At 57.5% G+C, this 57,671-nt stretch carries 54 protein-coding genes and 2 pseudogenes (1 of these 56 running past the window's edge); 31 read left to right on the top strand and 25 right to left on the bottom strand.

Annotated features, from left to right (window positions below):
• On the bottom strand, window positions 1-434 hold the 5' portion of the coding sequence (locus HY308_01685; protein MBI3896989.1) for a response regulator transcription factor. Its footprint begins 238 nt before the window's first position; 434 of the gene's 672 nt are visible here — the first part of the coding sequence; its start codon is at window positions 432-434; its stop codon lies beyond the left edge, outside the window.
• Between the two features lie 160 nt (window positions 435-594).
• Here HY308_01685 and HY308_01680 point away from each other — a divergent pair, with 160 nt between their 5' ends.
• From HY308_01680 to HY308_01665, 4 genes are all read left to right on the top strand, one after another.
• Window positions 595-1,329: a fibronectin type III domain-containing protein gene (locus tag HY308_01680; GenBank protein ID MBI3896988.1), complete on the top strand. Its 735-nt coding sequence runs from the start codon at window positions 595-597 to the stop codon at window positions 1,327-1,329.
• 918 nt (window positions 1,330-2,247) lie between these two features.
• Window positions 2,248-4,290 carry a discoidin domain-containing protein gene (locus tag HY308_01675; protein ID MBI3896987.1) on the top strand — a complete coding sequence of 681 codons (2,043 nt, stop codon included), beginning with the start codon at window positions 2,248-2,250 and terminating at the stop codon, window positions 4,288-4,290.
• Window positions 4,291-4,630: 340 nt separating this feature from the next.
• Window positions 4,631-5,584 (top strand): hypothetical protein, encoded by a 954-nt coding sequence (locus tag HY308_01670; GenBank protein MBI3896986.1) that lies wholly within the window; start codon window positions 4,631-4,633, stop codon window positions 5,582-5,584.
• Window positions 5,585-5,694: 110 nt separating this feature from the next.
• Complete coding sequence (locus HY308_01665) at window positions 5,695-6,246, top strand: diguanylate cyclase (GenBank protein MBI3896985.1); 552 nt, start codon at window positions 5,695-5,697, stop codon at window positions 6,244-6,246.
• A gap of 165 nt (window positions 6,247-6,411) precedes the next feature.
• On the opposite strand, the gene HY308_01660 is transcribed toward HY308_01665, so the two are convergent.
• On the bottom strand, window positions 6,412-7,164 hold the full coding sequence (locus HY308_01660; GenBank protein ID MBI3896984.1) for an SDR family oxidoreductase: 753 nt from the start codon (window positions 7,162-7,164) through the stop codon (window positions 6,412-6,414).
• 119 nt (window positions 7,165-7,283) lie between these two features.
• On the opposite strand from HY308_01660, the gene HY308_01655 reads away from it, so the two are divergent.
• The 4 genes from HY308_01655 (at window position 7,284) to HY308_01640 (ending at window position 11,236) form a co-directional block, all read left to right on the top strand.
• Complete coding sequence (locus tag HY308_01655; GenBank protein ID MBI3896983.1) at window positions 7,284-8,183, top strand: LysR family transcriptional regulator; 900 nt, start codon at window positions 7,284-7,286, stop codon at window positions 8,181-8,183.
• 91 nt (window positions 8,184-8,274) lie between these two features.
• Complete coding sequence (locus HY308_01650; protein ID MBI3896982.1) at window positions 8,275-8,724, top strand: DUF393 domain-containing protein; 450 nt, start codon at window positions 8,275-8,277, stop codon at window positions 8,722-8,724.
• An 11-nt stretch (window positions 8,725-8,735) separates the two neighbouring features.
• On the top strand, window positions 8,736-10,448 hold the full coding sequence (locus tag HY308_01645; protein ID MBI3896981.1) for a DUF4166 domain-containing protein: 1,713 nt from the start codon (window positions 8,736-8,738) through the stop codon (window positions 10,446-10,448).
• A 44-nt stretch (window positions 10,449-10,492) separates the two neighbouring features.
• The gene (locus HY308_01640) at window positions 10,493-11,236 is read left to right on the top strand and encodes a 1-acyl-sn-glycerol-3-phosphate acyltransferase (GenBank protein ID MBI3896980.1); all 744 of its coding nucleotides are present in this window, start codon (window positions 10,493-10,495) and stop codon (window positions 11,234-11,236) included.
• A 232-nt stretch (window positions 11,237-11,468) separates the two neighbouring features.
• Here HY308_01640 and HY308_01635 read toward each other — a convergent pair whose 3' ends face one another.
• Complete coding sequence (locus tag HY308_01635; GenBank protein ID MBI3896979.1) at window positions 11,469-12,509, bottom strand: hypothetical protein; 1,041 nt, start codon at window positions 12,507-12,509, stop codon at window positions 11,469-11,471.
• Between the two features lie 414 nt (window positions 12,510-12,923).
• On the opposite strand from HY308_01635, the gene HY308_01630 reads away from it, so the two are divergent.
• From HY308_01630 to HY308_01620, 3 genes and pseudogenes are all read left to right on the top strand, one after another.
• Complete coding sequence (locus HY308_01630) at window positions 12,924-15,470, top strand: MASE1 domain-containing protein (protein MBI3896978.1); 2,547 nt, start codon at window positions 12,924-12,926, stop codon at window positions 15,468-15,470.
• Between the two features lie 196 nt (window positions 15,471-15,666).
• Entirely contained in the window at window positions 15,667-16,326 is a 660-nt protein-coding gene (locus HY308_01625) for a peroxiredoxin (protein ID MBI3896977.1), read from the top strand.
• Window positions 16,327-16,373: 47 nt separating this feature from the next.
• Window positions 16,374-16,741, top strand: a pseudogene (locus tag HY308_01620) (DUF1911 domain-containing protein).
• Here the strand turns inward: HY308_01620 and HY308_01615 are convergent.
• Window positions 16,736-17,314, bottom strand: coding sequence for a hypothetical protein (locus tag HY308_01615; GenBank protein MBI3896976.1), 579 nt, complete (start codon window positions 17,312-17,314; stop codon window positions 16,736-16,738). The pseudogene HY308_01620 and the gene HY308_01615 sit on opposite strands and share 6 nt — an antisense overlap.
• A 28-nt stretch (window positions 17,315-17,342) precedes the next feature.
• Window positions 17,343-18,326, bottom strand: coding sequence for a zinc-binding dehydrogenase (locus tag HY308_01610; GenBank protein MBI3896975.1), 984 nt, complete (start codon window positions 18,324-18,326; stop codon window positions 17,343-17,345).
• Window positions 18,327-18,431: 105 nt separating this feature from the next.
• Here HY308_01610 and HY308_01605 point away from each other — a divergent pair, with 105 nt between their 5' ends.
• Complete coding sequence (locus tag HY308_01605; protein ID MBI3896974.1) at window positions 18,432-19,325, top strand: LysR family transcriptional regulator; 894 nt, start codon at window positions 18,432-18,434, stop codon at window positions 19,323-19,325.
• A gap of 100 nt (window positions 19,326-19,425) precedes the next feature.
• Here HY308_01605 and HY308_01600 read toward each other — a convergent pair whose 3' ends face one another.
• From HY308_01600 to HY308_01585, 4 genes are all read right to left on the bottom strand, one after another.
• Window positions 19,426-20,352: a diguanylate cyclase gene (locus tag HY308_01600; protein ID MBI3896973.1), complete on the bottom strand. Its 927-nt coding sequence runs from the start codon at window positions 20,350-20,352 to the stop codon at window positions 19,426-19,428.
• A 264-nt stretch (window positions 20,353-20,616) separates the two neighbouring features.
• A complete protein-coding gene (locus HY308_01595) occupies window positions 20,617-21,606 on the bottom strand; it encodes a phytanoyl-CoA dioxygenase family protein (protein MBI3896972.1) in 990 nt (329 codons plus the stop codon).
• A gap of 208 nt (window positions 21,607-21,814) precedes the next feature.
• A complete protein-coding gene (locus HY308_01590) occupies window positions 21,815-22,114 on the bottom strand; it encodes a DUF445 family protein (protein MBI3896971.1) in 300 nt (99 codons plus the stop codon).
• A gap of 336 nt (window positions 22,115-22,450) precedes the next feature.
• Window positions 22,451-23,050, bottom strand: a complete 600-nt coding sequence (locus HY308_01585; protein MBI3896970.1) for a pyridoxamine 5'-phosphate oxidase family protein — start codon at window positions 23,048-23,050, stop codon at window positions 22,451-22,453.
• A gap of 250 nt (window positions 23,051-23,300) precedes the next feature.
• Between HY308_01585 and HY308_01580 the strand changes: the two genes are divergently transcribed.
• The 11 genes and pseudogenes from HY308_01580 (at window position 23,301) to HY308_01530 (ending at window position 34,797) form a co-directional block, all read left to right on the top strand.
• Window positions 23,301-23,519, top strand: a complete 219-nt coding sequence (locus tag HY308_01580) for a SlyX family protein (GenBank protein ID MBI3896969.1) — start codon at window positions 23,301-23,303, stop codon at window positions 23,517-23,519.
• Between the two features lie 1,777 nt (window positions 23,520-25,296).
• On the top strand, window positions 25,297-27,072 hold the full coding sequence (locus tag HY308_01575) for an EAL domain-containing protein (protein ID MBI3896968.1): 1,776 nt from the start codon (window positions 25,297-25,299) through the stop codon (window positions 27,070-27,072).
• Window positions 27,073-27,102: 30 nt separating this feature from the next.
• Window positions 27,103-27,243 (top strand): annotated as a pseudogene (locus tag HY308_01570) (CoA-binding protein).
• A gap of 112 nt (window positions 27,244-27,355) precedes the next feature.
• The gene (locus tag HY308_01565) at window positions 27,356-27,703 is read left to right on the top strand and encodes a hypothetical protein (protein MBI3896967.1); all 348 of its coding nucleotides are present in this window, start codon (window positions 27,356-27,358) and stop codon (window positions 27,701-27,703) included.
• Entirely contained in the window at window positions 27,703-28,155 is a 453-nt protein-coding gene (locus HY308_01560) for a DUF2231 domain-containing protein (protein ID MBI3896966.1), read from the top strand. Before HY308_01565 ends, HY308_01560 begins: the two co-directional genes overlap by 1 nt.
• A gap of 51 nt (window positions 28,156-28,206) precedes the next feature.
• Window positions 28,207-28,944: an ArsR family transcriptional regulator gene (locus HY308_01555; protein MBI3896965.1), complete on the top strand. Its 738-nt coding sequence runs from the start codon at window positions 28,207-28,209 to the stop codon at window positions 28,942-28,944.
• A 41-nt stretch (window positions 28,945-28,985) separates the two neighbouring features.
• A complete protein-coding gene (locus tag HY308_01550; protein MBI3896964.1) occupies window positions 28,986-30,167 on the top strand; it encodes a GNAT family N-acetyltransferase in 1,182 nt (393 codons plus the stop codon).
• A gap of 59 nt (window positions 30,168-30,226) precedes the next feature.
• Window positions 30,227-30,637 (top strand): low affinity iron permease family protein, encoded by a 411-nt coding sequence (locus HY308_01545; GenBank protein MBI3896963.1) that lies wholly within the window; start codon window positions 30,227-30,229, stop codon window positions 30,635-30,637.
• Between the two features lie 109 nt (window positions 30,638-30,746).
• The gene (locus tag HY308_01540) at window positions 30,747-31,658 is read left to right on the top strand and encodes an alpha/beta hydrolase (GenBank protein ID MBI3896962.1); all 912 of its coding nucleotides are present in this window, start codon (window positions 30,747-30,749) and stop codon (window positions 31,656-31,658) included.
• Between the two features lie 74 nt (window positions 31,659-31,732).
• Window positions 31,733-33,544 carry an aminotransferase class I/II-fold pyridoxal phosphate-dependent enzyme gene (locus tag HY308_01535; protein ID MBI3896961.1) on the top strand — a complete coding sequence of 604 codons (1,812 nt, stop codon included), beginning with the start codon at window positions 31,733-31,735 and terminating at the stop codon, window positions 33,542-33,544.
• 476 nt (window positions 33,545-34,020) lie between these two features.
• Window positions 34,021-34,797 (top strand): hypothetical protein, encoded by a 777-nt coding sequence (locus HY308_01530; protein ID MBI3896960.1) that lies wholly within the window; start codon window positions 34,021-34,023, stop codon window positions 34,795-34,797.
• A gap of 20 nt (window positions 34,798-34,817) precedes the next feature.
• Here the strand turns inward: HY308_01530 and HY308_01525 are convergent, their stop codons facing one another.
• Window positions 34,818-35,270 (bottom strand): hypothetical protein, encoded by a 453-nt coding sequence (locus tag HY308_01525; protein ID MBI3896959.1) that lies wholly within the window; start codon window positions 35,268-35,270, stop codon window positions 34,818-34,820.
• 203 nt (window positions 35,271-35,473) lie between these two features.
• Here HY308_01525 and HY308_01520 point away from each other — a divergent pair, with 203 nt between their 5' ends.
• Window positions 35,474-36,994 (top strand): hypothetical protein, encoded by a 1,521-nt coding sequence (locus tag HY308_01520; protein ID MBI3896958.1) that lies wholly within the window; start codon window positions 35,474-35,476, stop codon window positions 36,992-36,994.
• Window positions 36,995-37,024: 30 nt separating this feature from the next.
• On the opposite strand, the gene HY308_01515 is transcribed toward HY308_01520, so the two are convergent.
• The 3 genes from HY308_01515 to HY308_01505 form a co-directional block, all read right to left on the bottom strand.
• Window positions 37,025-38,518, bottom strand: a complete 1,494-nt coding sequence (locus tag HY308_01515) for a DUF1501 domain-containing protein (GenBank protein ID MBI3896957.1) — start codon at window positions 38,516-38,518, stop codon at window positions 37,025-37,027.
• 21 nt (window positions 38,519-38,539) lie between these two features.
• Window positions 38,540-40,270 (bottom strand): DUF1800 family protein, encoded by a 1,731-nt coding sequence (locus tag HY308_01510; GenBank protein MBI3896956.1) that lies wholly within the window; start codon window positions 40,268-40,270, stop codon window positions 38,540-38,542.
• Between the two features lie 178 nt (window positions 40,271-40,448).
• Window positions 40,449-40,649: a hypothetical protein gene (locus HY308_01505; GenBank protein MBI3896955.1), complete on the bottom strand. Its 201-nt coding sequence runs from the start codon at window positions 40,647-40,649 to the stop codon at window positions 40,449-40,451.
• 44 nt (window positions 40,650-40,693) lie between these two features.
• Here HY308_01505 and HY308_01500 point away from each other — a divergent pair, with 44 nt between their 5' ends.
• The gene (locus HY308_01500) at window positions 40,694-41,083 is read left to right on the top strand and encodes a helix-turn-helix transcriptional regulator (GenBank protein ID MBI3896954.1); all 390 of its coding nucleotides are present in this window, start codon (window positions 40,694-40,696) and stop codon (window positions 41,081-41,083) included.
• 133 nt (window positions 41,084-41,216) lie between these two features.
• Here the strand turns inward: HY308_01500 and HY308_01495 are convergent, their stop codons facing one another.
• On the bottom strand, window positions 41,217-41,363 hold the full coding sequence (locus tag HY308_01495) for a hypothetical protein (GenBank protein MBI3896953.1): 147 nt from the start codon (window positions 41,361-41,363) through the stop codon (window positions 41,217-41,219).
• A 111-nt stretch (window positions 41,364-41,474) separates the two neighbouring features.
• Window positions 41,475-41,774: a DNA alkylation repair protein gene (locus tag HY308_01490; GenBank protein MBI3896952.1), complete on the bottom strand. Its 300-nt coding sequence runs from the start codon at window positions 41,772-41,774 to the stop codon at window positions 41,475-41,477.
• A 506-nt stretch (window positions 41,775-42,280) separates the two neighbouring features.
• Here HY308_01490 and HY308_01485 point away from each other — a divergent pair.
• Window positions 42,281-42,760: a hypothetical protein gene (locus tag HY308_01485; GenBank protein MBI3896951.1), complete on the top strand. Its 480-nt coding sequence runs from the start codon at window positions 42,281-42,283 to the stop codon at window positions 42,758-42,760.
• Window positions 42,761-42,774: 14 nt separating this feature from the next.
• Entirely contained in the window at window positions 42,775-43,050 is a 276-nt protein-coding gene (locus HY308_01480; protein ID MBI3896950.1) for a hypothetical protein, read from the top strand.
• Between the two features lie 55 nt (window positions 43,051-43,105).
• Here the strand turns inward: HY308_01480 and HY308_01475 are convergent, their stop codons facing one another.
• From HY308_01475 to HY308_01465, 3 genes are read right to left on the bottom strand one after another with little or no spacing between them, the layout of a single operon-like run.
• Window positions 43,106-43,780 carry a cupin domain-containing protein gene (locus HY308_01475; GenBank protein MBI3896949.1) on the bottom strand — a complete coding sequence of 225 codons (675 nt, stop codon included), beginning with the start codon at window positions 43,778-43,780 and terminating at the stop codon, window positions 43,106-43,108.
• Complete coding sequence (locus HY308_01470) at window positions 43,780-44,490, bottom strand: SDR family NAD(P)-dependent oxidoreductase (GenBank protein MBI3896948.1); 711 nt, start codon at window positions 44,488-44,490, stop codon at window positions 43,780-43,782. The genes HY308_01475 and HY308_01470 overlap by 1 nt, the downstream gene beginning before the upstream one ends.
• A gap of 9 nt (window positions 44,491-44,499) precedes the next feature.
• The gene (locus tag HY308_01465; GenBank protein MBI3896947.1) at window positions 44,500-44,895 is read right to left on the bottom strand and encodes an MAPEG family protein; all 396 of its coding nucleotides are present in this window, start codon (window positions 44,893-44,895) and stop codon (window positions 44,500-44,502) included.
• Window positions 44,896-45,004: 109 nt separating this feature from the next.
• Here HY308_01465 and HY308_01460 point away from each other — a divergent pair, with 109 nt between their 5' ends.
• Complete coding sequence (locus tag HY308_01460; GenBank protein MBI3896946.1) at window positions 45,005-45,931, top strand: LysR family transcriptional regulator; 927 nt, start codon at window positions 45,005-45,007, stop codon at window positions 45,929-45,931.
• 91 nt (window positions 45,932-46,022) lie between these two features.
• Window positions 46,023-47,252: a PilT/PilU family type 4a pilus ATPase gene (locus tag HY308_01455; protein ID MBI3896945.1), complete on the top strand. Its 1,230-nt coding sequence runs from the start codon at window positions 46,023-46,025 to the stop codon at window positions 47,250-47,252.
• Between the two features lie 76 nt (window positions 47,253-47,328).
• On the opposite strand, the gene HY308_01450 is transcribed toward HY308_01455, so the two are convergent.
• The 4 genes from HY308_01450 to HY308_01435 are packed head-to-tail and all read right to left on the bottom strand — an operon-like array spanning window position 47,329 to window position 52,228.
• A complete protein-coding gene (locus HY308_01450) occupies window positions 47,329-48,354 on the bottom strand; it encodes a class I SAM-dependent methyltransferase (GenBank protein ID MBI3896944.1) in 1,026 nt (341 codons plus the stop codon).
• A gap of 18 nt (window positions 48,355-48,372) precedes the next feature.
• The gene (locus HY308_01445; GenBank protein MBI3896943.1) at window positions 48,373-49,392 is read right to left on the bottom strand and encodes an alpha/beta fold hydrolase; all 1,020 of its coding nucleotides are present in this window, start codon (window positions 49,390-49,392) and stop codon (window positions 48,373-48,375) included.
• On the bottom strand, window positions 49,382-51,829 hold the full coding sequence (locus HY308_01440; protein MBI3896942.1) for an FAD-binding oxidoreductase: 2,448 nt from the start codon (window positions 51,827-51,829) through the stop codon (window positions 49,382-49,384). The genes HY308_01445 and HY308_01440 overlap by 11 nt, the downstream gene beginning before the upstream one ends.
• A gap of 36 nt (window positions 51,830-51,865) precedes the next feature.
• On the bottom strand, window positions 51,866-52,228 hold the full coding sequence (locus HY308_01435; protein MBI3896941.1) for a hypothetical protein: 363 nt from the start codon (window positions 52,226-52,228) through the stop codon (window positions 51,866-51,868).
• Window positions 52,229-52,752: 524 nt separating this feature from the next.
• Here HY308_01435 and leuA point away from each other — a divergent pair.
• Together leuA and HY308_01425 are read left to right on the top strand one after the other, a co-directional pair.
• A complete protein-coding gene (gene leuA / locus HY308_01430; protein ID MBI3896940.1) occupies window positions 52,753-54,468 on the top strand; it encodes a 2-isopropylmalate synthase in 1,716 nt (571 codons plus the stop codon).
• A 468-nt stretch (window positions 54,469-54,936) separates the two neighbouring features.
• A complete protein-coding gene (locus HY308_01425) occupies window positions 54,937-55,839 on the top strand; it encodes an NAD-dependent epimerase/dehydratase family protein (protein MBI3896939.1) in 903 nt (300 codons plus the stop codon).
• Between the two features lie 121 nt (window positions 55,840-55,960).
• Here the strand turns inward: HY308_01425 and HY308_01420 are convergent, their stop codons facing one another.
• The 3 genes from HY308_01420 to HY308_01410 form a co-directional block, all read right to left on the bottom strand.
• Window positions 55,961-56,185: a YbgC/FadM family acyl-CoA thioesterase gene (locus HY308_01420; GenBank protein MBI3896938.1), complete on the bottom strand. Its 225-nt coding sequence runs from the start codon at window positions 56,183-56,185 to the stop codon at window positions 55,961-55,963.
• 248 nt (window positions 56,186-56,433) lie between these two features.
• Window positions 56,434-57,204, bottom strand: coding sequence for a class I SAM-dependent methyltransferase (locus HY308_01415; GenBank protein MBI3896937.1), 771 nt, complete (start codon window positions 57,202-57,204; stop codon window positions 56,434-56,436).
• Window positions 57,205-57,427: 223 nt separating this feature from the next.
• Window positions 57,428-57,671, bottom strand: a 244-nt coding sequence (locus tag HY308_01410) for a hypothetical protein (GenBank protein MBI3896936.1), incomplete at its 5' end; no start/stop codon positions are given.

Raw genomic sequence — 57,671 nt, 5'->3', positions numbered from 1 at the left:
CCGGCCAAGCGCAGCTCCTTCAGGGCGGTATTGAATTCGAGCTCGCCCAATTTAAGCAGTGGGCATTTTTTGTCATAGGTACGCCGCAGCAAGGCGGCGATGCGCGCCTGCAGCTCGTCGAACGAGAATGGCTTGACGAGATAATCGTCCGCGCCGAGCTGCAAGCCGCTGATGCGATCCTGCACCTGATCCTTGGCCGACAGTATCAGTACATGCGTTTTAATATGGCGTGCGCGCAGTTGCTGCAGCACCGTCAAGCCATCGAGCTCCGGCAGCATGATGTCGAGCACGATCAAGTCGTAGTCGGCGCCGGTGATGAACCGCAGCGCTTCGCGTCCGTTGGCGACGGCATCGACGGCGTAGCCGAGCTTGGTCAACCCGAGCGTCAGCGATGTTCGTAGCCGCGGCGAATCTTCAGCGATCAGCAGTTTCATATTGTTATAGCGGTCGTCGGCTGTATAACTATCAGCCGAACCTTAAGATTTACTGAGCTCCTAAATTCGGATCCTCAGTTCTCAGCCAATCTTCAGTTGCGTCGTTTAATTTCCCCTTGTTGTTGCCGTCTATTCGCTATTAACCAACGAGGAGATAACAATGTTAAAACGATTCCTGTTCGCGCTTGCGCTGTTGTCCAGCATCGTTATACAGGCGCCGGCCTGGGCGACCGATGATGTCGAACTTTTCGGCTCGTTGCTACACCAGCTTTACCACCAGGACCAGGTGGCCCAGCTTAGCATCGCTGAGATCTTCCTCGAACAGAACTCCACCGACGGCGATACCGAAGTGGTCGTGACCGCCACGGGTGGCGACGAGGGCCTAAAGCGCTTTTGGCTGTTCGCGCCGGATGGCAAGCTGGTCTACGAGTTCAAGTCGCCCAAAAATGGCCGCAATATCGGCGGCCGCGAAATTATCATTGAGTCGCCCGAATCGCCGGACATACAGAAAACGTTGGTGGCTTACCCCAAGGGCATTTACGTCTTTATCGCCGAGTCGGTTAGTGGCCAGTGGCTGTATGGCACCGCCAAATTGAGTCACAAAATGCCGGCCCCGGTTGTTATCACGTCTCCCATCCCCGACAGTTACGTGTCGCGTCATGCACTGACCATCACATGGTCGCCGGTTGTGGGTGCCGCGTCTTATATTGTTGAACTTCAGAATAAAGCTAATGGGCGCAAGCTCACGGTCGACGTTCCCGGCAACCAAACGACGTTTCAGGCGCCGGCCGAGTGGGTGGTGCCTGGTACGGAGTATCAGGTTGGCGTATTCGTGATCAACAATGTGGGCAATAAGGTAACGACAGAATTGACGTTTTTGACCGTACAAGACTAGTTGTCATGGTCGGCGGCGCCGTCTTGCAGCACTGGCGTCTGTGCGGATTCTAGTCGTGATTTGCGAGTAAACCGAAGCGGGCCCGGCATCGTTGCCGGGCCTTGCTGTTTCGTGGTGGTTGAAAGTTATTGCGGTGCAAATATAAAAGTTCCGCCAACCGCCTTCAGCCTCATTCCTGCGGCTCTATGTGATGAATTAACCAATGTTCATCCATCTCTATTCCTACGCAAACTTCTTTGTTCGCAGCCTCCAGGATATGAACGACGATTGGACGGAGCGAAGCGGATGGGCTGAATAACGTTGTGACTTTTGCGGTGGGCGCAATATGGATAACCTCACCGACTTTTCGGCGAATCAGTCGCATGATGGCCTTCGGGGATTTGAACAGAAAGACGCTTGCCTGCGCATTATACCTCCCTATGTGATTTTAAATATTGCGCGATGGTGGCTGCTTGCAGCGGTGGGATCAAGGCACAAAGGTGCCGCGAGAGAATAATAGAGAACAGATCGTGATCTCAAACGATGCAACGTAGCCGTTCTCACGCGACTGTGTCCGTGATCTTTGAAATTTTGTAGACGCATATTCGTCAGCGTTCTGGTGTCGTATCCGTTGTCGATCACCTGCCCTCGTAATACTGAAGGTTACCGTCCATAAAAAATATTCTGAATGGCGAAAGAGTACAAAAAATTAGAACCAGCTAGCAGAGGTAAGCCAACTAAATGCGTCGGAGCGGAATGGCACTTACTTAAAGTAAAAGCCGAGGCGCATCATCGGTTTCCCACCTATACGAAAGTCTATAGATGCACTCGCATCCACTTTTTCTGTGTACGCTACGCTCTTCGACAGAGCGCGTTTACGCGGCGTAATCGCACCGACCTTGGGTTTCGCACACGATCTAATAAGAATGGATGGGACTTATGTCTACACAACGGATAACAACTATTTTCTTGCCCGCTATTTTTCTTGCACTCGTTTTATCAGTATTGAGCAACTATGCCTTCGCTGCCGATGGTCTTCCCGTCAGAGCGGTGACGGCCAGTTCCAACGACGGTAACGTCCCGGCGAACACGCTCGACAACAATTTGACCACTCGTTGGGCCGCCGGTGGCGATGGCCAATGGATTCGATTTGATCTTGGCGCAATCAAAACCATCAACGCCGTTGCAATTGGCTTTTACAAAGGTACGGAGCGCCAAGCCCGTTTCGACTTGAGAGTCTCGAGCAACGGTTCCATTTGGACCACGGTATTCAGCGGGCAGAGCGGCGGTCAAACGCTCGCGCAAGAACGATTCGAATTCGCCTTCGTGCAAGCGCGTTATGTGCGCTACGTGGGTCACGGCAATACATCGAATAACTGGAACAGCTTGACCGAAGTCGATATTTACGGCCCTACGGCCGTTGCGTTAACCGTCGCACGCTCGGGATCCGGCACTGTCAGCTCCGTTCCGGCCGGTATTAATTGTGGTGCGACCTGTAGCGCCACTTATGCGGTTGGCACGAGCGTTACGCTCAGCGCCATACCAGCGAGCGGTTACAGCTTCAGTGGCTGGGGTGGGGCGTGCGCGGGCGTGAGCGCCACCTGCACCGTCGTCATGACGGCCGCGCGCAACGTGATTGCGACGTTTGCGGCGGTACTGCCGCCGAGCAACGTGCAGATCGATTTTACGGCGCCGCTGCAATCGTTATCGCCGCTATCGCTCGGTTCGTGCATCTCGACGTTTGCCGATGGCGGTACCAATCTCATCAAAGGTCCGGACCAGCCGCTGTGGCGGCAATACTTGCAGGACCTTGGCCCGTTAGTTTGGCGCATCCCGCTGTATTACCACGATGGCCAGGTCGGTTCTTCCGCCGGTGGGCTTCACGGCGGCAACGACGGCACGGCCTACATCAACGCCATCAAGGCGATCAGCGGTACGCCGATGATCGCGATCGGCGGATCGACCAACGATAACGACGTCGCCGCGAGCGATGCCGCCAGCCTGGTGCGCTACTTCAACAATGGCGGCGACCAAAACAGCGGGCCGGTGGATTACTACGTCATCGGTAACGAACCGGACAACGACTTCGGTGTCAGCAACTATATTTTCGGCGGCAACGGCAGCTCCGGCTTCCACGCGATCGTCGGCGCCATGCGTACCGCGTCGACACGGCCGCTCACCATTGCCGGACCGGCGCTGAACGCATGGGCCACTTATAAATTTGACGACTTCCGCGCGTTCTTCGCCAATGCCAATGCCGACGTCGATATCGTCGACTTCCACAAGTACGGCGACGGCGCACATTACGACAACCTCAATCGCACCGGCCAATACGCCGACGCTGTGAAGTGGTTGCGCGCCGAGATCGATAGTTCCTTCGGTACTCGCGCGAACACCGTTGCTATCCAAGTCGGCGAGTTCAATTATCATCCGCGTTACGACGGCTGGGCCGATGCGTTCTATACCTCACGCAACTTGGTACACACTGCTTCGGTTATCGGCCAGGTATTGCGCCAAGGCGGACGGGCGTATCAGTTCTCCGACAGCAACGGGCCGCTCGGCTTGATTACCGATGGCACCGGCAACAACGATCAACCCAACGGACAACACGTTCGACTGCCGGCTTACTGGGGCCTGTCGGCATGGACCGGCGGTGCCTGGATGCATCGTTACGGTACGATATTGGTCACCGCCGATACCACGTTGCCCGATGTCGAGGTCTATGCGACCGACAACACCAAGAAAATTATCCTAATCAACAAATCGACCGACACCGACCGCACGGCGACGATTCGGCTTAAGGGGAAAGACAGCGGTATCTATTCCGCCTGGCAGTACGTGCGTGGCATGGATCCCACGGCATTCAGCACCGGTCCGCAATTTCAGCCGCCGGCGCGTATCGCTACTGCCCAATCGTTCGCCGCTGGTGCGTTGCAAATCGACGTGCCGTGGATGAGCGTGGTCGTGATTACGGTGGATTGAAGTTGTTGTCGGCGACTGGATAGAAGAGGGTGGAATGCAATGGGACTTACTTAAAGCAAAAACCAAAACGTATCAACCGCCACTCCCTCCCCCGCAGGGGGAGGGCGGGGTGGGGCGGGTTTTTTTGCAGTAGCGATCACAACCCACCCCCATCCTGTCCTTCCCCCTGAAGGGGAAGGGACCTGCTAATAAGTTCGGGGTCGGTCAGTTTAGTAACACAGTCGAGTTAAGTAAGTGTCATTCCACTCTGACACTTTAGCCGCAGCCGCGTGCTTTTGCCTCTAGCGCGCCCCAAATCGGCGCGCTAGTCTGCGAGACCACATCCATCTATCTAGAAAACATGTCTTCTGCAGATGCACCGTGGCCGAGTCTGCCATTCGCAGAATGGAACGACACCCGCGAGACGCTCCATCGCTGGACGCAAATCGTCGGCAAGATTCGCCTACGACATGTGCCGGCACTTAATCATTCGTGGCAGGCCACACTCGATCTAACCGCACGTGGTCTGACGACATCGTTGATGCCACACGGTGCCGCGCTATTCCAAATCGATTTCGATTTCGTCGACCACCATCTGCTCATCCGATCGAGCGACGGCGCTGATGCGACGATGACGCTCAAGGCGCGCTCGGTCGCCGATTTTTATGATGAGCTCATGCAAACGCTCGAAGCGCTCGGTCTTGCGGTTCGTATTCACATGAAGCCGAACGAGATTAAAGACGCGATTCCGTTTGACAAAGACGAGGTGCACGCGGCCTACGATCCCGAGGTCGTTGCGTGCTGGTGGCGCATCGTCGCGCAGTCGGCATGTGTCTTACAAAAGTTTCGGGCGCGCTTCGTCGGTAAGGCGAGCCCGGTACATTTCTTCTGGGGTAGCTTTGATCTCACCACCACACGCTTTTCGGGCAAGCGCGCGCCGTTGCATCCGGGTGGTCTAACGAACCTGCCGGATCGGTTTGCGCATGAGGCGTATTCGCATGAAGTCAGTGGTTGTGGATTCTGGCCAGGCGGGAGCGTTGCCTCGTTTCCGCTTTTTTACGCGAACGTTTATCCCGAACCCGCCGGCTTTTCGTCGGCGACGGTTCGGCCGGTAGCGGCGTTCTATCACGCCGCCACTCATCAATATGTATTGCCGTACGACGACGTGCGCAACGCACGCTCGCCGGAGACGTTATTGCTTGAGTTCATGCAAAGTACGTACGAAGCGGCCGCAAACTTAGGCGGTTGGGATAGATCGTTATTAGAACGACCGCGGGAAATCGAGTCTGATATGAGTGAACTAGGGCCGGAGTGATTTAAAAATAGAGAGTGCAGCAAGCCAATCGCGTTAAAACAATAGAAAATTCTATCAATCGGGATACCTGCCTATACTTCTAGCTAGAGTATTCGATTCCGGAGGGGGATATGTTCGGACAATTCGCCGCCTATCTTGTACGCGCGATGGGGCGGCCCTTCACCAAGGCACGTGACCGCGCTCGCATCGACGATGCGCTCAGGGTGCTCACCCACCGCCGCCGTCGCACGCCATCAACCGCGTCCACGGCGCCGATGCCTCGCCGTAGTGCGAACGCGCTTTCGGTAATTCTGCTCGAGCTGGATTATGACGATGCCAGAATAGGGGCATCTAAAGACAAGCTGCTGCGCGCGTTTGCCATTGACCTGCGTGCCAAGCTCCGCGCGATGGACAGCTCGCGGCATTATGAAGGCACCAAGTTCTTGGCGATTCTGCCGGAGACCGATAGCGTCGGCGTGCAAATCGTCGCTGCCCGGATTCAAAAGAGCTTGGCACAACTACATATGGAAGCTTGCATGGGAGTAGTCACTTTCAATGCGTCGCAGTTTGCACAGATTGCCGTCGCCCGGCGCGGCAAGCATCTGATGGCGACAGCGGAGCGAGCTCTTAAAGCGGCAAAGGCCGCGGGACGCAATCGCCTGGTTTATAAAAATAAACTCTAAAACTGGTGCTGCGTGACCGTAGACCCGGCACTACGTACGACGACGTGCGGAGCACCGTATCGACGGTTTATATACCCTAGCCCTCGCCTCCGGGGGAGAGAGGATAAGAGGCAATAGCGCCACTCGAAAGTTGTTAAGGCAGTGCCATTGGCCTCGGTCCGTTGCTTACAAAAACATCCCGCCCGACGCCTCGATTCGCTGGGCGTTGATCCAGCGGCTGTCTTCCGAAAAAAGCGAGGCGATAACGCCGCCGATATCGTCCGGAACACCGACGCGGCCGAGAGCGGTTTGCGCAGCGAGAAAGTGGTTAAGTTGTTCGTTGTCGCGCACGGCGCCGCCGCCGAAATCGGTTTCAATCGCGCCGGGTGCAACGACGTTGACGGCAATACCGCGTGCGCCGAGCTCTTTGGCTAAATATTTCGTCAATACCTCGACCGCGCCCTTGATCGCGGCGTAGGCGGCATAACCGGGTAACGCGAAGCGGGTTAGGCCGGTGGAAATATTGACAATGCGGCCGCCGTCGGCCAGCAATGGCAGCAGCCGTTGCGTGAGGAAGAAAACGCCTTTGAGATGAATGTTCACCAGCTGGTCGAACTGCTGTTCCGTAGTTTCGGCCATGGCGGCATGGATACCGATGCCGGCGTTGTTGACGAGAAAATCAAAACTGTCGCGATTCCATTTTTCTTTCAGGATGCGTTTAACGTCGGCGGCGAACGCCGCGAACGATTCGCTCCGAGAAACGTCGAGTTGTACCGCCACCGCTTTTACGCCGTGTTGCTCGATCAACGATACGGCTTCATCGGCTTCTTCGCGTTTGCGATGGTACGTCAGAATTACACTGATACCCTTCTGCGCCAACGTTAACGCCGTGTTCTTGCCCAGTCCGCGGCTAGCGCCGGTCACGATCGCGATTTTCATAGAGCCTCCTCTAGTTCGTTAAGTCAGTTGACGAGGCCAGGATGACGATTTCGAGCGCTTGGATAAACCGGCCATTTCTGATAACACTGTTCAGCGATTACGAACAATCAGGGGGGCGCATGGATAGATTGGATGCGATGCGGATCTTCGTGCAGGTCGCCGAACTCGCGAGTTTCACACGTGCCGCCGAAGTGCTCGGCATGCCGAAGGCGAACGTGTCGACAGCTGTGCAACAACTCGAAGCGCAGCTGGGTGCGCGCCTGCTGCACCGAACGACGCGCAAGGTACAAACAACACAGGATGGAATGGCGTTCTACGAACGCTGCCGTGATTTACTCGCCGATGTCGGCGACATAGAGTCGATGTTTCAACGCGGCGCGGCGCATGTGACCGGCCGGATTCGCGTCGATATGTCGAGCGGCATCGCCAAGAATCTAGTCATTCCAAAATTGCCCGAGTTTCTCGCAAGGCATCCGGGTATCGAGGTCGAGCTGAGTTCCATCGATCGGCGGGTGGACTTGGTCCATGAAGGTTTCGACTGCGTGATCCGCGTCGGCAAACTTGCCGATTCTGGATTGATTGCGAAGCGGTTGGGACAATTCACGATTATCAACTGCGCGAGCCCAAAATATCTCAAGCAATACGGTCGGCCGCGAAAGCTCGGTGATCTCGAAAATCATCGACTGATTCACTACGTTCCTATCCTTGGCACAAAACCCGATGGCTTTGAGCACTTCGATGGTCAACGCTATGCGACCGTCGAGATGCAAGGGGTGGTAACGGTCAACAACAGCGACGCCTATCTTGCCGGTTGTTTAGCGGAACTTGGAATCATCCAAGTTCCGTCCGTCGGCGTGAAATCCCATCTTAAAGATCGTCGCCTGATTGAAATTCTTCCGAAGTATCGCGCTGAGCCGATGCCCGTGTCGCTGGTATATCCACATCGTCGGAACGTGGCACGACGGGTGCAGCTGTTTATGGCGTGGATCGAACAGATCATGACGACGTATGTAAGTTAAAAGTAGTTGGATGTTCGTGCGGCCAGCGATGGCCTAGAGTGAATCTAAAAATAGCCAGAAGAAACGATCCCAAGCAGGCTACATTATAAAAATGCACGGCGCCTATAGCTATCGAACAGATTCCGCCGTACCCGATTTCCCAGACGATCGTCCCCTTATCGTTTTCGACGGCTATTGCGCGCTTTGTTCCGGTTGGGCGCGCTTCGTATTGTGTCATGACCGAAAAAAACTCTTTCGGTTGTTGCCGGCACAGTCGGTGCTCGGCCGCGCCATTTACCTGCACTATGGACTCGATCCGGAAGATTACGAGACGAATATTCTCATTGCCGATGGTCTCGCTTGGTTTAAATCGGAAGGCTCGATTCGCATGGCGCAGGCGCTCGGCTTTCCGTGGTCGCTCACGGGTATGTTGCGAATTTTGCCGTTAGCGATACGAGACCGGCTTTATGCCTTCATCGCGCGAAATCGGTTGCGTCTTTTTGGGCGTAGGACAACGTGCTATCTCGTTGAGCCTGGTCACGAAGATCGGTTCTTGCGATAAGGGCTACGCCATTGCGTATTCTCATTCTCGGCGGTTACGGCACCTTCGGCGGGCGCCTGGCGCAGCTCCTCGCGGATGAGCCGCGGCTGACGCTGTTCATTGCCGGTCGCTCGGCGCAAAAGGCCAAGACATTCTGCAACAGTCTGCCGTCCGGCGCGCACAAGATCGCGTTGTCGTTCGAGCGCGATGGCGATATCGACCGCCAGCTTGCAGCGATCAAGCCGGATGTAGTGGTCGATGCCACCGGGCCTTTCCAATCGTACGGCGATCATCCCTATCGCGTCGTGCAGGCGTGTCTCGCGCTTAAGATTCACTACCTTGATTTGGCGGACGGGTCCGATTTCGTCAAAGGCATTTCTCAATTCGACACAGCGGCCAAAACACGAAATGTTTATGTGTTGTCGGGCGTCAGCAGCTTTCCGGTATTAACGGCGGCAGTCGTGCGACGGTTGTCGCATGACATGATACGCGTCACCGCGATCAAGAGCGGAATCGCGCCGTCGCCGTATGCCGGCGTTGGCTTAAACGTCATTCGCGCGATCGCTAGTTATTCCGGTCAGCCGGTGACGTTGGTCCGCGGTGGCCGCAAGGCGCGAGGTTATGCGCTCACCGAGACGATGCGCTACACGATCGCACCGCCGGGACGTTTGCCGTTACGAAATATCCGTTTCTCGTTGGTCGATGTTCCAGATCTGCAGACATTGCCGGACTTATGGCCAGAGTTAGATTCGATTTGGATGGGAGCGGGTCCAGTTCCGGAAATCCTGCAGCGAATGCTGAATGGATTGGCGTGGTTGGTGCGTTTAAAACTTTTGCCGTCGCTGACACCGTTCGCCTCGCTGTTTTACCGCGTCATTAACGTCGTCCGTTGGGGCGAGCATCGCGGCGGTATGTTCGTTTCGGTCGAAGGCGTCGATCGCGGTGGAAATCGTGTCGAGCGTTCATGGCATTTGTTGGCCGAAGGCAACGATGGTCCGCTCATTCCGTCGATGGCTATCGAGGCGATCATCCGCCGATCGTTGGCCGGAACGGCGCCGGTCAGTGGCGCACGGCCGGCGACGAAAGAGCTGGAGCTCGAAGACTATGAAGCTCTTTTCAGTCGCCGAACGATTTATCCCGGTCAGCGCGAGCAGCGGCTCGGGGCACAGCGATTACCGTTGTATCAGCGAGCTCTGGGCGATGCTTGGGCGTCGTTGCCGGGGCCGATACGGCTGATGCATCAGTGCACCGACGGCTTAGAAGCAGAAGGTGTTGCCACTGTAGAACGCGGACGCGGTGCGTTTTCGCGGCTCGTGGGTGCGTTGATCGGTTTTCCCAATGACGGACAGAACGTTCCTGCTAGAGTCATCTTTGAATGCAAGAAAGGCGGCGAAGTTTGGCGCCGAACCTTTGCCGGAAAATCATTTTTCAGTTTGCAAACAGAAGGCACAGGTCGTTCCGAGAGGCTCATCTGCGAAAAGTTCGGTCCTTTCAGTTTCGGCTTAGCGTTGGTCGTCGAGGCGAACAGACTCAATCTTGTCGTCCGGCGTTGGAGCGTGTTCGGATTTCCATTGCCGCCGGCGTTAGCGCCGACCGGGCGGTCTTATGAATTCGTCGAGAACGGCCGATTCAACTTCCATGTCGAAATCGCGCATGTGTGGACCGGGCTCATTGTGCGTTATCGCGGTTGGCTCGTTCCTTCGGCGCAAGCAACGGCCGCCGCTGAGTCAGTGCATGTGAAGTGAGAAGCACTGCGCCTTAATGTCATTTCTCTGACGGGATAATAACTATGTTGCTGTTGCTGCGTCTTTTGCGAAAGATCGTCGGTTGGGTCGACTTCATTGTATTCACCGCACTGATGTATCTACTGTCATGGCTACCGGTACGTGGTACACGTCCGGTGGTTTGGTTGTTCCGCGCCTGGTGCCGTGCGTTCGTGCGCGCGCTCGATGTCGATTTGCGACTACATCAGAAAAATCTCAAGGACCTACCCGCGCGGTTTATTTTGATCGCGAATCACCCGGGAGCGTTGGAAGACATCGGTATCCCGGCGTTGTTCAACGTGTTGTCGCTGGCCAAGCGGCAGGTGAAAGACTGGTTTATCGCCGGCCGCATCACCCGCCTCGGCGGAACGTTATATGTCGATCGCGACGACCCGACGTCGCGTCGCTTGTCGATCCAGACAATGGTCAACACGGTCAACGCCGGCTGCAACATTGCGTTGTACCCGGAGGGCGGCTGTAAGGGTCGGCGGCTCTACAGCCAGTTCAAGTCCGGCGCGTTCGAAGTGTCGATTCGCACCGGCACGCCGATTCTGCCGGTGTTTGTTCATTGTGAAGCGCAAGAGGATTTCGAATGGCCGTCGGTCGATACGCTGCCACAGAAAATCTGGCACATGTCGACCACGGTAAATAATCGCGTCAATTTTTACGTATACGACGTACTGGATCCCAAAGACTACGCCGACAAATACGCCATGAAGGCGGCGGCGTATGCACTGTACCTGCGGTGGAACGTAGAATATTTAGAGTGAGATAGTTCAAAAAATCGTATCGCCAAAGACGACAAAACCGTGCACTAGCGCTACCGATCCGCCGCCTTATTCAGACGCGGCAACAAAAACCACAACGCCACGAATGCCGTGAACAGTGCCGCTGCCAATAACGGTGCCAGTACACCGCCTTTCAGAATCACCTTTATTCCCTTCCCCGCGTTGTCGCGGAGAAGGGCTGGGCACCGGGCAATACAGCATCTACTACAAAAACTTAATTCTCCGGCACGATCACCGGCTCGAAGTGAAACACGTTGCGGCTCTTCGGCGCGACGGTGACCTTTACCCAATGCGCATTCGGACTGCCGAATGTTTCAACCCGGGTGAAATTCTTAACGAGTTCGGCTTGCTGAATGAGCGGCTTGTCGATTTTGAAGAAATGTGTATCGCCGTGGGCCAGAACCACCTGACCGTCGAAGCTTTGCGTCTGGGCGATGACAGCGTTGAGAAAGTCGGTGTAGCCGTTAACCTCGGCTGAATTGCGCTCATTGACGGCTTCGGTTTCAGGCAGATCGAAGCCGGGGTCGGCTTGCATGACGATCATTAGTCCGGGCGAGTGACGTTGTTTGGCAATCGCAAACGCCTCTTGCAGCCACGCGATGTTGCGAGCATTACGTTCTGCGTACTCGGCGTTATCGGCGTCGCAATCGGCTTGGGTACGCACGCTTTTCGAGCTTACACAGGCGCCGTCGTTGACTTTATTATTGTTGCTACCGGGAACGTTCAGGCCGACGAATACGATGTTGGCGCGGATCCAGCGAGTATTTTCACTGTAAGCGCCGCCCAGCGGGCCTTGATGATCGAGTGTTATTTTTTTCTGACCAAAGCTGGTCGGTGAATTGAATAAGTTGGCACGGATGTAGCTCAAGCGTTCCAGGGCGTTATAGCCGCCGTTGTTGATGCGGTGACAGTCGGTCCATTCATTGTCGCTGGGCACATAGATCGTCGGTGCTGCGAGCTGGTCGAGGCGGGCGCTGGCTTGCGCGCCGATGGCGTCGTCGGTGCAAAGCGAGCTACCGTCTTTAGTGTCGCCATCGAACGCGGTGAAGGCTAGGTGTTGCGCGTTCATGCTAGCGACTAAGGCGGCGATCTTCGTTTCATCATTGCTCTTGGCGTAGGGCAGGTCGCCCCAAAGCGCGAACGAGAATCGTCCGTTACCTGCTTCGTCGCCGTTTCCATTCGAATCCGCGAGTGCAAAGTGAGTGGCGCATAACAAGCTGATGCCAATTCCGACAACTTCGTTGGTAAGTGTCATGAGTTCGATCCTTTGGTTGATTGTTGCTGACGAATGCATCGAGTGTTGCGTTCGGTGTGATCGCAATCGTATATGCAAGACGCAATGTGATGCGCGCACTTAAGGTAGTGGCTGTCGATGACGGAGCAATGACAGATTCGGCGGCGGGGTTTATGACGACGGTGGCGAGCCATCGCGCGGTCGGCAATTTTTAACGCAAATAACAGGCCGCCTCAAAGAAATGGGCACCGACGGGCGGCCGTGTATTTCTAGACCCGCTATCGTTTCCAAGTTTCGTTCGCTGCAGGCTGGACGAACAGAATGGGCGTGATAAAGTAACCTCCCTCCTCGCGACAATGGAATGGCACGAGACGCTTTCCGGGCCGGACCGGTGACACGAGTCAGCCATACAGTGTGCTACTCGAGGTGACAAGCATGCGCTTTGATTTCTTATGCGCTGGTCACAAGCAGCCGCCCGCAGCCCGCCCGCCGGTATTACTCGGGCGAGATCGCGACCCTGTCGTCGGCCGCCTGCAACGACGAGCGCAGCCAGCGTTACTGATCGCAACGCTGGCAGTCGTTTATATCCTCGCCGGTAAGTTCGGTCTCCATTTCGCCGCCGTACACCGCAGCGCCTCCGCCGTCTGGCCGCCCACCGGAATTGCTCTCGCCGCCGTTCTGATTTTCGGTTACCGCGTGTGGCCGGCGATTCTCCTGGGCGCATTCGTCGTCAACGTCACCACGACGGGTGTCAGCCTCACTTCGCTTGCGATCGCATTCGGCAACACCTTGGAAGGAATCACCGGCGCTTACCTCGTTAACCGCTTTGCCGGCGGACCGGCCTGCTTTGAACGGGCAAAAAATGTTTTCATATTTGTTGGGCTTGCCGCTTTATTCAGCACAATGGTGAGCGCCACCGTCGGCGTATCGAGTTTAACGCTCGGTGGTTACGCGCAATGGAGCGACGTTGCGCCCATTTGGCTAACGTGGTGGCTGGGCGACGCCGCCGGTGCTTTGATCGTTACACCGCTATTGATGCACTGGCACAACAATGCTCGCGATTTTTTGCGAAGCGGTCGATTGCTCGAAGCGATGCTGATGTTGGTGGTCGTCGTCGCTGTCGGCGTGCTGTTGTTCGTCGCGCCGGTGTTCAGCAAATATCCGCTGACGTTTCTATGTCTGCCGCCGCTCGTTTGGGCGGCGTTTCGTTTTGGCCAACGCGAGGTCACCGCCGCGGTGGCGTTACTGACGTTAATCGCGACATTGGCGACGAGCTATGGTTACGGGCCGTTCGCCCTGTTAACACGCAACGAGTCGCTGCTGCTGTTACAGGTTTTCATGGGGACGATTGCCGTAACGACGTTACCTATCGCCGCGCTGGTCATGGAGCGCCAGCGCGGCGTGATCGAACGCGAAGCGTTGCGCGCGGCTGCCGAGCGCCAACATGTGTGGCTCGAAGCCGTACTGCAGCAGATGCAGGCCGCCGTGATAATTGCCGAAGCGCCATCGGGCCGATTGGTGTATGCCAATAAGCAGGTGGAGAAAATTCATCGACGACCGTTCGTGCAAACGGATTCGTGTGCCGATTACAGCAAGTGGCAAGGCTTTCACCCGAACGGCTGTCCCTACACGCCGGATGAATGGCCGCTTGCGCGTTCCGTACATGACGGCGAAGTCGTCGCCGACGAAGACATGGATTTCATCCGTGGCGACGGTTCGCGCGTGACTGTCCGTGTTCACTCGACACCATTGCGCGACGCGGGTCAGGTCGTCGGTGCCGTTGCGGTATACAACGATGTCACCGAACAACTGCGCGCACATGCGTCGGAGCGCAGCGCTCGCGCGGAAGCAGAAGCTGCGAACCGCGCCAAGGACGAATTCCTCGCCATGTTGAGTCACGAGTTACGTAACCCGCTATCGGCGATCAGCAATGCGACCAGCGTGTTGTACCGCACGCGAAATTCCGCCGAAGGGATTCCCGACCGTGTGTTGGACATCATCCGCCGCCAGACCGACCATCTCACACGCTTGATGAACGATCTTCTCGATGTTACGCGCGTGACATCGGGAAAAAACATTCTGGTGCGGCGGCCCATGTGCGTAGGCGAAGCGCTCGCACGATGCGTGGCGGCGCTCACCGATGCCGGTCGTTGTCGTTCGCACGCTATCGACGTTCACACTGAATCCGTATGGGCCAATGTCGACCACGCCCGCCTCGATCAAATCATCACGAATCTGCTGACCAATGCTCTTAAATATACGCCGGCAGGCGGTACGATCCGCGTATCGGCACAGCGCGAGCATGATACCGCCGTTATTCGTGTGCAGGACAATGGCATTGGTATCCCGTCTGATCTGTTGCCACATGTGTTCGATCTCTTTACTCAGGGAGCGTGCAGTATCGATCGCGGTGCCGGCGGATTGGGAATCGGTCTCACGCTAGTACAGCGCTTGGTCGAGCAGCACGGTGGCCGTGTCGAGGGCCACAGCGACGGGCCTGGGTGCGGCAGTTTGTTTGTTGTCCGCTTGCCGTGCATTGCGCCGCCTCAACACGACCGGTCGGTGATCGATGTGGCCATCCCCTTGCCGCCGGTGTCGCGCCGCGTCCTCATCATCGAAGACAACGCCGACGCGCGCGAATCGTTGCGGGTAATGCTGGAGATCGCCGGCCACGAGGTTTACCAAGCCGAGGACGGACATACCGGTATCGAGAGGGCACTGGCGCTGCGCCCCGATGTGGCCCTCATCGACATCGGCCTTCCGCGGATCAACGGTTACGAGGTCGCTCGAAAGCTGAAGCTCGGTGATCCGGGACTGCGTCTGATCGCTTTAACGGGCTACGGTCGGTCAGATGACCGTGAACGGGCGCTGCAGGCAGGCTTCGACGAGCATCTGGTAAAACCTGCCAATACCGATGAGTTGAATCGCGTGTTGCGCGGCGCCAAAGCGCGCACGCTTAATGCGGGCGACAGGTCGCGGTAGATTCGCGATTCAGCACAAGAAACAGGCGCTTTCGGCAAAGTTGCGGTAACGGTGTGCCGCGATGTTTCGCCCATGAACCCTGACACACATATGGATATAGCCATCTCATCTAGCAGCGCCCAGCGCGAGTGGTAACATCCTGCCTCTGCGTTCGCCGCAAGCGAGCGTTTCCGTGAACGATTACGAGGAGGTTTTTATGGCAATACAAATCGGTGACATCGCGCCCGACTTCGAGGCGGAAACCACGGAAGGGCACATCCGTTTTCACGACTGGATCGGCAATGGCTGGGTGGTGTTGTTCTCGCACCCCAAGGATTTCACGCCGGTGTGCACGACCGAGCTCGGCGCCGTCGCCAAGCTCAAGCCAGAGTTCGACAAGCGCAACACCAAAGTGATTGGCTTGAGCATCGACTCGGTGGACGATCATAAGCGCTGGTCCAAAGACATCGGCGACGCGACCGGTACTGCGCCGAACTATCCGCTGATCGGCGATAGCGATCTGACGGTGGCGAAGCTCTACGGCATGATCCATCCGAACGCCAGCGGCAACGCTGCCGGACGCACGGCGGTCGACAATGCCACGGTGCGCTCGGTGTTCGTCGTCGGTCCGGATAAAAAGGTGAAGCTCGTGCTCACCTATCCAATGGCGGTCGGTCGTAACTTCTCGGAAGTGCTGCGCGCGATCGACGCGTTACAGCTCAATGCCAAGCACAACGTTGCGACCCCGGCCGATTGGAAACCCGGCCAGGACGTGATCATTCCAACATCGGTGAGCGATGAGCAGGCGAAAGAAAAATTCCCCGGTGGCTGGAAGGCCGTTAAGCCCTATCTGCGGGTGACTCCGCCGCCGGCTTGAGATACAGCGCAGGGATGCGCTAGAGGAGTAATAGGTAGCGGTTTGCAATGGCGCTACCTGGAAATCGCCGCTGTGGCGTTTCGCCGCTGTGGTGTCGAGACGGGTCCCCCGCGAAAGCGGGGATACCGCAAGGTTTGTGCGCGCTCAACTTTCTACAGCAGTATGTTGACGCCTGGTATCCAGCGATGAAGCTCGCTCCCTGGCACGACGGCCATTTGCTTATCAATGGCACAGACGGTGACTACTTTGGCTATTGTATTGGGCATTCGAGGCGGGAGCCGTGGCTTATCTCCACGACATCGACGACGCCGCCATCGATCACATGGTTTATCCAAAGGACCTTGTTGTCTGGGTGCGCGCCAACAGGCAGTCGTCAGCAGCGCCTACCCAATCCACCGCTCGCGCGCACTCATAAATTATCGTGCAATCGCCGAATCTCCGGTAACGCGTCGGGTAGATGGTCGAACCGGTGTGAGCCGCCGGGATAGACGATCACCTGTCCGCAATCCCGATAGAACGATTGCGCTTCGCGGTAGTCAAGCAACTCGTCGGCTTCGTCCAGCAGTACCAACGTCGGCACGTTCGGATGGCACATGGACATTTGATACCGTGCCAGTGCTTTGACCTGCGCGTCGGTCAAAATGTATTCCTCGTCAGTCGCCTCGTTTTTATTCGGGCCCACCGCCGACAATAGATCTGTCTCGGGATGCATGGCTGGATTGATCAGGACGATACCCGCGCCCAATTCCGGCGCGAGATATCGCGCCCACAAGCCACCGAGTGAGCTTCCTATCAGCAATAACCTTTTATCCGGCGGTTGCTCCTGCCGCGCCCGCGCTAGGTAGTTGCGCAAAAACGTTGGCGCCGCATCCGCCAGCTGTACCGGATATGTCGGCGACAACACCGTAATGTCGGGCAAGTGCTGGCGTAGCCATGCGGCTTTGCCCGAGGTACCGCCGCTGTTAAAGCCATGTAGATAAACAATCATGCCTTTGTGCCGGGCGACCTGCACCTCGTTAGCTGGCCAGTCTTACGACCAACTTACCATTCGCTCGATCGGTCTCCATTAATCGATGCGCTTCTTGAATCTCGTCGAAACGAAAAACGCGAGCCGGCTTCGCTCGATACACGCCGCTCTCGGCACGCTCCACAATAGATTGCAGCGGCACTTGCGACAATGGGAACTCAGGCGTGCCGAACATGAAGCTAGCAAAGAAACTCAAGTGTACTCCGCTCGGCATCTGCGACAACGGATCGAATGAACTAATCGGCGTACCGCCGCCGAGGAATCCGGCAAGACATACACGACCGTGTCGGCGCACCGCCGCGAGCGAATTGAGAACAGTGCTGTTGCCGATGATATCGAGAACGGCGTCGACGCCTTGCGAATAATGTTGCCGAACGTCGCGCGCCAGATCGGCAGATTCCAATAAAACGCATTCTGCGCCCAGTGCCTTCAGCGTGGGCAACTTGTCGGGACTGCGAGTACCGGCGATAACGCGTACACCGTGGTGTCTCGCGATGTTCAGCGCCGCCTGCCCGAGCGCCGATGTAGCGCCCCGGATCATCAGTGTCTGATTGGGCTCGATCGCCAAATTTTGATGCAGACAACTCCAAGCGGTCGCGTATGATTCTGGGAGCGCCGCTAATTCTTCCCATGCCAATGTCGATGTCAACGGTGCCACATTCGCTGCCGGCACGCGCGTGAACTCGGCGTAGCTGCCGTTGAAGCGGCGACCCATGCCGCCCATCAGCGCCGCCACTTTTTGTCCTGTCGGCAGGTGGCCGCTAGAATCGGACACAACTGTGCCGACACACTCGATACCGCTCACTTGCGCCACGTCGCCCCATGCACCTTTACGCATGTAGGTCTCGGCGCGATTCAACCCGAACGCGTGTACCCGAATAACGACCTCGCCCGCTTTTGGTTCTGGTATCGGCAGTTCTTGGATCATCAATTGCTCCGGCCCACCGTATTGTTGAATTACAATTGCACGCATCGACTCTTTCTCCGAAGGCTTGTTGTTGTCGCAGCGAATGTAACCAGGCATAGCGATGGATGAAATTACGAATTTTTGAACATCTCTGTAGGGATTTCCGACGATATGAACGATGTGACGATCCATGAATTGGCCTGCTTTGTTGCAGTCGCGACTGAAGGCAGTTTCCAGGCGGCGGCCGATAAACTGCATCGTACGCATCCGACCGTGCATGCCGCGGTAAAAAGTTTGGAGCAGCGGCTCAATCTGCAACTGTTGGATCGCAGCGGCTATCGCGTGACGTTAACGGAGGAAGGAACAGCGTTTCATCCGCGGGCACGATTGTTGTTGCAGCATTTCGACAACCTGCGTACCTATGCCGGACAGTTAGCCAAGGGCGAAGAGAGCGAGTTACGCGTTGTCATCGGCGATTTGTGCCCGCTGCCGCAGACGTTGGGGCTGCTGAAACGGTTTTTCAGCGACTGTTCCAATACCCGCTTGCATTTGCACTTCGAAGCGCTCGCCGGCCCGGCGGAACGTTTGCTCGACGGCGACGCCGACCTCATTTTGCATCAGATCGATAAAAGCGACCAACGCCTCGAGTCCATAGATTTCACGCGTGTCCGACTCGTGCCCGTCGTCGCGCCGGGGTTTCTGCCTTTTCCGATATCGAGATCAATGAGTCCGGAACAGATGCAAAACCGCGTACAGTGTGTCATCCGCGATAGCGCACGTCATTCGATAACGCACGATTATTTCCTAATCGAAGGCGCGCATCGTTGGACGGTCAGCGATCAGTTCATGAAGAAAGAAATTATTCTTCAAGGCATGGGCTGGGGACACATGCCGCTGTTCTTGATCGAGCAGGAGCTTCGCGACGGCCGTTTGTTGTCGATCGCCGGTCAGCACTTTGCCGAAAGCGAGCTGCAACTGGTCGCCGCTCGCCGCCACGGTGTATCGCATGGTCCGATCGCCAATAGGTTATGGCAGTATCTGCGCGAACAAACGGCCAACCTTTAAGCAGGTTAGGAAACGCGACTGGAGTGATTCAGAAGTAAAAGTACTGGATGGTGCGCGTTGCTGTTAGATACACCGACTGGAAAACCGCTAGCGCGCGCTGTTATTGATCGTTGGTTCGGCCGATGACGCGATTTCGTCCGCCGCGTTTGGCCTGATAGAGGTAGCGGTCGGCGCAGTTCACGAGGTCAGTGGCATTCTGAATCGGCGGGTTCTGCGGTGACGCGCTCATCGTGCCGATGCCGATGCTGATCGTCATAGGGATACGTTTATCTTCATACGTAACGACGGTTTGCTCAACGATGCGACGCAAGCGTTCGGCCAGCATCAGCGCCTTCTCGTCGTCGGCGTCGCGCATGAGCACCACGAACTCTTCGCCGCCGAAGCGCGCCAGGACGTCTTCGCTGCGAATAGTCCGCTTCACCAACACCGCAAGTTCCTTCAGTACGTAGTCACCGGCCAGATGTCCGTAGTTGTCGTTGACCTTCTTGAAATGGTCGATATCGAGAATGAGTAGCGTGAGCGGCGTTTGATGGCGTTTGGCGTAGGCAACGTCGGTCTCGATACGATCGAGAAAATATTTTTTGTTATAGACGCCGGTGAGACCGTCCTTAACCGCGTTGTCGAACAGCTTGCGTTGGAAATGTTCTTCGAGCGCATCCTGATACTGAAATTTGAGGACGGTTTGTGGACCGATCTGAATTTTGTCGCCGTCTTGCAGGGCTCGTTCGGTAATTTTCGTACCGTTGACGAAAGTACCGTTGGTCGAGCCCAGGTCAGCCAGAATGACTCGGTGCGACGCGATCGACAAGCGCGCATGCTTGCGCGAGACGCCTTCTTCGTCGATGCAGATGCCGGCGTCGGCGGCACGGCCGATGTAGAGTTCGCCTAATTCCGGAAGCTTATACATCATTCCGGCGGTAGCACCGGCAATGACGACGACGCATACCTGCTGCTTGGCAGGCACGTCCGCCTCTGGCAAATGGCCTTTCATGTTCGTGATAACGGTTTTTTTGTCGTCTTCTTCCATCGGCGCACTCGCTCCTCGATGCATGACCCCTGAGTTCAGCGTAATTAATTTCCCACGCTTTGCAATGTCGCCCGACGGGTGACTTAACTCCGACGGGCTAGAACTATGGTTTCACCCGTATTCATTAGCGTCGATTTACCACAGTCGCTGGATATTGGACCGGAAAACCCCGTGGTTCGGGAACTCAAGTTGATCATCCCGGGTTGAAGCGCGACGACCGCAAGCAATCACCGCCGAAAACGGCGATTCAATCTTCCGTTGTTGTTACCGGCTTATCGTCTGTAACAGTTTCCGTCGAGTCTGCTTGGCCAAATAGTAGATCTTATAGAGTGGCGGCGAGTCGGCGCGGAGTCGGTGCTCGAGCTGCAGTGGCCAGCGCATTTGATCCAAGTGCTGCGTGATCTCGACGCCGTTGACGACGATGTTGTGATCCGAGCCTGGAAAACGCTGCATCCAGCGATAGCGGTGGCTGGCCGGAATGTAATGGGCAGTAAACGAGCGGCGCGAATATTCAGGCGTCGTGGTGGCAAGGCTGCCGTGAATCGTCAGGCTCGACCATAAGATAACGTCGCCCTGTTGCAGCGTCGGCGCAACGCGCGGAAATTCGGCGGCGTGTTTGTCGATAAACTCCGCCAGCTTCTGCTTGTAGTCGTGGCCATTGGGATCCTGGCCGTCGGTCGGTATGTCAGCGCGATGGCTGCGTGCGTGCACAAAAAAGCGGCCGGCGCCGACATGGATGTCCTCGGCCGCCACCCATACACCGGCCATGCGGCCGATTTGCTCGGAGTCGATGTAATGACTGCCGCGATGCGGCCACGTTTGTTGGTTGCCGTCGAAGTACATCGTATGAATGATTTTGCCGCTCTCGCCGAACAGTGCCGCGAGCACGTCTTGCAGGCGGCGATAGGTCAAGACGTCGAGCCCGGCGCGGCGAAACGCTTCCAGTCTCCGTCCCGAAAGATCTTGAATATTCATGATCGGGTACTTCATGAATCCGGCTTCGGTGAACACATGTCGCTCGAAAGTGCCCGACTCGTGGCGCTTGAAGAAACGCTTATCGGGTTTAACGTCGCGGTTGAATGCCTCGATGGCGTGTCGACAAACTTCTTTCGAAACGACATTGCGAATAACGGCGTAGCCCTGCTCGTCGAAAAAGTTGATCAGCGCCGCCGAGTCGATCAGCGGCGCTACAAAGACGCCGTGTTCAGTCGCGGAATGAGTCGAAGGGAGGGTGAGCACGTCGTCGTATGACATCTTGAGCACTCCTGTGCGAAAGCCGTTATCCGTTGACAGACGCTAACGGGGTTCATCGGTTTCGCGCAACGGGGCTGTTCTTGTGTCATTTCAACGCCACTACAAATATCAGCTGTTCGGCGGCGAATCGCGATCATAGAAAGCGTATGAACGCGGTTATTACGGGTTAAGAGAGAAGTCGCAACAACTCGAACGTTGTTGTTCGCGCTCAGCTCATCCATCGGCTAACGGTATAGTCGAGCAACTCTTGATGGCGGCCGTTGGCTGTGAGCAGGGCGAGAACGCCGCCGAGCAGCGGCGCGACTTTGGTGTTGCGTAGGCGCGTAATCAGCGCCTGGTCGATCAACGATTGCACGTCCTCGTCGCGCAGCAAACGCACGGCGCCGGCCAGACCTTGGGCGACGGTTCGCGACACCCGTTCGGCATTCGCCGGCACTGTGGGCCAACGGGCGGCGCGCTCGCCCAAGCGCAGCGTCTGCAAGCGGCTGGCGATTAATTCGGGTGCCATGAAGTTTTGCTGCACGAAATTTCCCAACGCCCGGCCGATGCGATTCTTGCGCGCCGGTACGATCGCTGTGTGCGGGATTGGGATGCCGAAATAGCGCCGTCACCGCGAACCAGTCGGCCAAGCCGCCGACAATGGCGGCTTCGGCGGTGGCGCGTAGGTAACCGAGCCAGGGGTAAGCATGTTCCATCGCCAAGGCAATAACGAACACGGCGGCGGCGGCGATCAGCAATGTCGTCGCCCGCCGTTTCATTCGATCGAGCGCGTGCTGCTTTTGCGGGTCTTCGCCGACGTCGGCCGATGCATTAACCATGTGCCGACTATAGCGGTGTTAGTGGCCTATTTTCGTTCCGTATCTTTACCGGGGTCGGGCAAGACATCGGCCGCCCAGTCGGCGCGTTTCCAGCCAGGGACCGGCGTTGCGCAGGTCGGCCGCGGAACATAGATCGAGCGCTCGCCGCGCTGATATTGATGGATGTAGCGCGGACAGTTGGGAAACACCTGCTGCACGCGAATGCGCACGATAAATTGCGCCTCGACGAATTCTCGCCGCAGCAAATCGTCGTGCTCGATACTGGCGATGCCGTGAACGCGCAATCGCTTCGGCCGTTCGAAATCGATGAACAGCAGGCCGACGTGCGGATTAACCTGCACGTTACCGGCGGAGAGAAACATGCCGTTGCCGTCGTAGCTCGGAAACGCCAGCTGCTGCTCGTCCACGACCCGAACGAAACCCGGGTCGCCACCTTTATAAGAACAACTCGGCTGGCCGGAGGCGTCGGCCGTCGCCAAAAAGAACATGTCGAGGCTTTCGATGAAGGCCTGGTCGTCGGCGGTAATTCGATCGCGAACGAGTCTCTGCTCGATGCGATCGGCCAGGCGGCGTGAATCGAACCGGTCTTGTAGCGCGCGGTTACGGTCGTGATACATCGTGGTCATGGCAGTGTCCTCATACGCATTCGGCATCATCGATTGGACGACGTGAAATATTTTTCTAGGTCGGCAAATCCGATTCTTGAAGTTGTCGGCGCGCCAATTCCAACAAAAAAATCTGGTGGATGATCTCATTACCCTGCTGCGAGCAGCGGAAACCGATCCGTCGACGATCACCGAAGGCACGTTGATGCGTCAATTATCCGCCTAGTCGACGGTTGGTTTTCAACCATGGGCGTGTTAGAACGACCGGACTATGACTGAACAACCCGATTTGCAAACACGATTCGTCGAGCTGGAAACGCGTGTTGCCTTCCAGGAGCACGCCCTCCAAGAGCTGAACGATGCCTTGGTGCGCCAACAAACCGAGATCGATCGGTTGACGCGTGCGCTCAAAGACGCGCAAGAACGCCTACGTGGAATTTCAGCGCCGATCGCTGACCGCTCGGAAGAAACACCGCCGCCGCACTACTAAGCGCCCGCTGTCGGCATCCCCACGTCATCTCGCGTTTTGGGCGATACCGCCAAAAAAAGCACTTTTTGCGACGAATATCAGGGCGGGCGCACGCGACTGGACCCTAAAAGATAGGCCCATCCGCCGGTGCTATCTTAAATATAGACGTCAACGTCGGAACGGTCCGTAATCCATCGTGGCACCCAGTAGAGACAACAAGAAGTCGGCGGCCGAGCGCCTGCCGCTTCAGTTATCTGAATTACAGATAAAGTACCTGTTCGCGGGTTCGGCGGAATGGTATTGGGAACAAGACGACCAATACCGGTTTACGCATTTCATCGGTAAGGCGCTGGAGCGGGCTGGGTTCAGCTCCCAAAGTTTGATCGGCACCGTATTTTGGGATGCGGGTAACGTACCGTTGACCGACGACCGGCGCTGGGACGCGTTCAAGGCGGTGCTCGCCGCACGTCAGCCATTCACCGATTTTGTCTATCAACACGTTAACGCGCAGGGAGAGTTGCAATACCTATGCGTCGGCGGCGACCCGTCGTTCGACGAGCAAGGCCAGTTTACCGGTTATTGCGGCACCGGTAAGGACGTGACCCAGCGCGTCGAAATCGAGCGACGGCTGGCTATCGACAATGCAATCACGCACATCCTGATCGAATCGAGCGGCATTTCCGAAGCCGCGCCGAACATTATTCATCAGATCTGCGCGCAACTCGGTTGGGCTTGCGGCGTGCGCTGGGACATCGACGTAAAAGGTCGCCGGCTGCATTGTGCACAAACGTGGGCGAACACCTCCGCCGCCATCGAGACGTTTCTGGAATCGATGACGCGTGAAGTGTGGATACCGCTAGCGCCGCCGTCGGCCGGCGAGCCCGATTTAACTCAAAACGAAACGGCCTGGGCGCGCGACCTGGCGCAATCGCCGTCGTTTCCGTGCGCGGTCGCGGCGCTGGCGGTCGGACTGAGCGGTGCGTTTAGTTTTCCGATTCTGGTCGAGGGCGAAGTGGTCGGTGTGTTCGCCTTTTTCAGCAACGAGATCTATCGGCCTGACGCGCGCCTTATCAACTGCGTGACTTATCTCGGTAGCCAGATCGGTCGGTTCTGGCAGCGCACGTTGGCCGAGGAACGGTTGCGCGAAGTCGCACACCGTCTCCAGTACTTAGTCGAACATTCAAACGACTGGCAGTGGGAGCAGGACGAGCACTATCGCTTCACACGCATCACCGGTAACAACCTCGATAAGTTCGGGCTTGGATTGAACGAGGCCATCGGCAAGACGCATTGGCAGCTGCCGTTTAGCTACGCTAGCGAGGAACAGTGGACCCAGTTGCGAGCGGCGCTCGATGCACGCCGGCCGTTTTCGCATCTGGTGTTGATTTGTCGCAGTAGCGACGGTGCACTTTGCTATGTCAGCTTGAGCGGCGATCCGATATTCGATGAGCTCGGCCGTTTCAAAGGTTATCGTGGTATCGGCAAGGACATCACCGAGCGCGAGCGCGACGTAAGAATTCGGCGTTTGGTAGACGATATCCGTATCGGCGTTTTATTTTATGAAGACTTAAGCGGCGTGATCACCGACGCGAACGACGCCTTTTTGAAGATCGTCGGCTATACACGCGAAGATTTGAACGCCGGTAAGGTCGATTGGCTGAAGATGACGCCGCCCGAGGGCCACGCCGCCAGTAATCGTGCGACCGTGGATCTGCAGACCACCGGCACCACGCCGCTCTACGAAAAGGAATACATCCGCAAGAACGGCTCGCGCGTACCGGTGCTCATCGGCAGTACGATGTGGGACGCCGGTGCCTCAAAGGAGAAGGGCGCATCGTTCATCATCGATTTATCGGAACGCACCAAGGTTGAAGAGCGCGTGTTACGCGAAAGCGAAGCGCGTTTTCGCAGCCTCACCGAGCTATCGTCCGATTGGTACTGGGAACAGGACGAACAATTTCGTTTTACCTTTCTGTCCGGCGCGGTGGAACAGAAAACTGGCGTCGCCGCCAACTCCTACATCGGCCGGACGCTATGGGATTTTCCGGCGCTGAATTTGACGCAAGACGATTGGTCTCGGCATCGCGCCCGGCTCGCCAAGCACGAGCCGTTTTACGATTTCGAGATGCGCTTCCCCGACATCCAAGACCGGCAATGTTGGGTGTCGATCAGCGGCCGACCGATCTTCGACATATATGGATCGCTCAAGGGTTATCGCGGTATCGGTCGCGATATTACCGAGCGCAAAATCGCCAACGAGCGCATCGAATATCTGGCGAGTCACGACGGCCTTACCGGCTTGCCCAATCGGGCGATGTTCAGCGAAATGTTGAACCTGGCGATCCATTCCGCACGTCGCTACAACCGCTACTTCGCTTTGTTATTTATCGATCTCGATCGTTTTAAGAACATCAACGACACTTTCGGCCACGAAGCCGGCGATACGCTGCTGAAGGAAATGGGCACGCGCCTGGAACACACCTTGCGGGCGAGCGATGTCGTCGCTCGTCTGGGTGGCGACGAATTCGTGGTCTTGATTCAAGAGGTGACCGACGATAAGCATGTTGCTACGGTGGCACGCAAAATCCTGTCGGCGCTGATCAAGCCGATCGTCTTGCTGGGTCAAGAGTGCCGGGTGACGGCGAGTATTGGTGTCTGTTTGTTTCCGCAAGACGCGCAAGACGAACAGACGCTGATGAAGAAAGCCGATATCGCCATGTATCGGGCCAAGGAAGAAGGCAAGAATAACTACAAGTTTTATTCTGAGCAGCTCAATGTGCACACGCTCGAGCGTCTGGCGCTTGAGACCAGTTTGCGGCGCGCAATCGAACGCGACGAATTTTTTCTGCACTACCAGGCGAAGCTCAATCTCAAGAGCGGTGAAATCACCGGCGTCGAGGCGTTGTTGCGCTGGCAACATCCCGAGCTTGGCATGATTGCGCCGGCGCAGTTCATCCCGCTGGCGGAAGAAACCGGGCTCATCGTGCCGTTGGGCAAATGGGTGCTGCGCACGGCCTGTGCGCAGAATGTCGAATGGCAACGCCAAGGTTTGCCGCCGCTGTGCATGGCGGTCAACATATCGCCGCGGCAATTCGCCGACGACGAGCTGGTAAGCGACGTCGCCGGCACGCTCGAGCGGACCGGCATGGCGCCGACGCTGTTAGAGCTCGAAATCACCGAGAGCATGGTCATGCAGAATTCCGATCGCGCGCTCAAAGTACTGAGCGCGATCAAACAGCTGGGCGTTCGCCTGGCGATCGATGACTTCGGCACCGGCTATTCGTCGTTAGCACAGATCAAGCGTTTCCCGATCGACACGTTGAAAGTCGATCGCTCGTTCATCCGCGAAATTCCGCAAGACGCGGAAGATAAGGCGATCACCGAAGCGATCATCGCTATGGGCAAGACCTTGAGCCTAACCGTGGTCGCCGAAGGCGTGGAGACGTCGGAGCAGCAGACATTCCTGCGCGATCATGCCTGTGACGAGATGCAGGGGTATTACTTCAGCAAGCCGATTCCGGCCGAGCTGTTCGCCGAGCTGGTGCGTCGGCACGCGAGCCCGCCGGCGAAGTAACGGATAGACGCCGCCGATCGATCTCGGTAGTTGCAGGAGGGTGTGATCAATCCAGCCGCGGCTTTGCGCGCGCAAGCCGCCGGCATGCAAGTCGTAATGGATCGCTGCCTATATCGCGATTACCTGGTGTTGTTCGGCGGGGCGCCGCTGGCCACGCTCAATTCTGCCTAGTTTTGATATTACTAATAATACAAATTAAAACTTGTATAATTAATTGGTGCTCGTTATAGTCAGTTAGGCACGATTGCGCCTACTAACTATTCACAACGAGGAGCCTGTTTCCATGCTGACGATTGCCGCTGTTCTATTCGCTGTGGCTGCACTGGGCGGTCTGGTGATGGCCTACATTCACTTCAAACATGATCGCAATCCGCCGGGTGCGCTAGCGGCGCTGCACGGCATTGTCGGCGCAACCGCGCTGGTCATTTTGTTGATAGCGGTAGCGACTACCGGCGCCGGCGGGCGCGCGGCGTGGGCGCTTGGACTATTCGTGGCGGCGGCGCTGGGCGGCTTTTATTTAGTGAGCTTCCACGTACGCAAACGGCGGTTACCGAGCCAAGTGGTGGTGATTCACGCGCTCGTCGCGGTCGTAGCGTTCGCGCTGTTACTGGCGGCAATCGTCGGCATCTAATGCGCGCACGTATCGCCGGCCACCCGCTGCATCCGGCGTTGGTGCACTTTCCGATGGCGCTCTGGCTGACAGCGATCGTCTGGGACGTCGTCGGGACCTATCGGCCGGAGGCGTTGTGGTGGCAGATGGGTTTCTGGTCGCTGACGCTCGGCGTCGTCAGTGCGTTGCCGGCGCTGGTCAGTGGATTCATCGAATATCTTGCGCTCGACCCGGACGAGCCGGCGATGAATACGGCAACGTTGCATATGCTATTGATGTTCGGCGCCACCGTCGCTTTCGGCGCGAGCGTGTTGCTGCGGGTGCAAGTGGGTACGAGCGTCGCGCCGTCCGTTTGGGCGTGGGCGATAACGCTCAGCGGCGCGGCGTTACTCGCCGGCGGCGGTTGGCTCGGTGGTAAACTGGTTTACCACCACGGCATCGGCCGGCGGCGCGACGCTGATGACTTGTCTTGAGCCGCCGCGATGTTGTTGGTGATGCATAGACCATCGCGATGAGCACACGGCATGAGCAGGATTAAAACCCGAAACACGAAGCGCACGCGCAACGTACGCACCGACACGGAAACGGTGGGCGGCGCGCGCCAGGCAGTTCTCGCTTATCTCAAGCAAGCCGGCGGCGGGCTCGTCAGCGATATCGCCGAACATCTACAAATGAGTTACGAAGGCGCGCGCCAGCATCTGGCGCAGCTCGAGAAGGAACGGCTGGTCGAGCGCCGCCTCATCCGCCCGGCTCGTGCCGTCGCCGGTCGACCGACTGCGCGTTATGTCTTGAGCGCCAGCGGCGATCATTTGTTCCCCAAAAATTACGACGGTCTGACGGTCGAACTGATCGACACGGTGACCGAGCAACTCGGCGTACCCGTGCTCAAGCAAGTGCTCGGCGCGCTCACTGAAAAGCGCGTACGCACTTGGGCGCCGCGGCTGGAAGGCCGATCGCTGAAAGAACGGGTCGCTTTGTTGCGCGAAATTTATGGCGACGGCGATCCCTACATGTCGGTCGAAGTCGATCGCGATGGTATCCGCCTGATTGAACGCAACTGTCCGTTCTTCAATGTCGCCAGCCAGCGCCCGGCGCTGTGCAGTGTTACGGTGTCGACGTTGCAGCGGTTATTGGGCGTGAAAGTCGTGCGCGAAGAGCGTTTTCAAGCGGGCGACGGCCGCTGCGTATTCCGCGTGCTCGCCGATGAGCCGATCGACACGCGCCGCTTTCGCTTCGCGTTGGAATCCGATTCGACCGCTTGAGTGGCGATGTGCTTGCTGTTTCGCGTTAAGCTTGTCTTTCAATGCTGACCGCAAAAACTGTTCGATCCATCGGTGAAATTCCGGCGCCCGCCTGGAACGCCTTAAGCGACGTTGGTTGTAACCCGTTCATTGCGCACGCCTGGTTGGCGGCATTGGAGGCCAGCGGCTGCGTCGGCGTCGGTAGCGATTGGCAACCTCGGCATCTCACCCTGTGGCGCGGAAAAGAATTGATGGCGGCGGCACCGGCTTACCTAAAGGACAGCAGCGACGGCGATTTCTCGCGTGATTGGGGCTGGGCTGACGCCGCGATTCGCGCGCGCCTGCCGTACTACCCGAAGCTTGTTATCGGCGTGCCGTTTACACCGGTGGCAGGGCAACGCTTTCTCATTCGACCGGGTGAGTCGATAGCGCAGTGCCGCGCCGCGCTGCTCGACGCAGCGCTGGCGCTTGCTCGCGATGAAGGCGGCGGCGTGTTGCAGCTGTTGTATTGCCAGGCGCTGGAGGCGCAGGCCGCGGAAGCGGCCGGTTGGGCACGTCGGATCGATTTTCAGTACCACTGGCGCAACGACAATTATCGCGACCTCGATCACTTTTGGTCGCGCTTCGATTCCAAGCGCCGCAATCAATTACGGCGTGAACGCCGTGCACCGGCGGAGCAGGGCATTGCCTTGCGTACCGTCCGCGGCGACGAGATTGCGCGCGATCCCTTGTCATGGGCACGCCTGGTCCATCGGCTACATCGTTCCACTGTCGATAAGCTGATGTGGGGCCGCCGTTGGCTCAACCAAAAATTTTACGAGCAACTGTTCAGCACCTTTCCGGAACCGCTCGAAGTCGTTGTCGCTGAACGTGCCGGCAGCGTAATCGCCGGCGCCTTCAACGTCGCCACCCCGACCCATCTCTACGGCCGCTATTGGGGCTGCTTAGAGGAGCATCGGCATTTGCACTTCAACGTTTGTTTTTATCATTCCATCGACGAATGCATTCGCCGCGGTCTGCAGGTGTTCGAAGGCGGTGCTGGCGGCGAGCACAAACTTACGCGCGGCTTCGAGCCGGTCGAAACCTACAGCGCCCACGCATTCCTCGACCCGCGTCTGCAAGCACCGTTGCGGGCGCACATTGCCGAGGAGACGGCGCAGCGGCAACAGGCGTTGGCCGATTGGCAGGCGCGTTCGCCGATTTTGAAGCCGGCCGACACCGGTATTAACCGGAGTTATCACTAGCGGATCTGCGGTTACTTTATAAGTATTATCGCCCGAGGAGCAAAAATTAGATGCGACCGATAAAATCCAAGTCGTGGTTTACCCGCTTCGCAAAATGGACCGCGCATGCGGCGGGCCGGCCCGCCGCATTTGGCATCGCTGTTGCCGTCATCATGACATGGGTCATCTCCGGTCCGTTGTTCGGTTTCAGCGACACCTGGCAACTCGTTATCAATACCGGAACCACCATCGTTACTTTCCTTATGGTGTTCCTGATTCAGAACACGCAGAACCGCGACGCTGAGGCTATCCAAGTGAAGCTAGACGAGCTGATTCGGGTGACTCGGGGTGCGCATAACGCTTTGCTCGATCTCGAAGAGTTGGAAGACAAGGATCTCGAACGTATTCGCGCGAAATACCAAACGCTCGCGGAAAATGCGCGTACGAGCCTGCGACATGGGCATTTCGATACCGGAGTTCCTAAGGTGTGAGTGCCGGTGACGCTGTTATGCTGGCCGCGGAAGCGCGATTTTTTTTTGCGGGCGTGGTCGTATAGTACGGACCTGTGACTGGGACTCAGTTAATAAGAGGTCGATTCGCATGAAACGTATGGCCGCGCTCGCCGGTGCGGGACTGCTCGCGCTGTTGTCGCCTGCGCCAGCGACCGCCGGCGCGATCCGCGATCATATCCCCGACGCGCTGGATCAAGCGGAAGGCGCCGGTGGCCAACCGATCGCGTTGCCTGCCGGCGCGACCATGCAGCGCGATGTCGCGTACGGCGCCGATCCGGCGCAACGCATGGACGTTTACCTGCCGAATCGGGCGAAGCACGCACCGATCATTTTTATGGTGCACGGCGGCGCCTGGCGTACCGGCGACAAAGCCGCCGCTGCCGTCGTCGATCGCAAGGTCGCACGTTGGCTGCCTAAAGGATTCATCGTCGTATCGACCAACTACCGCCTGTTGCCGAAGGCCGATCCGCTGCAACAAGCGAACGATGTCGCCCAGGCGTTAGCCGAGGCGCAGGTACGGGCGGCAGCGTGGGGCGGCGATCCGGCGCGCATCGTCGTTATGGGGCATTCGGCCGGCGCCCACCTAGTGGCGCTGCTTGCCGCCGACCCGGCGATTGCGGCGCAACACGGCGCCAAACCATGGCTCGGTACGATAGTGCTCGACAGCGCCGCCTTGAACGTCGTCGACATCATGCGTTCTCGGCACGCGCGCTTCTACGACCGCGCGTTTGGCGTGAATCCGCACGACTGGCGTGCGGCGTCGCCGCTGTATCGCCTGTCCGGTGTGCCGACGCCCATGCTGCTGGTTTGCTCGACCGAGCGTCGCGACGCTTGCCCGCAGGCGCAACGCTTCGCGGCCAAGGTTAGCGCCGCCGGCGCCAGCGCCACCGTGTTATCGGTCGCGCACACGCACGCGGCGATCAATCGTGATCTGGGAGCGGACGGCGAGTACACCGATTCGGTCGAGACGTTTTTACGCTCGTTACATATTTCGTTCTAATCCCGTGTTTTCCGGTTGAGCGGCGCCGACGTTTAGTGAAGACTAATCATCACTGAACGATCAGGAAGATGCCGATGACGACGCCGCTTCAGGAATTGAGCCCGCTGCGCAATACGACCTCCGCCAGCGACGCCGCCAGCCTTGCGCGCGAGCAATTGCTCCATTTTGCCATCGACCCCGATAGCGACTACGGCAAGACCCTCGGCAGCCTAGCGACGATGCTCTACACTGCCAATGTCGCCGCCCACGATCTCTGGCGCATCACCGTCGAATCGCTCAAGGACCTCGACCGTTCCGACCGCATCGCTTATTTCAACGCCAAGCGGTTTCTCTGCTTTCAGCTCGCCAAAATTCTCGACTCGCTGCAAAATCCGTTGCGCTCGACCTACCAGTCGATCACGACGCAAAACGGCGGATTTTCCTGTAAAGGGCCGTTTCCACTGTTCGACAACGTCACGGCGATCTTCAGCGCGACGCCGGTGATCGCTCGCACCGCGACTTATCTGTATGCCTGTACCGAATGGGTCGCGGACGCTTTCACCGGCCGCGAGCCGTTGCTCGAGATTTATTCGCGGTTGTTGAATCCGACGTCGATCAGTTTGGCCAATCACATCGTCGACGTCGAATGCGGCGCCCGCGCCAACGAATACATGGCGTGGAATTTCAATTCCGGCATGGCCGCTATCGATGCGCTCATGGCGCATCTGTTGGGCGCCAACGACATCGTCTTGTCGAGCCGCAATATTTACGGCGGTACCTATCAGCTGCTGCATGATTGGTACGGCAAGAACAGTAATCTCGGCGTCGCCATCGAGTGGGTCGACGGTTTCGACGGCCCGACGTTCGAGGCGGCGCTCAATGCCACCGAAAAGAAATACGCCGATCGGATCAAAGCCGGCAGTCATATTTACGTGTACGTCGAATCGCCGTGCAATCCGCACGGCAACGTGCTCGACGTACCGGCCATCAGCAAACTTGTCCACGCCCACGGCTGGATGCTGATCTGCGATTCGACGATCGGTACGCCGATGTTGCACCCGGTACTCAAGCGCGACGATCCGGCCGAGCGCCCGGATTTCGTGACCCACTCTTATACCAAAGACTTGGCCGGCACCGGCACCACCACTGCCGGCGTCGTCATCGGTCGCAACGAGCGCATGTTCATGCCGAAGGGCGATAGCGTCGAGATCGTCGGCTTCAACGGCAAGCCGGAAACGATTCGTTGGGACGAGACGTTGTTCTGGAACGTGTACTACGTTAAGGGCGCGTTCCTCGATGCCGACAAAGCGTTCGAAGTGTTGCACGGCATCAAAACTTTCGAGATCCGAATGTTGCAGAAGGCGGTTAACACGCTAACCCTGGCGCGGATCCTGGCGGCACATCCGGATATCAACGTGCATTGCCCGGCCGTTGCCGGCAATCCGAACCAGAAGATTATGCAGAAGGTGATGCACCTAGGGTTGCCGGCGCCGCTGTTTACCATCGATCTGGGCGGCGACAATCGCACGCCGATCAGCCGCGCCGCCTTCAAGCGTTTCTTCGACAGCCTCGAGCCGTCGATCAGTCTGCAGGTCTCGCTCGGCCAAACCAATACGACGGCGTTGTGCCCGGCGTTAACCAGCCACTCGGAAATGGCGGAAGACGCATTGCGCGCTGCTGGCATCCGCACCACCACTATTCGTATTTCCGTCGGTCTCGAAGATCCGCGCATGACGATCGTTCACTTGCAGCGAGCGGCGAAACTGGCGCTCGATGTCGAGCACCCCGAATTCAGCAGTGCGTTCCTGCCGCCGGAAAAAATCGATCAGATTTATCGCGAGACTTATATCGAAGTGCACAGTCGATTCGTCGGTTCGTTGCCGTCGTATCAGCAGTTGGCGGGCTGACGCGGCGTGCAACCGGAGTGACTTGAGCTTGGCGATTCTCGTGCCATGATGGGAATGCCGTTAGGCGTTCGTTGTCACTAACTAGTTAGTTACCAATGAGGAGCGAAGCGATGAGCAAAGGACAAGACAAGCGCAAGGAAGACAAGAAGAAGCCGACCCGTACTGCCAAAGAAAAGCGCGCCGAAAAGCGTGCCAAGAAAGGCCCCGGCATTTCCTAAGGCGGTGTTGTAACGGACGCAAAAATGGGCCAATCGGCCTATTTTTGCGTTTAGTTGCAGTGAGTTAAACATTACTGGCCCCGTACTAAGCGCACTTTCCGCTGTTTTTCGCGCCATCATTACGGCGACTCTCTCTGTTCAAAAATCGCTATTGCCGGCGGCGTCCACCGCCCGCCGCCCTAAAAATTCATTATCCTTATCCTTAGAAAAAGTGCAGATAGTCAATACAGATTTTTAAACAACGGGGGAGAGTAAAACATGAGAGCTGTTTTCGTGCTTTTAGCGATGTTCGGTTTGGCGAACTATGTCAGCGCCGCTTCACTCGAAGAAGACGGCACGCGGTATATCCAAATTTTTAATGGCGACAAGGCGCAGCATTCGGAGGTCGCCAACACATTTGCTTATATGGGTCTGTCCGACACACGTTTGTTCGACATTATCGAACAGCGGTTGTTGGCCGACTATGGAGAGGGTGCCGCTGCCGATAGAGACGATTACAACAGGCTGGCGCGCTATATCCGTGCGCTCGGCTTCTCTGGCCAAGCGAAGTACGAGAAGACGATCGGTAAATTTGTGGGCGTAACTGCCTATGAGCGGCATGCGCAGAGCGCGTTGGCTGATATTCCGGTCTACAACAAGTGGAACCCGATCATTGCCGATCGGCGCTCGTTCGATCCTAAGCTTAGCGACGACGCGAATCGCGTTATGAATATGTTGCGCGCCGATGACCTGCTTTTGAAACGCCTCGGTGCTAAGCGGGTTTATCACGGCCACATCAATGACGAAGTTGTGTCAGATTTATTGGCAGCACAGCTAAAAGCTAACTATGCCCGGACCGATCTAAAAGAGCCGGAGTTTAGTGGAACGATGGCGCATATGATTAAGGCGTTGGGTGCTTCAAAAAATCCAAAGTACCGCGCCCTCATTGAGGAAGTTGCGGCAAGTTCCAAGAATGGCGCAATTCAGCGGCACGCCGCTACAGCATTGGGCAAAGGCCGGCTCGGTGATAGTGCGGATAGTTCGGGCGAGAAATGATGATGACGGCGTGCGTCGGATTAGCCGGCGCACGCCATGACCGGGTGATAGTTGACGTCCCACCCCGTTGCCGTTAAGTCGGCGCGAAATATCTTGAACTCGTTCCCGGTCATTTGCGCTGAGCGTGCCGGCCCGGTCACCGTCCATACCGTCCCACCCGAGCGATAAAACTGATCAAAGTCGTAACGAGTGTAAGCAAAATAAAGGCTACGCCCGCTCGCCGATACCATGACCGAATCGGTCCAGCCGCCGTTGATATTTACCGGCGCTGGTACCTCGCGCAAATCCTCCCAGCCTTCCGCCAGCGTTACGCCGCTGACCACCGCCCCGGTCGGCGCATCCCCTGGGTCGATGGGAGTGGGATTCTCTGGACTGGGCGTTTCTGCTCCGTCACCGTTGCCACCGCCACCTCCCGCTAGCAATAGCGCTGCTATCAACTGTGCCGCAGCAAAACGATGACGAGAAATTTTCATTATTGTTATTCCGATCGATGTTTGCGCTGAGTGCAGATCGCTTCTTTCAGCACGGTACAGTCTGCCAAACTTTACCGTGCTGTCTGGTAAACCGGTATCGACGGCTGCTGCGCTCGCTGCGATAGTCGGTTGCGCTATGACGATTGTCGGCTCGCGATTTTCGTTGTGATCGATTTGCGCGTGCTGGCGTAGTATCGGCGCAAATGAATAACAATAAGCCGGCCTTCTTGCATTTGATCCGTTGGGCGCAGCTTGGGGTGATGCTTGGCATTGCCATGTTGTTACCTGCGTGCGGCGGCGGTGGTTCGGGTGACGACTCCAATAACTCGCCACCGCCGCCAGCCGATGCCTTCGCTGTGACCGTCGTCGATTCCGGTACGTACACCGGCACCGACGGCAATCATTGGAATTACCAACTGCTGCGCGTGCCCAACGCTGCCGGCGGTTTCACGTATCTGCAATGGTTCCCGCCGCCAGCCGGTAAACCCGCTGGCGTCATTGTGTCGGCGATGCCCTATGAAGTCATCGATTGGACCGGCGAGGCGGTGGACGCACGTTGGGCGGCGAAGCCGGACGATCTGTGTCCGCCGAACGGTGCTGGGCTTTGTTACGACTTGTACGGTCCCAACTTTGTCGCCGGTGGCGCGCCGCGTCTTGGAAGCACATTGGCGCCGCCGAGCAAGCTCGGTAACGACGCGTCGATTTATTTGTCGCAAGGTTTCGCGGTGCTCGGTATTTTCGGGCGTTACTATGCCGGTGGTGACGTTTGGAACGACATCCAAGATGCGGTTGCCGGTATGCGTTTTCTCGAGACGCGTTCCGACATCGACAAGACCCGCATCGGTGTGTTCGGCTTTTCCTGGGGCGGTTTCGAAGCGTTGTACGGCGCTGCTTATAGTCCAAGCGCGGTGACGCCGAAGGCCGGTGTTGTCTTAGGCGCGCCGACCGATTTCGCCAAGATGCTGGATCATATCCGTGGGTTGTCGGCCAAGCCGGAGCTGGCAGCGGCACCGACCGTGCTCGCCGACTATCAAGGGTTCTTCGACGCCTACGTGCGCCGCATCCGTGCCGCTAGCGGCGGATGGCCGGGCGAGGTTGGCGCCGATTTTTCTCGGTTCGATACGGCGGCCGTGGCGCAGCGCTTGCGCTCGCGCGTGTTGCTGGTTAGTGACGAATGGGACACGTTGGTTCCGTACGCGATGGTGCGCGATCTCGGCACGGCGGCGCCGACGCAGACCGAGGGTCTTTGGTACAAACACTTCGGTGCGGTCAATTACGCGGATCCGGCTAACAAGCTCAGCCACGGGCCGATGAGTCGGCAGATCGGCTTTCCGTCTTTTTATACATTTACTCTCGGTTATTTACTGACGCAGCTCGGCGACAACGGTCAACCGTTGACTGTGGTTTACGACGCGCGCGATATGGACTGCTTTTTGGTCAACGTACGCGGCTTGCAACGCCGCGCCGCGAGTCAAGAAGATGTCGATGCCCGTTGGTTGGTCTCGCGTTTACTCGATCTCGCCGATTCGCGCGTCAAGATGGTCGACGTCACCAGCGTTGCCGGTACGCTGCAATCGCGCGCCGGTAATGATTTCGTTGCCGATGCGATCACTCGTCTATGGAGCACACCGCTGACCGCGCAAACCGTGGAAAATTATTTGCGCACACGCGGAACGATGCCACCGCCGGGTACCGGCGCTATCAGCGGTTGTGAGATTCCGTAGTGTTGCCGCGTCGGCGCTATGTTTTCGATGCTAGATAAAACTCTGTGCCGCTGCCGGTAACGGAAAGCGGCCGATGTTGGGCAACACTTCCACCAGTTCCGAGTTGGACACACCGAACCAACGCGCCAACACCGCTGCATATTGATCGACTGCGGTTGTCGGCAACAGCCGGCCTTGGCCGACGTCTTCCGGCCCGCCCAGCTTCACGATCGGGAACGGCGATAACAGGCCGCCACCATCGGTGATACCGTTCCAATTGCCATACACATTCCCGCCTTTAACGGCACCGCCGACGACGAAGTGATGTCCGCCCCAGCCATGATCCGAGCCGCGACCGTTGGTTTGCAGCGTGCGGCCGAAATCCGAGGCGGTGAAGGTGGTGACGTTATTGTCGACGCCGAGCAACTTCGTCACTTCGTAGAAAATCGCCGCGGCGCTGGCGACGCGCTGCTGTAGCGAGGCGTGGCTTTCGTCGAGCTTGTCGTGCAGGTCGAAGCCGCCGAGCGAAACATAAAAAATCTGCCGCGAATGTCCGAGCATGGTGCGCGCCGCGATCATCTTCGCCACCATCTCCAGCTGTTGCGCCAATGGATTAACGGCGCCGGCTGTGGGACGGGATTGCGGATCGAATTGGGTCTTGATTAAGTTGGCGACGCTACCGGCGGTCGCGGCGTTGCCGAGACTGTCGAGCGCCGCTTGCACTTGCGCATAGGCATCGCGCGCGCGGTTGGTGACGGCGACGTACTCTTGCTCGAACAAATGGCTGCGCGGTTGTTTCAGAATTTCATCGAGCGCTTTGCCGTGCGCAGTCGTGATCGGCTCGCGCAAGTTGACGTAGGAATTGGCGCCGCCCGGTGACAGCGGATATTGAATCGTCGTTGCTCCCGTCTGTAGACGGTTGGTTCCGGCGAGCGATATCGACAGAGCTACTTTACTATTAGCGTTGGCACCGCTGGCGGCCATGCGATCGGCGATGCGGCCGGCCCAGCCGGTGGATACGTCATACGTCGGCACGCCGATTTGCCAGAAGTTCACTTGGTCGGAATGCGAGAACAACTGCGGCGGCAAGCGTTTGCCCGGCGTATTATTTTTGTAGTCGACCAATGTGAGCGGATCGGCCAAGACGCCGACGTTGGCCATGATCGCTGCCTTACCTTGTTCATACAGTGCGCGTAGCGGTGCCATTGCCTTCGGCATCGCCAGCTGCCGACCGCTGATCGATGCGGCGTTGATCGGATCGAGCTCGGCGAGCGTCAGCGCCAGCGTGTCGTTACCGCGAGCGGCGACGTAGTCGTTGAAGTCGGCGGTGCTGTACGGCACCACGGTGTTGCCATTGTCGTTGCCGCCGGCCAAGAACACGCATACCAACGCCTTGTAGTCGGAGGTGTCGGCGGCGAGCGCCAGCCGTTGCAGGTCGAATAGAAACGGTGCCGCACCGGCCGCCGTCCAAGCGATGGATTGGCGCAAGAATCGGCGTCGCGCCGGTGAGACCGCTTGCTCAAGTTGGGTCAGTCGTTTGTGCATGATCGTTATCTCGGCGACGGTTTATTTTTGGACGGCGAAGTCGGGCGACATGCTGATCACCCAGGCGGTATGGCGCACGCGGTCGAGCTTGTCCTTATCGGTGGTCGATGGCATCGTCTTCAGCATGTTGATGAGAGTGGTGCGCGTACTCGCCGATAAGGTATTCGCAGTCAGCAACAGATTCAGCCGATCCACCAGCCGCTCGGGATTGGAACTGGCGTCGACAACGAAGGCGGTATAGTCCGGCACCAGCGTATCGGCGCGGCCGTCGGCCACGCGGTGTGTCAAATTGTCGAACGCACGCGCGGTGCTGGTGACTGTTACCTCGGTGGTGATTTGAAATTCCGGCGCCGCCAATCCGGCGTTGAGTATGTTTCCGGTCGGCGCGTAGTCGGGGCGAAAGGAGTTGAACACCGACGGCGCGAAGTACGGCATCTGGCCGATGCCTTGGAACGAGTCCATGAGGTTACCGGTACGGAAATAACCGGACGGCGCGCGCACCGTGAACGCGCGTAGCAGCTGCCCGTACTTCACGACCGGTTCGCGCAGCTTGCCGAACTTGGGGTCGTTGATCTTGCGAAGATCGAGTGCTTCCGGATCGAGCAATACCGCGCGAATTACTGCCTTCATATCGCCGCGCACGTTGTTACCGTTGTTGTTGAAGGCGCTGGCGACGCGTTGCACGTAGGCCGGCGACGGATTGCTCGTCACCAACCGCTGAATCAGTTGCTTGCCGAAGAATGGCCCGGCATTCGGGTGATTGAACAGCGCATCGAGCGCAATATCGAGATCGGCCTGGGCCGTGCCGCCGGCGGGAATGATACGGCCGGCGATGATGTGCTTCTCCGCCGTCGAATGGAACCGGTCGAACGCTTGCATCGGCACACGCCAAAAACTCTTGGTCGTGTCGGCGCTGTTGAGTGCGCCGCGAAAGCAGTCATTGTTGCTGTTGGCGCATTGGCCCCAGCTGAAGCCAGTCATCACCTTGGCCATGCCGAGAATGTCGTCTTGGCCGTAGGTCGGGATCGGATTGCCGCTGCTGTCGCGCTTCTGCGTGCCGTCGGCGTTGAGTTCCCACAGGCCGATGCTGAATAACTGCATCACCTCGCGCGCGTAGTTTTCGTCCGGCAGTTGCACTACCGTTTGGCCGTTGACGGTCCGCGTCGTTTCTTTTTGGTTGGCGAGGTGCGACAGATATATGCCCATCGTCGGATGTAGCGTCACATCTTCGAGTAGTTGCCGATAATTGCCGAAGGCATCGCCCGCCAGCATGTCGTGGAACGATGACAGCGCGTATGGGTTATCGGCGAGCGCGCTGTTCTGAAACGACACGACGAAAAAATCCAACAACGCGAACGCCACGCGTTGACGTAACGCGTCCGGCGCGGTCGCCGCCTGTGCCCAGAACGATTCCAGCGATTGGCCGCTGGTAACATCGAGCGACTGTGCGAGATAGGCCGGGCGCTCTTTATCGAGATAAGCGACGTGCGAGCTGAGCGGCTGCGAGAATTGATTCGCTAACCAGGCGTTGTAGCTGGAATGGGTGAGGGCGCCGATTTCGGTTTCGTTCGGCCCGTAGGTCGCGTGCTGCAGAAAGCGCGCGGCTTCTTGCTCGGTCGGTGGCGGCAACTTGCTAGTTTCGTCGCCCGAGCTCGAATCGTCGGTGGTCGAGTCGCTGACGTCGTCGTTACTGCCGCATCCGCCCAGAAGAAAAACAAGAACGGCTCCCACTAGAACATTTCTGTTCTTCATTGTTGTTGCCTCCGCTTCCTGCCCGGTCAGTTTTTGTTGTGACACGTCCGAACAAGCCGAGGCATTGCATCACCTCTCGTTGCTACTTAAGCGGCCAGTAGTCCGAAAAATTTCAACCTTTGTCCGACACTGAGCGGTGACATTTGTCGCGCCGCATTACGAGCGGCGGGGCGAACTCTCATGCCATCACCGGCCGATTTGATTTGCGGAATCCGAAGATCAGCACTTCAGCGATGAGTCCGCTCATGATGGCGTTCATGATGACCAAGATTTGTCCGAGCAGCGTCGGTTGCACCCAGTCCGAGACCAACAGGGCGATGCTATCTAACGCCCATAGCCCGTTAAAAATAACGAGCGCCCACACACACACGCGGGACATGTGAGTACGCTTGCCGGCCCAAGCGGCGAGAGCGGCACCGATACATGTATAGCCAACCTCAATTGAACGTCGGTGAGCTGCTGCGCCAATGGCGCCAGCGTCGTCGTCGCAGCCAGCTCGATCTCGCCGGTGACGCGGAGATTTCGGCGCGGCACTTGAGCTTCGTCGAAACCGGCCGGTCGTCGCCGAGCCGTGAAGCCTTGCTGCGTCTGGTCGAGCGATTGGATGTGCCATTGCGCGAGCGCAACACAATGCTCGTCGCCGCCGGCTATGCGCCGTTGTTTCCCGAGCGACCGCTGGCCGATCCGTCGATGGCGGCGGTGCGCCGCGCGCTCGAGCGGATACTCGCCGGACACGAGCCCTATCCGGTGCTGGTGTACGATAACGGTATTTGGTACGCCGGTAGATTTAACGCTGTCCGAACTCGCGCTTGAGACTTTCTTCCCCGCCGACACGGCGACGTTACAAGCGTTGCAGTCGCTCAAGGCAGCATGCGGTACATGAAAAAACAAAGGCCGCTTGCGCGGCCTTTGTCATGTTGTTACGCCAGATCGGCGCGCGTAATCGTCACTTCTTCATAATAAGGAACACACCGGTGACGATGGCGATCACACCCATAATTATTTGATCGAACGGGATTACGACCCCGGTAATCGATTTGATTCCCTGCAGGATCAGGTAGATGGCCAGCAACAACATTCCAAGATTTTGCATAGTGTGCACCCCCATATAAGGAAAAGTAAAAAACTGCTGCTACGCTTTATAATCGTAGCCGGACCTCTGGAAAGCGACAGGACGGTCGCCTCGCGTTCGCTTGCTGAAGGCTCAACCTCGCGACGATGTCTGCCGTTTTTTTGCCGCTGATTTTTTTCTTCTCCCACGAGTCCTATCGACCGCAGTTTCCGACGGGTTCTTGCGTCGGTGCAGATATTTTTTCTGTGCCGCCGGCGGCAATCGTTCGATGGCATAACGCAGCATGGTTCGCGGCATGGAGCCGGCGTGTCGATCCAGAAACCGCCGTAACACGCTTTCATCGATGCGCTTACCGACTTCGCGCAGCATCCAGCCGACCGCTTTATGAATGAGGTCGTGCGGGTCTTGCAGTAATTGCTCCGCTGCCCACAATGTTTTCTCGGCGTATCCGGTCTTCTAGAAACTATCTCAAAATACGGAGTGCCACCGTTTGTAGCCCGGATTACGCGGGTGCTGCGCAGGATGTGCGAATGTGCGCGAACGCAGGATGTGCCGGAGCGACCTCCATCCGGGCTACAGGTTTTGAGATGGATTGCAGGGATGTCACGTATCGCTCGGCACTGTCCGCCGACGTTTGTTACGTCCACAGACAATTTGTTACACCCACGGCGTGTTTCTCGCCTTAGGTTGTATCTCGTCGTCATTACAATCCAACCAGGAGACCGTCGAATGAAAACTCGTATTCGATTGATCGCCGTTGTCCTCGTCGGCATTGTCGGTATCGCCGCCTGTAGCTCCGGCTCGCACTATCCCTGATGCCGGTGCAACAACAGCAGGTACGCGACTGGGTGAACGAGTGGTTGGCGCATTCCGGGCATCACGGTGGCTAAGCGCCAACGCTTGTCACGGGGTTATTACCGTGCTATCAACGCGTTCGCATGATCACCTGTAGCCCAAAAAATTTCTCGATGCAGCGCGTGTTGCTGGCGCGGTACGGTCTGCAACTGGAACGGCTCGATGATACGGCAGTGATCCCCGGCAGTTATTGGGGGGCGCCGGAGGCCGGTTTGGTTGGCACGACGGTTTATGTACGCGCCGACACGCCGGTACACTCGGTATTGCACGAGGCGGCACACGCCATCTGTATGGACGGCGAACGGCGCGCGCGGCTGCATACCGATGCCGGCGGCGACTATGACGAAGAGAACGCTGTGTGTTATCTCGAGATCGTGCTGGCGCACGAGCTCGGGCTGTCGGCCCACGAAATTTGTGCCGACATGGATGCCTGGGGCTACACCTTTCGGCTGGGCTCGGCTTACGCCTGGTTTACCGAAGATGCCGAAGACGCGCGTCAATGGCTGTTAAACTATGGGTTGTTAACCCCTGAATGCACGCCGACCTGGCAGGCGCGTGCTTAGAGAGGAGATCTGGTATGCCTAACAACTCTATAAATTCTATGGTTCGCGCCGGTGTAGCCGCGTTGTTGATGTTGACGATGATATCGACCCGGGCCGACGAGGCCGAGGTCACCGACGACGCCCGTGCGGCCGGCCATGCGGTTGGCTCAGCGATACACGAGGTTGGCCACGGCGCGCGCGAAGTGACGCGCACCATCGGTCATGCGGCGCGCGATACGGTCAAGACCGGTGTGCACGCCGTCAAAGAAGGTGGTAAAGAATTGAAGCGAGCGGTAAAGGGCGAAGAGTGAGATCGCCGTAATAGGTTTGCTCGACCAAGGCCGCGTAAGCGGCCTTTGTTTTTTATTATTCCGCTCGGCGCAAATACAGGAGTGCGCCGTTGGGACTGCGAAGTTGATACGGCGGTGGCGCCGGCGGGAGACGTAGCCACGACATTGCTAAATAGCGCCCCTCGGTTCCCTCTACCTCGCCTTCAAGTACGAGAATCTCGACCGTGCCGGACGTTACCGAAACTGCGAGCTGGGTTTCTGCACTCCATCGTTGTAGTGACATCGTGTCGGTAAAACCGTCGTGCCGATAAAGCCGTTTCTCCAAAACGCCGAGGGTCTCCGTGGTTGACCAGTCTTGTGCGTTCGTATCGAGCGTAAGTTGCGTACGATCTTTTCCCTGATATTGACGCAAGCGCACAAACAGCAGGCACCCCTTTTTCGAAAACGGCGTATGGGCGGTGCCTTCGGGATTCAGCAAATAGCTGCCGGCCGGATAGTCGCCGTGCTCGTCGGAAAAAATGCCATCGAGCACCAGAATTTCTTCGCCGCCGGGATGCACATGTCGTGTGAAGTGGCTATCGGCGTCGTAGCGAACGACACTGGTGGCCGGACCGAACTCGCCGCCGTCGCGGTACAGCGTCTTGCGCCATACCGTCGGGCTCGGGCTCGCTTGCCAAGCGAGCCCGGAAATATCGACCGCCACCGGAACGCTGAGATCGGTGTGGGTCGGTACGCTCACAAAGGTCGTCACTAAAACTTCTCCACGTCCGGTCGCAGATCGATTTCGTGGGTCCAGGCCGAACGCGGTTGGTCGATCAACTGTAAATAGGTCGCGGCAATTGCTGCCGGCTCGAGGCATTTGTCGCGCGGCACGTGAAATTTTTCGGCGGCCTGGCCCCATATCAAGCCGTCGAGAATGACGTGCGCCACGTGGATACCCTGCGGGCCGTACTCGCGCGCCATCGATTGCACCATGCCACGCAGCGCGAATTTGGCGGAGGCGAATGCCGCAAAGTTGGCGCCACCGCGGAGCGATGCGGTGGCGCCGGTAAAGAGCAGCGTACCGCGCCGTTGCCGCAGCATCGGCGGGATGACGTGGCGCACGCCGTTGAGCGCACCGAGACAGGTGATGCGCCACACCGATTCGAGCTCGGCTGGGGTCGTTTCCAGCAGCGGCTTCATCAAAAACTGCGATGCGTTATGGATGTAAACCGATGCGGCGCCGAGCTCGCGGTTAATGCGCTGCATTACAGCATCGACCGATACCGGGTCGGCGATGTCACCGGCGTACATCGTGAATCGACCACCAGCGTCGCCGATTTCGGCCGCCAACTGCTCACCGAATTGAACCGTGCGCGCAAGCCCAGCGACTGCATATCCGCGGCCGGCCAACGCGCGACACAACGCCGCGCCTAAACCGGGCCCTACGCCGACGACCCATGCGAGTGGTTGCTTTTCCATATCGGCAGCTTACCCAAGCACGACCAGCGCCACCATGAGTTGCGCCGCGAAGCCAACGAGGAATGCCAGCGTCCGCAGACCGGGGATAGCGGCGGTATACGCGACGAAGTGCACGAGCCGCGCGCCGACGTAGAGTGCCGCCGCATTAGCGACCCACGTATGTTCCGCCAACCCCAGCGCCTGGGCGACCAATACTAGCGTTGCGAACACGACCAAGTTTTCGACGGCGTTGGCATGCGCCTGTTTAGCGCGCAAGGCCCAGGCGGATTGCCGAGGCGCGCTTTCGGCCGGCGTATTTTTCATCGTTGCCCAAATGCCGACCGTGACAAAACGGTCGAGGACATAGGGTACCCAAAATATTGCCGTCAGCGTTGCGCTTAACGCCAGCCAATGTAATGCATTCATGTGAATAAGCCCCCAGATGGTTGAAGTCGAAGCACATCCTAGTGCCGTTATACTTAACCGATAAGACGGTATAATCAAATATATTCATTTGAATTAACTATCAATCGATATGAACTTGATCCAACTGGGTTATGCCAGTCTGGTTGCCAAACACGGCTCCTTTAGTGCCGCCGCCCGCGCGGCTGACGCCGCTCAGCCGACCGTTTCCAACGCCATATCCGATCTCGAGGCCGAGCTCGGCGGCAAGTTGTTTCGCCGAACCACGCGCCGGGTCGAGCTGACCGCGTTCGGGCGCGAGTTGCTGCAGCATATCAACGACGTGCTCAACGCCGCCGAAATTCTACAACGGCACGCGCATACGCTGTTGCGGCCGGAGCGCAAGCTGCTGCGCGTCGCGTTCTCGCCATTGATCGATAGTCGCCGGGTAATCGCGCTGTTCGAGCCGTTCCGGCAGAGCCGAACCGACGTCGAGATCGTCTACAAGGAATGCAGCGTCAGCGACATGGAGTCGCGCCTGGATCAGGAACAGATCGACATCATCTGCGGCGTGCATTTACGCGCCGATACCGGTCGCGGGCGCTGCGTGCTTTATCGCGATCCGCTGCGTTTTTTGGCGCGCGGTGGGACGGCGCAACATCGCGGCCAGCGCCACATTACGCTGCGCGACATCGCCCGCGAGACGTTGGTGCTCACCGCCGGTTCCTGCGGTTTGGCGCCGGCGACGCTCGATCTGTTTCGTGCGAGCCGTTTAAAAGTGCAGGCCTATCCCGGACAGGCGCTCAGCTATCAAGTGTTGCAGGAGTGGTCCGATCTCGGCATCGGCGCGGCGATCCTGCCGGAATCGCGGATTGCCGGCGACGCCGGTGCGTATCCGCTGGTGCTGGCGGGCGAGACACCAGTGGCGCTCGCTTATGAAGCGGTGTGGAGCAAGAGCGCATTACATTTTCCGCATATCAAAGACGTTACCCGTTACCTGAAAACGGCGGCGGCGGCGCTCACGCGCGGCGGCGCTTGGCGTTCGCCGGCGAAAAATTGACGCCAGCACCAGCGCTTCGCCGACGTTAATCCGACGGCGGCACACGCGTTGCACATTCCTTGGACCCCCAAAATCAAAGGATTGCGGCAAGATGACTCCCGAGCAGGCGACGACCTACATGAACGGTCTGTTGAAAATGATGCTGGTAAAAAAGGCGTCCGATCTTTTTATCTCTGCCGATTTTCCGCCGTCGATGAAAATCGACGGCAAGATGACGCCGGTCGCCGGTCAACGGTTGGGACCCGTGCAAACGCGAGCGATTGCCTATTCCGCCATGAACGATAAGCAACGCGGTGAGTTTGAGGTGGAGAAAGAGTGCAACTTCGCCATCAGTCCCGAAGGCATCGGTCGGTTTCGGGTCAACGTGTATTGGCAGCAAGGGTGTGTCGCCATGGTAATGCGGACTATTACCTCGACCATTCCGAAGTTCGATGATTTGGGACTACCGAAGATCTTGAAGGATGTATCGCTGACTAAGCGCGGCTTAGTCATTCTGGTCGGCGGCACCGGCTCCGGTAAGTCGACCTCGCTCGCCGCCATGATCGATTACCGCAACGAGAACAGCCACGGTCATATCATCACCATCGAAGATCCGGTCGAGTACGTACACAAAAATAAAAATTGCTTGATCAGTCACCGCGAAGTCGGTGTCGACACCAACAACTGGTTCGCGGCGTTGAAAAACACCTTGCGCCAAGCGCCCGATGTCATTTTGATCGGCGAGATCCGCGATCGCGACACGATGGAATACGCCATCGCCTTCGCCGAGACCGGTCATTTGTGCATGGCGACGTTGCATGCCAACAGCGCCAACCAAGCGCTCGACCGCGTCATTAACTTCTTTCCCGAGGAGCGTCGGCCGCAGCTGCTGATGGATCTGTCGCTCAACTTGAAGGCGGTCGTGTCGCAACGCCTGATCCCGTGCGGCGACGGCAAGGGCCGTCGCGCCGCTATCGAAATCCTCCTGAACTCGCCGATGATCTCCGACCTCATCTTCAAGGGCGAGGTGCACGCCATGAAGGAGACTATGGCCAAGTCGAAGGAAATGGGCATGCAGACCTTCGATCAGGCGTTGTTCGATCTATACGAGAACGGTGATATCAACTACGAAGACGCGTTGCGCAACGCCGATTCGCTGAACGAGATCAAACTCAACATCAAGCTCAACAGCAAACGCGGCCGTGTCGACGACAACCGCGCCAAGGTCGAGCTGTCGATTCAGGAAGACAAAGAAGAGGAAGAGACACCAGTCGCCGAAGCGGTCGTGCGGCCGGCGCCGGCGTTAGCTTCGGTGTCGGGGGCGAAGATGGCGGCGAAGTGAGGCGATGACCTGTCGCTTAATGCAAAAAATACGGTCGTCCCAGTCTGCGTGGGGGCGACGTCGAGCTTTTTGGAGCCTAGATCTTCATAAACAGCATCAAGGCGTTTTGCGTCGGGTCGCCCGATTGCATGAGCGCCCGCGAGTCGTGCTTGAAGCCATGTTGCTGCAGATAGCGAACCAGCTGCTCCATGGAGGTAAAGTTGCGGATTTCCTGCTGGTTGACTGCCCAATCGGTGCCAAGACCCATGTTGAATACATCGTGTGCCAACGCCACCATGCGATTCATTTGGCCCGAATTTACGTCGTGATCGCGCACGATCAGTCGGGCGCCGGGGCGTAGCACCCGGTGCAGCGACTGCACGAACGAATCGCGCCGCGCCGGCGGCGAATGATGAAAGCCGATGAAGTTCGTCACCAAATCCAAACTATTGTCGGCGATATCGGCCGCGTCGACCGGCGCGTAGTCGTTCAACGACACGAACCGGCCGATCTTGCCGAGGCCGCCGCGCTCGACGATATCGGTCGGCGAATACGACGGCGCCTGGGTGTGCACCAGCACTATATCGCCGTCGAGCTCGATGTCGGACTTGAGCCGGCTGATGTAACGGCCGGTGGTGCCAATCTCCATGTAGCCGTCGATCTTGCGCTGCGCGCCGATCAACGCTAGTGCTTGCCGCGCCATCTCCGCTTTTTGCCGCGCCAGCGCCGGCAGTGCTAATCGCACTTCCGACAGAATCGGCTTGATCTCGCTGAGCCGCTGCTGCGCCTGCAGATAGATCTCCTTGTCGGAGCTGCGTTCCAGCGTGATGTCGTCGATCAGTTTGTGAAATTTATCTTCCGGATAGATGTGATAAACGTTTTGCAGGAACAGCAAAAACGCCGCCTTGAGCTTCGGGTCGCCGTAGATGGCGCGGAAGTTGGACGACGCCGACAGTGCATAAGAATTTTGTCGGTCATCGACGTTCGCCGCGCCTGGTTGCGCCGGCGTTGCCGGTGCCGATCGCGGCGCACCGTCCATGGTCCATCCGCGGTCCATCGGTATCGTCGCGGCGAACAGCACTGCGAGCTTGAGCAGGGTTCTACGGTCGAGATGGAAACTCATTACGTACCTCTGCGAGGGTTAGGGATCTACGTTGAGTTTGGTGACGAACTCTACCAGCAGTGCGTTGAACCTGCGGGTGTCTTCGATCTGCGGGATGTGGCCGACATCATTCATGATCGTCAGCTGCGCTCCTGGAATGAGGCCGGCGAGATGTCGGCCCTGCGCCGGCGGTGTGATGCTATCGAGATTACCCCAGACGATCAGTGTCGGCACGCCGAGCGCCCGGTAGCGCGCCGCATCGTCGCTGGCGGCGGCCGGTTGCGGCAGCATCAACGTCGGCAGCCAGGCGCCGACCGCTGCGGTGGTGCCCTGCACGCGGAGCGGACGTTGATAAACGCCGACCTGATACCGCGTCGCGTGCTCGATATCGGCGATAAAGAAGCCGAGCAGTCGTCGGGTGAAAAGCGGGTTGGTGAGGAAGGTTGCTACTACCGCCTCGCGCAACGACGGCAGCGTCAGAAATCCGCGCATTATTGCCGACGGTTTCTGTACGCCGGTGTCGAGCCCGAGGGCGACGTCCACCAACACGAGAGCGTTGATGCGAGCGGACGCGGCGAATGCCGCTTCCATGGTTGGGCCGCCGCCGAACGAATGCCCAACTAAAATCGCGCGGGAAATTTGCAAGGCGTCCAGCACGCCGACGATACGCCGCGCCTGCGCCGGCTTGTCGTACGAACTATCGTTTGGCCGCCCGGAAAATCCGAATGGCGGTAAATCCAGCGCAATCGCCCGAAAGCCGGCGGCGGCGAGTGTTGCCATCGATTCACGCCAGGTCTCGCTCCAGGCACCGGTGCCGTGAACGAACAACACTGCCGGACCGGTAGTCGGGCCCATCTCCTGAATGAAGAGGTCGACGTCGCCCGTGTGCACAAATCGACCACTCGTGGGCGCTGCTTGTGCTGCGGTTCTCGTTTCGCGGAGATCGGCTTGCCAGCTGAACGTTATTAGTATCAATGCCGTGGCTAGCACGATCAGGATAATTGCGCCAAGCGACGAGCGCAGCACGAGGCCGACGATTCTACGCGGTTCAGTAGTCATACAAGTGCTCAACGACGATGCCGCTGTTGTCGAGTTGCCGCAGAATATCGTGCAGCGATTCCACCGGCGCTTCGATGGCGACGCGTTTCTGTTGGTGATCGCTAGTGAGGATCGGTCGCTCGAACAGCACTTTGCCGGTCGGCAAACGATAGGTCCAAGTTGTCGGCACCACCGCGGTCAGCAGGATCTCGTCGTTGCCGGCGATCTCGCGGAATTGCACGCCTTGTTTCACCAGTCGCAGTGTCTGGTCGCGGAACGCTTCATAGCGTGGCAACGCCAGCAACATCGAGCCGTCGTCGTAGCGGCGCAACACATTGACCGCTGGATCTTGTTTGGCGATCGTCGGCGATACGTGCGTGGCCAGCGCCAGCATCTCGTTATCGGCATCGCCGTAAGCCGTTTTCGTGCCGAGCTTGATCAACATTGCGTACTGCGCCTTGGCGGCGTACTCGATGCTCAAGATAATTTTGCGCTCCCATTTGCGCATCAGATTCGGCCCAAACAAATCAATCTCGGCCCACAATTTTCGCAAACGGGTCGCGAACGAAAATTCGTACCACGGGTCGACGCGGATGAAGTCGACGTACTCCTGCGCCACTTGCGCGGCGTAGCGGTCCTCGGGCGTCATCGTGTCGCTCGCGGTCCACTCGCTCAGACGGCCGATGGTGTTTTCATAAGCGCCCTTGATCGCGTTCTCGATCGTGTAGCTCGAGCCGATGACAAACACCATGATGTGATAGCCCCAGTTAAAGCCGTATTTGTTTCTGGTCACGCGGTACGCGTCGCGGTAGTAACCCCAGAACTGGCCAATTGAGCCGAAATACGGAAATTCGGTCGGCGGTTTGTGTTTGAGCGATTCGGCGTACTCGGCCGGGCTGTAAACCAGGAACCACTCGGGTAGCGTCAGATACGTCTGCGCTTCGTCGCGCTGGTAGCCGGTGAAGTGCTGCAACTCGTCGTGAATGCGCGCCTGGATATCGACCGTTGGATCGACAGCGGCAATCGACGCGACCTTCGGCAGTCCTGGCGTGTAATACGCATCCCACAGCTTGTTGCGGAATTTGTAGTTGGGATCGAGTTTGCGCTTGAGCGCAAAAAATTTGTCGGCGTTGGGGTAGGCGGCGCGGAACTGCTGCGGTGTCGCGTGTATTTGGTAAGGCAAATAATAAGCGCCGCCGAGCGCCGTGACCGTGTCGATGAGCTCGCGCGTCCAGACGCCGACCGCTTTGCGCTCGGGCTCGGACATGCCTTGTTTGTAGTAGAGGACGAATGCGAATACTTCGCCGCGAGCCCACGCCAACAGCGTTCCCGGATCTTGTTTGGCGTAGCGTATCGAAACGTTAATGACGTTGACCTTGTGGCGGTTCAGTGTCTGCGCCATTCGCGGCACGAACTGCTCGATCTTGTCGACCGGCACGAAGTACTCCTGCAAGACGTAGGTCGAGGCGGCGCGCGACCTTGGTTCGAGCTCGGCGACGTTGTAGCTCGCTTCGTAGTTGCGCCACTCGACACGATCGTCGGAGTAAATCAGCGGGTCGATGATGTGTTGGCGGATGTCCTTGCCGAACGGCCATTCCGATATCACGGAAAACGCCAAGCGGTCGCGCCAATAACTGAGGTCTGCCGGCATCAATCGATTGGGAATCGTCACCGGCTTATCGGTCTTGAGGTACGACGTCACTCGCACCGTTTGGTAATCGTCGGGGTAGATATCGGCGTTGTGAAAGATGTAGTTCGGGTTATCGCGCACCTTGCAGAAGAAATGTTCGCGGTAGTCGCCGAGCGGCATAACGACGCTTTGTCGCTCCACCTTGATGTTATCGGTCAACGCCAGCGTCGCCTCGGCGACGACGCCGAGCGCGCCGTAGCCGCCGATGGCGCCATAAAAAATGTGGCGATTCTTGGTCGAACTCGCGTCAACGATCGTACCGTCCGCCAGCACGACCCGGATCGACTTGACCGATAACACCAGCGGACCTTGGCCGATGTAACGGCCGTGCACGTTAACGCTGAGTGAGCCGCCGACGGTGAAGTTGGCGTAGGTCTGCATGATCTGCAGCGAAAGGTCGTATGGATCGATGTACTCTTGGATTTTGCGCCAAGTGATGCCGGCTTGAACCGTGATTTCTTTTTTCTCTTTCGAAAAGCGAACGACTTTGTCGAACTGGCGCATGTCGATTTGTAGCGCGCGCTCCGTCGCCGTCTGCCCGCCCATGCTATAGCGGCCGCCGCCGATCGAGATCGGCCCCGCATGAGTACGCACGGCATCGATGAGCTGTTCGAGGGTCGTCGGTGCAATGATGTTTTCGACAGCGATCGGATTGAGTTGAGTGACGTCGTTGACGATCGTATCGGCGGCAACGGTGCCGATTTGAATGGCGAGAAACAACGCGAAGCCGGCGTTGCGCGGCAGCGAGAGTGAGCGATGGAGTTTCATGGCGACCCTCAGGCGGCGATAAAAGTGTCGGAGATTTTAGGTGAGCGTGCCACCGCTCCATGCGCCGACGCGATACATGACCATCGTGGCGATGAAGACAACCAGCGCCAGCGCCAGTGTTTTGAAACCACCGCGACAACCGCGTGATCGGAAAAAATAATAAGGAAGGGCGAATATCGCCAGGCCGATGACGGCAATATTGAGAAACCATGAGGGACGATATTGACGCGCGCTCGCGTCCAGCCGAAACCAAATGAATATGAGCAGTGTCGATAGCAGTGTCTGTGTCATGAACAATGCGGCGCTATCGTGCGTAGCGCGTATCGGCCCGTATTCCAGTGCACCGATGACGAACGACAGCACGAGCAGCAGCGTTAGTGTGATTTTGTTTTTGGTCATAGAAGTCCGGTTGCTCAAGTTTTAGAACTGTTGCGCTAATAGCGGATGACTCCCCAAAAGAAGTGCTTTATTCAAATTAACGTGGGTCGGACTGCCGCCCTATGTTTGTAGTTTTAGCCAGGATGTTACTTAAAGATAACTGCACCTCCCGGAAAGGCAATGCGCCTTGCTTGACACCCGCAAGCCCCGTCCGGCATAGTCGGTCCCACATGTTCCGCCATCCAAAAACACACTTCGTTAGAGCCACAGCCCCCACGGGGCTGTGGTTGCTTCTGCCGCGCTTCGCGCGCGCTTAATTTCTCCCCCTCATCGTTTTTCTACCGCCGCCGCCCAAAGGCAGCGGCTTACGCGCGTTCGCGCTCACCGGAGGTCATCATGAAATATCTGCTGCATTCCTTGTCGTTGCTTCGACTGCCGCTCGGTTGCCAGGCCATGAACGCGTGGTCGCCTGGTAATCGTCGTTGCGCCCGACCCGTGGCCGCTTTGGATTTTTCCCGATCCCGAACGTTTTGGAGAGCAAACACGTGTTGAAGCAACCTGCCGATAAATACCGCCCGTTCCCGCCAGTCGGACTTGCCGACCGCACTTGGCCCAATCGAATCATCGACCGTGCGCCCATTTGGATGAGCACCGATCTGCGCGACGGTAATCAGGCGTTGTTCGAGCCGATGAATGCCGAGCGCAAGATGCGGCTGTTCAAGTTGTTAGTCGCGATCGGTTTCAAGCAGATCGAAGTTGCTTTCCCCTCGGCCTCGCAAACCGATTTCGATTTCGTGCGGCTATTGATCGACGGCGATCATATTCCCGACGACGTAACGATCGAAGTCTTGACGCAAGCGCGCCCGCATTTGATTCGGCGCACCATGGAATCGTTGCACGGCGCCAAGCGCGCGATCGTCCACGTCTACAATGCGACCGCGCCTAATTTTCGCCGCGTGGTGTTCGGCCTTGATCGCGCCGGCGTAATCGATATCGCCGTGCAGAGCGCGCAGTTGATCAAACAGCTCGCCGCTGACCAGCCGCAAACGCAGTGGACGTTTCAGTACAGTCCGGAAACGTTCACCGCGACCGAGCTCGATTTCGCCCGCGACATTTGTGACGCCGTTACCGACGTTTGGCAGCCGACACCGGCGGCCAAAGCGATCATCAATTTGCCGGCGACGGTTGAAGTGACGACGCCCAACGTTTACGCCGATCAGATCGAATGGATGCACCGCCATCTCGCGCGGCGCGATGCCATTGTTTTGAGCGTGCACCCGCACAACGACCGCGGCTGCGCCGTGGCCGCCGCCGAGCTGGCGCTCATGGCCGGCGCCGAGCGTGTCGAGGGTTGCTTGTTCGGCAACGGCGAGCGCACCGGCAACGTCGATGTGGTCACGCTCGCGCTTAATTTATACACACAGGGCGTCGATCCCGGTCTCGACTTCAGCAACATCAACGACGTCGCCCGCACCGTGGAGTACTGCAACCAGTTGCCGATCCACCCACGCCATCCTTACGTCGGCGATTTGGTATTCACCGCGTTCTCCGGATCGCATCAAGATGCGATCAAGAAGGGGCTAGCGGCGCAGTCGACGGAAGACAGTTGGGATGTGCCGTATCTTCCGCTCGACCCAGCAGATCTCGGTCGCACGTACGATTCCGTCATTCGCGTAAACAGCCAGTCAGGCAAAGGCGGCATCGCCTTCCTTCTGGAATCGGCCTACGGATTAGTGTTGCCGCGACGTTTGCAAGTCGAGCTTAGCGCCGTCGTCCAGCGTGCCGCCGACGCTACCGGCCGCGAATTGTTAGCGAAGGATCTCTGGCGCATATTCAGCGATGAGTATTTAGGCACGACCAGTCCCGTTAGTTACATTGAGCATCACTTATTCGAACAAGGCTCACGTCAGGGCATCGCGCTTACCGTCAACTTATTCGACAAAACGCTAACGTTGCGCGGCGCCGGCAACGGCCCAATCGACGCGACGCTCGATGCACTTCGTTCCGGTATGCGCTTACAAAGCTACGAGGAGCGTTCGACCGGCAGCGGCGCCGATGCGACAGCAGTCGCATTCGTCGAAATGGCGGCCGACGGAATCCCGGGTGCCACTTTCGGCGTCGGCATGCATCCCAACATCGTCACCGCATCGATATTCGCGATCATCAATAGCGTTAACCGTGTTTATGCGAAGCTGACTCCGGCGATGCAGGAACAGTGTTTTGTCAGCAATGGATCGTCGCTGGCCATCCGTTCTGTATAGTGGTTCCCGTAAGGGAGAGGATCGATTTAGGGTATCCCGATTAATTCGAAAATGTAGGGTGTGCCCTGCGCACCCTATCTGCCCAGAGTCCAATGGTACTTACTTAAGCAAGAGCCGAAGCCTATCGGCCGACACTCCCTCCCCCTCAGGGGGGTGAGGCGGAGCTTTCGCGAGTGTCCAGTGGACACTCGCGCCGCCGAACGGGCGTACGTGATTTTCGTGCGCACTGGGCGGGAACAGCCGGGGTGGGGGTGGGTTTTTTGCAGTAGCGACCACAACCCACCCCCATCCTGTCCTTCCCCCTGAAGGGGAAGGAACCTGCTAATAAGTTCGGGGCAGGTCAGTTTAGTAACGTAGTCGAGTTAAGTAAGTGCCATTCTGGCCAGAGTCATTAATTCGTTCAGACGTGCCATTGGAATCGGAATCGTTATTAAAAGCGGCTAATTCTATTTTTGCATAGGAGATTTTATGCGGGTGTTTGTCACAGGGAGCGCGGGTTGTCTTGCACAGTCACTCTTACCAAAATTGTGCGCACATCCGGCAGTGGAACAGGTATTCGGCGTCGACCGGAAGCTGACACGGTTCACGTATCCGAAATTTCACTCTTCCATTGGTGACGTCCGTAACCACTCTTTTTTGCAGAAATCCATGCAAGGTTATGACGCCGTTATCCATCTGGCATTTGCGATAGCGCAAATCAACATAACCGAAGCCGAGATGCACGATAACAACGTAAACGGGACCAGGGCGGTATTTGCCGTCGCCAAGCAACTCAATATCCGCAAGACAATAAATCTCTCGAGCGTATCGGTGTACGGCTCCGGCGAAAACATTACCGAGAATAAAGCGTTCACGCCTTCACCGAAGTTCGCGTATGCCCGTCACAAGGCGGAGATCGAACACCACGCCGCTGCAGAATATCCCGCGATCATTCATTTGCGGGCGCATTTCATTTTTGGACCGAACTCGCAGCGGTTTCTGCACACACTTTGTAACAACCGTGTATTCGTATCTCTACCGCCACCTGTGCCGACGCTGCAGGTGGTTCACGAAAGCGACGTGTCGAGCGCAATTCTCAAAGCGCTCGAGTTGCCAGTCTCCGGAGCGTTCAACATTGCTGCCGATGAAGTTGTGACGCTGCCGGCATTCGTCAAGAACGGACGCAAGCTAATGCTGCCGCTGCCGATCCGAGGAGTTCGGTACGCAACCGCCGTTGCAAAACGACTTGGCTCCCAAGAAGATTTTACGTGGGCGGATATCATCGACACGACACTAACGGTGTCGTGCGACCGGGCAAAGCAGCTTCTCCAGTGGAGGCCGGAATTTTCAGCATGGGATACACGAGCGGCGATGAATAGGGCAGCGAAATGATGTCGCCGAGATCAGCAAGATCTACCGAAACGCCATTCGTACAATGGGTAGCCAACATCTCCGCGATGAATATAAGAGATGGCAAGATTTTTCATTCACGCTATAGCCGCATCGGCCGAAGTTATGCGATCGCGCAGCTCATCAGGCAAAAATCGATTGACATTGATCGGACAGCGAAAACAATTCCATGCTTTGGACCGAGCTGTTCTTGTGGAAACCCGATTGAGCGCAGCCAATCCGCACGAGCCCGTTCCATGTAGTTCAAATAGTTTGAGTAATAAACAACACCACCGGCGTCCGTATCTTCGTAGTACACGCGAAATTCCGTTTCGAAAGTAGTTGTCATAAGATCTCCGATTAGTGGTTGTTAGATTAAAAAATGCATTTAGAACTGCGATTGCAAGGTCACAAAATTTTTAACGGGCAACATCTGAATGGCCCTTTACTTAAAGCAAAAACCGAAACGTATCAGCCGCGACTCTCTCCCCCTGAAGGGGGAGAGACCTGCTAATAAGTTCGGGGTAGGTCAGTTTAGTAACATAGTCGAGTTAAGTAAGTGCCATTCGGGCAACATCTTTTTAATTATTTTCCCCCTCATTGAAAGATTTGCCGATTTACCATCGAAGATGGCCTTGCAGAAACAATAAAGCGCCATTCACCAGTTGCACCGTAATACACCGCCCGCAGTACCTCGATGTCCTCGAGCGATGCACAAGCATGTTGGATAATCTCGCGATCTCCGATGCTCGACAAAATAAGTACGATTCGGCCATCCGCCGACAAGTGTGCTGGGGCTTTCTTTACAAACTCATGCAGCAAGCGCCCATTGGGGTCGCAAGCGATATGGTCGAAGTCAGATGTGCGTTCTTCCCACATCAGCAGCGGACAACTAAAAAGTATTAGATCGTAACGTTCGTCGGCATCAAGTCCGTCCAACAAATGCGTACAGGCGAATTGAACGTCTTCAAGACCATTTGCGTTGGCGTTTTCGCGAGCCAGCAAAATCGCCTTGGGATCACAATCGGTCCCCTTTGCAAGCAAACCTTTCGAGCGCGCATACAAGGCAATTGCGCCGGTTCCGGTGCCCACGTCCAAAAACGATTTTGCGGTTTGTAGTAATGGGTCCAAAGATAGCGTGACCAGATCCGTGGAACTGCCGGGTAGCGGATGGTACGTGCCGTACGCGCACCTAATGCGTAGCCCGCGAAAAATCAAAGTTTCGTCGCTTTCCTGCAGTACCAAGAAGTCTCGATAACTCTCTCGCACGGCCTTCATGTCGGGTGACCAGAAAAATTCATTGAGCCACCAACGATCTGTAGATTGTTTCGAACGAATGAGTGTTTGGGCGTCCAATTGATTCACCATGGAATTTTCTCCGTTATCGAGTAAAAAATTGATTTCATCCTTTTTCCCGCACGTGGTCGGTATATGCGTGTGTGTACCTACCACGGCGGTCGCGCACTTCTGACTTGTGCGTTCTGAGACCGGGTCGTTGCGACCGGAATTTTCGGTTTGAGATACACGGGCTGCGATGAGCAGGTCAGTGAGATGACGTCACCGTGATCCGTAAGATCTACCGAAACACCATTCACGCTATAGCCACGTCGGTCGAAGTTATGCGGGCGCGCAGCTCATCAGGCATTGCGCTCGGCGCCATCGCGCTTAGCGAAATGCAAGCCATCTTAGTTACTGCTTCCGCGATCACCGTATTATCACGAAGCACTTGTTGCTTTAGAGTAATACTTGCATTCCGGCACTTCTCAATTTCGACCGTAACGCGCAATAGATCCTGAAATAATGCCGGTGTAAGAAAATCGATTGACATTGATCGG

This window comes from Gammaproteobacteria bacterium, assembly GCA_016199745.1.
GTDB lineage: Bacteria > Pseudomonadota > Gammaproteobacteria > Acidiferrobacterales > Sulfurifustaceae > JACQFZ01.
The sequence above is the reverse complement of the archived record's forward strand: the minus strand, read 5'-3'. Positions and strand labels throughout refer to the sequence as shown.

Coding starts and splice junctions, on each gene's coding strand:
- HY308_01440 (MBI3896942.1), bottom strand. CDS start 51,829: ATGAAACTCCATCGCTCACTCTCGCTGCCGCGCAACGCCGGCTTCGCG.
- HY308_01655 (MBI3896983.1), top strand. CDS start 7,284: ATGGATAGATTGGATGCGATGCGGATCTTCGTGCAGGTCGCCGAACTC.
- HY308_01575 (MBI3896968.1), top strand. CDS start 25,297: ATGTGGGACGCCGGTGCCTCAAAGGAGAAGGGCGCATCGTTCATCATC.
- HY308_01610 (MBI3896975.1), bottom strand. CDS start 18,326: ATGCGTGCAATTGTAATTCAACAATACGGTGGGCCGGAGCAATTGATG.
- HY308_01530 (MBI3896960.1), top strand. CDS start 34,021: ATGAGAGCTGTTTTCGTGCTTTTAGCGATGTTCGGTTTGGCGAACTAT.
- HY308_01630 (MBI3896978.1), top strand. CDS start 12,924: ATGCGCTTTGATTTCTTATGCGCTGGTCACAAGCAGCCGCCCGCAGCC.
- HY308_01525 (MBI3896959.1), bottom strand. CDS start 35,270: ATGAAAATTTCTCGTCATCGTTTTGCTGCGGCACAGTTGATAGCAGCG.
- HY308_01660 (MBI3896984.1), bottom strand. CDS start 7,164: ATGAAAATCGCGATCGTGACCGGCGCTAGCCGCGGACTGGGCAAGAAC.
- HY308_01625 (MBI3896977.1), top strand. CDS start 15,667: ATGGCAATACAAATCGGTGACATCGCGCCCGACTTCGAGGCGGAAACC.
- HY308_01615 (MBI3896976.1), bottom strand. CDS start 17,314: ATGATTGTTTATCTACATGGCTTTAACAGCGGCGGTACCTCGGGCAAA.
- HY308_01550 (MBI3896964.1), top strand. CDS start 28,986: ATGCTGACCGCAAAAACTGTTCGATCCATCGGTGAAATTCCGGCGCCC.
- HY308_01500 (MBI3896954.1), top strand. CDS start 40,694: ATGTATAGCCAACCTCAATTGAACGTCGGTGAGCTGCTGCGCCAATGG.
- HY308_01540 (MBI3896962.1), top strand. CDS start 30,747: ATGAAACGTATGGCCGCGCTCGCCGGTGCGGGACTGCTCGCGCTGTTG.
- HY308_01515 (MBI3896957.1), bottom strand. CDS start 38,518: ATGCACAAACGACTGACCCAACTTGAGCAAGCGGTCTCACCGGCGCGA.
- HY308_01445 (MBI3896943.1), bottom strand. CDS start 49,392: ATGACTACTGAACCGCGTAGAATCGTCGGCCTCGTGCTGCGCTCGTCG.
- HY308_01585 (MBI3896970.1), bottom strand. CDS start 23,050: ATGACCACGATGTATCACGACCGTAACCGCGCGCTACAAGACCGGTTC.
- HY308_01535 (MBI3896961.1), top strand. CDS start 31,733: ATGACGACGCCGCTTCAGGAATTGAGCCCGCTGCGCAATACGACCTCC.
- HY308_01665 (MBI3896985.1), top strand. CDS start 5,695: ATGTTCGGACAATTCGCCGCCTATCTTGTACGCGCGATGGGGCGGCCC.
- HY308_01680 (MBI3896988.1), top strand. CDS start 595: ATGTTAAAACGATTCCTGTTCGCGCTTGCGCTGTTGTCCAGCATCGTT.
- HY308_01455 (MBI3896945.1), top strand. CDS start 46,023: ATGACTCCCGAGCAGGCGACGACCTACATGAACGGTCTGTTGAAAATG.
- HY308_01495 (MBI3896953.1), bottom strand. CDS start 41,363: ATGCAAAATCTTGGAATGTTGTTGCTGGCCATCTACCTGATCCTGCAG.
- HY308_01670 (MBI3896986.1), top strand. CDS start 4,631: ATGTCTTCTGCAGATGCACCGTGGCCGAGTCTGCCATTCGCAGAATGG.
- HY308_01635 (MBI3896979.1), bottom strand. CDS start 12,509: ATGACACTTACCAACGAAGTTGTCGGAATTGGCATCAGCTTGTTATGC.
- HY308_01450 (MBI3896944.1), bottom strand. CDS start 48,354: ATGAGTTTCCATCTCGACCGTAGAACCCTGCTCAAGCTCGCAGTGCTG.
- HY308_01485 (MBI3896951.1), top strand. CDS start 42,281: ATGATCACCTGTAGCCCAAAAAATTTCTCGATGCAGCGCGTGTTGCTG.
- HY308_01605 (MBI3896974.1), top strand. CDS start 18,432: ATGAACGATGTGACGATCCATGAATTGGCCTGCTTTGTTGCAGTCGCG.
- HY308_01675 (MBI3896987.1), top strand. CDS start 2,248: ATGTCTACACAACGGATAACAACTATTTTCTTGCCCGCTATTTTTCTT.
- HY308_01640 (MBI3896980.1), top strand. CDS start 10,493: ATGTTGCTGTTGCTGCGTCTTTTGCGAAAGATCGTCGGTTGGGTCGAC.
- HY308_01555 (MBI3896965.1), top strand. CDS start 28,207: ATGAGCAGGATTAAAACCCGAAACACGAAGCGCACGCGCAACGTACGC.
- HY308_01520 (MBI3896958.1), top strand. CDS start 35,474: ATGAATAACAATAAGCCGGCCTTCTTGCATTTGATCCGTTGGGCGCAG.
- HY308_01580 (MBI3896969.1), top strand. CDS start 23,301: ATGACTGAACAACCCGATTTGCAAACACGATTCGTCGAGCTGGAAACG.
- HY308_01505 (MBI3896955.1), bottom strand. CDS start 40,649: ATGTCCCGCGTGTGTGTGTGGGCGCTCGTTATTTTTAACGGGCTATGG.
- HY308_01595 (MBI3896972.1), bottom strand. CDS start 21,606: ATGTCATACGACGACGTGCTCACCCTCCCTTCGACTCATTCCGCGACT.
- HY308_01650 (MBI3896982.1), top strand. CDS start 8,275: ATGCACGGCGCCTATAGCTATCGAACAGATTCCGCCGTACCCGATTTC.
- HY308_01510 (MBI3896956.1), bottom strand. CDS start 40,270: ATGAAGAACAGAAATGTTCTAGTGGGAGCCGTTCTTGTTTTTCTTCTG.
- HY308_01480 (MBI3896950.1), top strand. CDS start 42,775: ATGCCTAACAACTCTATAAATTCTATGGTTCGCGCCGGTGTAGCCGCG.
- HY308_01560 (MBI3896966.1), top strand. CDS start 27,703: ATGCGCGCACGTATCGCCGGCCACCCGCTGCATCCGGCGTTGGTGCAC.
- HY308_01565 (MBI3896967.1), top strand. CDS start 27,356: ATGCTGACGATTGCCGCTGTTCTATTCGCTGTGGCTGCACTGGGCGGT.
- HY308_01415 (MBI3896937.1), bottom strand. CDS start 57,204: ATGGTGAATCAATTGGACGCCCAAACACTCATTCGTTCGAAACAATCT.
- HY308_01465 (MBI3896947.1), bottom strand. CDS start 44,895: ATGAATGCATTACATTGGCTGGCGTTAAGCGCAACGCTGACGGCAATA.
- HY308_01425 (MBI3896939.1), top strand. CDS start 54,937: ATGCGGGTGTTTGTCACAGGGAGCGCGGGTTGTCTTGCACAGTCACTC.
- HY308_01435 (MBI3896941.1), bottom strand. CDS start 52,228: ATGACCAAAAACAAAATCACACTAACGCTGCTGCTCGTGCTGTCGTTC.
- HY308_01600 (MBI3896973.1), bottom strand. CDS start 20,352: ATGGAAGAAGACGACAAAAAAACCGTTATCACGAACATGAAAGGCCAT.
- HY308_01420 (MBI3896938.1), bottom strand. CDS start 56,185: ATGACAACTACTTTCGAAACGGAATTTCGCGTGTACTACGAAGATACG.
- HY308_01470 (MBI3896948.1), bottom strand. CDS start 44,490: ATGGAAAAGCAACCACTCGCATGGGTCGTCGGCGTAGGGCCCGGTTTA.
- HY308_01590 (MBI3896971.1), bottom strand. CDS start 22,114: ATGGCACCCGAATTAATCGCCAGCCGCTTGCAGACGCTGCGCTTGGGC.
- HY308_01460 (MBI3896946.1), top strand. CDS start 45,005: ATGAACTTGATCCAACTGGGTTATGCCAGTCTGGTTGCCAAACACGGC.